The organism is Pseudomonas sp. BAV 4579, from assembly GCF_009765395.1.
GTDB classification, from domain to species: Bacteria; Pseudomonadota; Gammaproteobacteria; order Pseudomonadales; family Pseudomonadaceae; genus Chryseomonas; species Chryseomonas aestiva.
Window position 1 is genome coordinate 1 of the sequence record NZ_WHOV01000011.1, and the last position, 55,283, is coordinate 55,283.

The 55,283-nt window shown below is 66.6% G+C and carries 56 protein-coding genes and 1 pseudogene (1 of these 57 running past the window's edge); 15 read left to right on the forward strand and 42 right to left on the reverse strand.

Going from position 1 to position 55,283, the window contains the following annotated elements; translation table 11 throughout:
* Both GSQ95_RS04000 and otnI read left to right on the forward strand, forming a co-directional pair.
* Positions 1-738, forward strand: a pseudogene (locus GSQ95_RS04000) (transporter); the annotation flags it as partial.
* Positions 739-753: 15 nt separating this feature from the next.
* Positions 754-1,533, forward strand: coding sequence for a 2-oxo-tetronate isomerase (otnI, locus tag GSQ95_RS04005; protein WP_158892807.1), 780 nt, complete (start codon positions 754-756; stop codon positions 1,531-1,533).
* A 286-nt stretch (positions 1,534-1,819) separates the two neighbouring features.
* Here the strand turns inward: otnI and GSQ95_RS04010 are convergent, their stop codons facing one another.
* Positions 1,820-2,371, reverse strand: a complete 552-nt coding sequence (locus GSQ95_RS04010; RefSeq protein ID WP_158892809.1) for a sugar ABC transporter ATPase — start codon at positions 2,369-2,371, stop codon at positions 1,820-1,822.
* A gap of 102 nt (positions 2,372-2,473) precedes the next feature.
* On the opposite strand from GSQ95_RS04010, the gene xseA reads away from it, so the two are divergent.
* Both xseA and GSQ95_RS04020 read left to right on the forward strand, forming a co-directional pair.
* Positions 2,474-3,853: an exodeoxyribonuclease VII large subunit gene (xseA, locus tag GSQ95_RS04015; RefSeq protein ID WP_158892811.1), complete on the forward strand. Its 1,380-nt coding sequence runs from the start codon at positions 2,474-2,476 to the stop codon at positions 3,851-3,853.
* Positions 3,854-3,926: 73 nt separating this feature from the next.
* Positions 3,927-4,964, forward strand: coding sequence for a purine nucleoside permease (locus tag GSQ95_RS04020; RefSeq protein ID WP_158892813.1), 1,038 nt, complete (start codon positions 3,927-3,929; stop codon positions 4,962-4,964).
* An 11-nt stretch (positions 4,965-4,975) separates the two neighbouring features.
* Here the strand turns inward: GSQ95_RS04020 and GSQ95_RS04025 are convergent, their stop codons facing one another.
* Positions 4,976-5,155 (reverse strand): hypothetical protein, encoded by a 180-nt coding sequence (locus tag GSQ95_RS04025; protein WP_158892815.1) that lies wholly within the window; start codon positions 5,153-5,155, stop codon positions 4,976-4,978.
* 158 nt (positions 5,156-5,313) lie between these two features.
* Here GSQ95_RS04025 and GSQ95_RS04030 point away from each other — a divergent pair, with 158 nt between their 5' ends.
* Positions 5,314-6,420 carry an L-dopachrome tautomerase-related protein gene (locus tag GSQ95_RS04030; protein ID WP_158892817.1) on the forward strand — a complete coding sequence of 369 codons (1,107 nt, stop codon included), beginning with the start codon at positions 5,314-5,316 and terminating at the stop codon, positions 6,418-6,420.
* A 76-nt stretch (positions 6,421-6,496) separates the two neighbouring features.
* Positions 6,497-7,318: a M23 family metallopeptidase gene (locus GSQ95_RS04035; RefSeq protein WP_158892819.1), complete on the forward strand. Its 822-nt coding sequence runs from the start codon at positions 6,497-6,499 to the stop codon at positions 7,316-7,318.
* Positions 7,319-7,382: 64 nt separating this feature from the next.
* Here the strand turns inward: GSQ95_RS04035 and GSQ95_RS04040 are convergent, their stop codons facing one another.
* Positions 7,383-9,104, reverse strand: a complete 1,722-nt coding sequence (locus tag GSQ95_RS04040) for a thiamine pyrophosphate-dependent enzyme (RefSeq protein ID WP_158892821.1) — start codon at positions 9,102-9,104, stop codon at positions 7,383-7,385.
* A gap of 394 nt (positions 9,105-9,498) precedes the next feature.
* Between GSQ95_RS04040 and GSQ95_RS04045 the strand changes: the two genes are divergently transcribed.
* Positions 9,499-9,705 carry a hypothetical protein gene (locus GSQ95_RS04045; RefSeq protein ID WP_158892823.1) on the forward strand — a complete coding sequence of 69 codons (207 nt, stop codon included), beginning with the start codon at positions 9,499-9,501 and terminating at the stop codon, positions 9,703-9,705.
* A 74-nt stretch (positions 9,706-9,779) separates the two neighbouring features.
* Here GSQ95_RS04045 and GSQ95_RS04050 read toward each other — a convergent pair whose 3' ends face one another.
* Entirely contained in the window at positions 9,780-10,169 is a 390-nt protein-coding gene (locus GSQ95_RS04050) for a DUF6491 family protein (protein ID WP_158892825.1), read from the reverse strand.
* 112 nt (positions 10,170-10,281) lie between these two features.
* Here GSQ95_RS04050 and GSQ95_RS04055 point away from each other — a divergent pair, with 112 nt between their 5' ends.
* Both GSQ95_RS04055 and GSQ95_RS04060 read left to right on the forward strand, forming a co-directional pair.
* Positions 10,282-11,562 carry a mechanosensitive ion channel family protein gene (locus tag GSQ95_RS04055; protein ID WP_158892827.1) on the forward strand — a complete coding sequence of 427 codons (1,281 nt, stop codon included), beginning with the start codon at positions 10,282-10,284 and terminating at the stop codon, positions 11,560-11,562.
* 27 nt (positions 11,563-11,589) lie between these two features.
* Positions 11,590-12,258 carry a glutathione S-transferase family protein gene (locus GSQ95_RS04060; RefSeq protein ID WP_133863197.1) on the forward strand — a complete coding sequence of 223 codons (669 nt, stop codon included), beginning with the start codon at positions 11,590-11,592 and terminating at the stop codon, positions 12,256-12,258.
* Between the two features lie 246 nt (positions 12,259-12,504).
* Here the strand turns inward: GSQ95_RS04060 and GSQ95_RS04065 are convergent, their stop codons facing one another.
* Positions 12,505-12,936: a DUF4174 domain-containing protein gene (locus GSQ95_RS04065; RefSeq protein WP_158892830.1), complete on the reverse strand. Its 432-nt coding sequence runs from the start codon at positions 12,934-12,936 to the stop codon at positions 12,505-12,507.
* A 362-nt stretch (positions 12,937-13,298) separates the two neighbouring features.
* Between GSQ95_RS04065 and leuA the strand changes: the two genes are divergently transcribed.
* From leuA to GSQ95_RS04080, 3 genes are all read left to right on the forward strand, one after another.
* On the forward strand, positions 13,299-14,969 hold the full coding sequence (gene leuA, locus GSQ95_RS04070) for a 2-isopropylmalate synthase (protein ID WP_158892832.1): 1,671 nt from the start codon (positions 13,299-13,301) through the stop codon (positions 14,967-14,969).
* Positions 14,970-15,110: 141 nt separating this feature from the next.
* On the forward strand, positions 15,111-18,416 hold the full coding sequence (locus GSQ95_RS04075; RefSeq protein WP_158892834.1) for an EAL domain-containing protein: 3,306 nt from the start codon (positions 15,111-15,113) through the stop codon (positions 18,414-18,416).
* A gap of 53 nt (positions 18,417-18,469) precedes the next feature.
* Positions 18,470-19,420, forward strand: coding sequence for an aldo/keto reductase (locus GSQ95_RS04080; protein ID WP_158892836.1), 951 nt, complete (start codon positions 18,470-18,472; stop codon positions 19,418-19,420).
* Between the two features lie 289 nt (positions 19,421-19,709).
* Here GSQ95_RS04080 and GSQ95_RS04085 read toward each other — a convergent pair whose 3' ends face one another.
* Positions 19,710-20,171: an Lrp/AsnC family transcriptional regulator gene (locus tag GSQ95_RS04085; protein WP_133862755.1), complete on the reverse strand. Its 462-nt coding sequence runs from the start codon at positions 20,169-20,171 to the stop codon at positions 19,710-19,712.
* A 131-nt stretch (positions 20,172-20,302) separates the two neighbouring features.
* On the opposite strand from GSQ95_RS04085, the gene GSQ95_RS04090 reads away from it, so the two are divergent.
* Positions 20,303-21,451 (forward strand): aminotransferase class V-fold PLP-dependent enzyme, encoded by a 1,149-nt coding sequence (locus GSQ95_RS04090; protein ID WP_158892838.1) that lies wholly within the window; start codon positions 20,303-20,305, stop codon positions 21,449-21,451.
* Here GSQ95_RS04090 and GSQ95_RS04095 read toward each other — a convergent pair whose 3' ends face one another.
* The 20 genes from GSQ95_RS04095 to trmJ form a co-directional block, all read right to left on the reverse strand.
* Entirely contained in the window at positions 21,452-22,243 is a 792-nt protein-coding gene (locus tag GSQ95_RS04095) for an amidohydrolase (RefSeq protein WP_158892840.1), read from the reverse strand.
* Complete coding sequence (locus GSQ95_RS04100) at positions 22,231-23,379, reverse strand: pyridoxal phosphate-dependent aminotransferase (protein ID WP_158892842.1); 1,149 nt, start codon at positions 23,377-23,379, stop codon at positions 22,231-22,233. Before GSQ95_RS04100 ends, GSQ95_RS04095 begins: the two co-directional genes overlap by 13 nt.
* A gap of 397 nt (positions 23,380-23,776) precedes the next feature.
* Complete coding sequence (gene der, locus GSQ95_RS04105; protein WP_158892845.1) at positions 23,777-25,264, reverse strand: ribosome biogenesis GTPase Der; 1,488 nt, start codon at positions 25,262-25,264, stop codon at positions 23,777-23,779.
* Between the two features lie 78 nt (positions 25,265-25,342).
* Positions 25,343-26,485, reverse strand: a complete 1,143-nt coding sequence (gene bamB, locus GSQ95_RS04110; RefSeq protein ID WP_158892847.1) for an outer membrane protein assembly factor BamB — start codon at positions 26,483-26,485, stop codon at positions 25,343-25,345.
* A complete protein-coding gene (locus GSQ95_RS04115) occupies positions 26,485-27,126 on the reverse strand; it encodes a tetratricopeptide repeat protein (protein ID WP_133862760.1) in 642 nt (213 codons plus the stop codon). The genes bamB and GSQ95_RS04115 overlap by 1 nt, the downstream gene beginning before the upstream one ends.
* Before the next feature lie 11 nt (positions 27,127-27,137).
* Entirely contained in the window at positions 27,138-28,445 is a 1,308-nt protein-coding gene (gene hisS, locus GSQ95_RS04120) for a histidine--tRNA ligase (protein ID WP_158892849.1), read from the reverse strand.
* A gap of 24 nt (positions 28,446-28,469) precedes the next feature.
* Positions 28,470-29,582 (reverse strand): flavodoxin-dependent (E)-4-hydroxy-3-methylbut-2-enyl-diphosphate synthase, encoded by a 1,113-nt coding sequence (gene ispG / locus GSQ95_RS04125; protein ID WP_158892851.1) that lies wholly within the window; start codon positions 29,580-29,582, stop codon positions 28,470-28,472.
* Positions 29,583-29,609: 27 nt separating this feature from the next.
* Positions 29,610-30,587, reverse strand: coding sequence for a helix-turn-helix domain-containing protein (locus tag GSQ95_RS04130; RefSeq protein WP_133862763.1), 978 nt, complete (start codon positions 30,585-30,587; stop codon positions 29,610-29,612).
* The gene (gene pilW, locus GSQ95_RS04135) at positions 30,584-31,354 is read right to left on the reverse strand and encodes a type IV pilus biogenesis/stability protein PilW (RefSeq protein WP_133862764.1); all 771 of its coding nucleotides are present in this window, start codon (positions 31,352-31,354) and stop codon (positions 30,584-30,586) included. The genes GSQ95_RS04130 and pilW overlap by 4 nt, the downstream gene beginning before the upstream one ends.
* A gap of 10 nt (positions 31,355-31,364) precedes the next feature.
* Positions 31,365-32,504, reverse strand: coding sequence for a 23S rRNA (adenine(2503)-C(2))-methyltransferase RlmN (rlmN, locus tag GSQ95_RS04140; RefSeq protein ID WP_158892853.1), 1,140 nt, complete (start codon positions 32,502-32,504; stop codon positions 31,365-31,367).
* 93 nt (positions 32,505-32,597) lie between these two features.
* Entirely contained in the window at positions 32,598-33,029 is a 432-nt protein-coding gene (gene ndk, locus GSQ95_RS04145) for a nucleoside-diphosphate kinase (RefSeq protein WP_158892855.1), read from the reverse strand.
* Positions 33,030-33,120: 91 nt separating this feature from the next.
* Positions 33,121-33,321, reverse strand: coding sequence for a Fe-S cluster assembly protein IscX (iscX, locus tag GSQ95_RS04150; protein WP_133862767.1), 201 nt, complete (start codon positions 33,319-33,321; stop codon positions 33,121-33,123).
* An 11-nt stretch (positions 33,322-33,332) separates the two neighbouring features.
* Positions 33,333-33,671 (reverse strand): ISC system 2Fe-2S type ferredoxin, encoded by a 339-nt coding sequence (gene fdx / locus GSQ95_RS04155; RefSeq protein WP_133862768.1) that lies wholly within the window; start codon positions 33,669-33,671, stop codon positions 33,333-33,335.
* Between the two features lie 7 nt (positions 33,672-33,678).
* Positions 33,679-35,538: a Fe-S protein assembly chaperone HscA gene (gene hscA, locus GSQ95_RS04160; RefSeq protein ID WP_158892857.1), complete on the reverse strand. Its 1,860-nt coding sequence runs from the start codon at positions 35,536-35,538 to the stop codon at positions 33,679-33,681.
* Between the two features lie 45 nt (positions 35,539-35,583).
* Entirely contained in the window at positions 35,584-36,105 is a 522-nt protein-coding gene (gene hscB, locus GSQ95_RS04165) for a co-chaperone HscB (RefSeq protein WP_158892859.1), read from the reverse strand.
* Positions 36,106-36,113: 8 nt separating this feature from the next.
* Complete coding sequence (gene iscA / locus GSQ95_RS04170; protein ID WP_133862771.1) at positions 36,114-36,437, reverse strand: iron-sulfur cluster assembly protein IscA; 324 nt, start codon at positions 36,435-36,437, stop codon at positions 36,114-36,116.
* 9 nt (positions 36,438-36,446) lie between these two features.
* The gene (gene iscU, locus GSQ95_RS04175; RefSeq protein WP_007162419.1) at positions 36,447-36,833 is read right to left on the reverse strand and encodes a Fe-S cluster assembly scaffold IscU; all 387 of its coding nucleotides are present in this window, start codon (positions 36,831-36,833) and stop codon (positions 36,447-36,449) included.
* Between the two features lie 27 nt (positions 36,834-36,860).
* Complete coding sequence (locus GSQ95_RS04180) at positions 36,861-38,075, reverse strand: IscS subfamily cysteine desulfurase (protein ID WP_158892861.1); 1,215 nt, start codon at positions 38,073-38,075, stop codon at positions 36,861-36,863.
* Between the two features lie 31 nt (positions 38,076-38,106).
* Positions 38,107-38,604, reverse strand: a complete 498-nt coding sequence (gene iscR / locus GSQ95_RS04185) for a Fe-S cluster assembly transcriptional regulator IscR (RefSeq protein WP_158892863.1) — start codon at positions 38,602-38,604, stop codon at positions 38,107-38,109.
* Positions 38,605-38,688: 84 nt separating this feature from the next.
* Positions 38,689-39,477: a tRNA (cytosine(32)/uridine(32)-2'-O)-methyltransferase TrmJ gene (gene trmJ / locus GSQ95_RS04190; RefSeq protein WP_158892865.1), complete on the reverse strand. Its 789-nt coding sequence runs from the start codon at positions 39,475-39,477 to the stop codon at positions 38,689-38,691.
* Positions 39,478-39,617: 140 nt separating this feature from the next.
* Between trmJ and suhB the strand changes: the two genes are divergently transcribed.
* Entirely contained in the window at positions 39,618-40,433 is an 816-nt protein-coding gene (suhB, locus tag GSQ95_RS04195; protein ID WP_133862774.1) for an inositol-phosphate phosphatase, read from the forward strand.
* 93 nt (positions 40,434-40,526) lie between these two features.
* On the opposite strand, the gene GSQ95_RS04200 is transcribed toward suhB, so the two are convergent.
* The 16 genes from GSQ95_RS04200 to GSQ95_RS04275 all read right to left on the reverse strand — a co-directional run bounded on the left by GSQ95_RS04200 (position 40,527) and on the right by GSQ95_RS04275 (position 54,170).
* Entirely contained in the window at positions 40,527-40,931 is a 405-nt protein-coding gene (locus tag GSQ95_RS04200; protein ID WP_158892868.1) for a ClpXP protease specificity-enhancing factor, read from the reverse strand.
* An 11-nt stretch (positions 40,932-40,942) separates the two neighbouring features.
* Positions 40,943-41,557 (reverse strand): glutathione S-transferase N-terminal domain-containing protein, encoded by a 615-nt coding sequence (locus tag GSQ95_RS04205; protein ID WP_158892870.1) that lies wholly within the window; start codon positions 41,555-41,557, stop codon positions 40,943-40,945.
* A gap of 72 nt (positions 41,558-41,629) precedes the next feature.
* Positions 41,630-42,298 carry a cytochrome c1 gene (locus GSQ95_RS04210; protein ID WP_158892872.1) on the reverse strand — a complete coding sequence of 223 codons (669 nt, stop codon included), beginning with the start codon at positions 42,296-42,298 and terminating at the stop codon, positions 41,630-41,632.
* Complete coding sequence (locus tag GSQ95_RS04215) at positions 42,295-43,488, reverse strand: cytochrome bc complex cytochrome b subunit (RefSeq protein WP_256664473.1); 1,194 nt, start codon at positions 43,486-43,488, stop codon at positions 42,295-42,297. Before GSQ95_RS04215 ends, GSQ95_RS04210 begins: the two co-directional genes overlap by 4 nt.
* A complete protein-coding gene (gene petA / locus GSQ95_RS04220) occupies positions 43,485-44,063 on the reverse strand; it encodes a ubiquinol-cytochrome c reductase iron-sulfur subunit (RefSeq protein WP_158892874.1) in 579 nt (192 codons plus the stop codon). Before petA ends, GSQ95_RS04215 begins: the two co-directional genes overlap by 4 nt.
* Positions 44,060-45,082: a UDP-N-acetylmuramate dehydrogenase gene (murB, locus tag GSQ95_RS04225; RefSeq protein ID WP_158892876.1), complete on the reverse strand. Its 1,023-nt coding sequence runs from the start codon at positions 45,080-45,082 to the stop codon at positions 44,060-44,062. The genes petA and murB overlap by 4 nt, the downstream gene beginning before the upstream one ends.
* On the reverse strand, positions 45,072-45,539 hold the full coding sequence (locus GSQ95_RS04230) for a low molecular weight protein-tyrosine-phosphatase (RefSeq protein ID WP_178118420.1): 468 nt from the start codon (positions 45,537-45,539) through the stop codon (positions 45,072-45,074). Before GSQ95_RS04230 ends, murB begins: the two co-directional genes overlap by 11 nt.
* Before the next feature lie 6 nt (positions 45,540-45,545).
* The gene (gene kdsB, locus GSQ95_RS04235) at positions 45,546-46,310 is read right to left on the reverse strand and encodes a 3-deoxy-manno-octulosonate cytidylyltransferase (protein ID WP_158892880.1); all 765 of its coding nucleotides are present in this window, start codon (positions 46,308-46,310) and stop codon (positions 45,546-45,548) included.
* The gene (locus GSQ95_RS04240; RefSeq protein ID WP_007162406.1) at positions 46,307-46,492 is read right to left on the reverse strand and encodes a Trm112 family protein; all 186 of its coding nucleotides are present in this window, start codon (positions 46,490-46,492) and stop codon (positions 46,307-46,309) included. Before GSQ95_RS04240 ends, kdsB begins: the two co-directional genes overlap by 4 nt.
* Before the next feature lie 14 nt (positions 46,493-46,506).
* Complete coding sequence (gene lpxK / locus GSQ95_RS04245; protein WP_158892882.1) at positions 46,507-47,514, reverse strand: tetraacyldisaccharide 4'-kinase; 1,008 nt, start codon at positions 47,512-47,514, stop codon at positions 46,507-46,509.
* Positions 47,511-47,951: a biopolymer transporter ExbD gene (locus tag GSQ95_RS04250; RefSeq protein WP_133862784.1), complete on the reverse strand. Its 441-nt coding sequence runs from the start codon at positions 47,949-47,951 to the stop codon at positions 47,511-47,513. The genes lpxK and GSQ95_RS04250 overlap by 4 nt, the downstream gene beginning before the upstream one ends.
* Positions 47,948-48,583, reverse strand: a complete 636-nt coding sequence (locus tag GSQ95_RS04255) for a MotA/TolQ/ExbB proton channel family protein (RefSeq protein ID WP_059315847.1) — start codon at positions 48,581-48,583, stop codon at positions 47,948-47,950. Before GSQ95_RS04255 ends, GSQ95_RS04250 begins: the two co-directional genes overlap by 4 nt.
* Positions 48,584-48,631: 48 nt before the next feature.
* Positions 48,632-50,872 (reverse strand): DNA internalization-related competence protein ComEC/Rec2, encoded by a 2,241-nt coding sequence (locus GSQ95_RS04260; RefSeq protein ID WP_158892884.1) that lies wholly within the window; start codon positions 50,870-50,872, stop codon positions 48,632-48,634.
* A 104-nt stretch (positions 50,873-50,976) separates the two neighbouring features.
* On the reverse strand, positions 50,977-52,218 hold the full coding sequence (locus GSQ95_RS04265) for a lipoprotein-releasing ABC transporter permease subunit (protein ID WP_158892886.1): 1,242 nt from the start codon (positions 52,216-52,218) through the stop codon (positions 50,977-50,979).
* Between the two features lie 7 nt (positions 52,219-52,225).
* Entirely contained in the window at positions 52,226-52,927 is a 702-nt protein-coding gene (gene lolD / locus GSQ95_RS04270; RefSeq protein WP_158892888.1) for a lipoprotein-releasing ABC transporter ATP-binding protein LolD, read from the reverse strand.
* A complete protein-coding gene (locus GSQ95_RS04275; RefSeq protein ID WP_133862787.1) occupies positions 52,920-54,170 on the reverse strand; it encodes a lipoprotein-releasing ABC transporter permease subunit in 1,251 nt (416 codons plus the stop codon). The genes lolD and GSQ95_RS04275 overlap by 8 nt, the downstream gene beginning before the upstream one ends.
* Before the next feature lie 576 nt (positions 54,171-54,746).
* On the opposite strand from GSQ95_RS04275, the gene GSQ95_RS04280 reads away from it, so the two are divergent.
* Positions 54,747-55,283: the 5' portion of a recombinase family protein gene (locus tag GSQ95_RS04280; RefSeq protein ID WP_158892890.1), read on the forward strand. It continues 42 nt past the right edge of the window; 537 of the gene's 579 nt are visible here — the first part of the coding sequence; it begins with the start codon at positions 54,747-54,749; its stop codon lies beyond the right edge, outside the window.

Here is a 55,283-nt window from a genome sequence, read left to right on the forward strand (position 1 = left end):
GGCGCCGCCGCGGTCAAGGTCGACGAGACCCCGGCCGGCCTCGCCGCCGGTCTGCCGCCCGCCCCGGCCCCCGGCTTCGGCCTGGTGGTGACGCTGATCCTGCTGCCCATCGTGCTGATCCTGCTGGGCACCCTGGCCACCAGTTGGCTACCGGCCGGCAACCTGCTGCGCGACATCTTCACCGTGATTGGCGCGCCCCTGGTGGCGCTGCTGATCGACACCCTGCTGTGCGCCTATGTGCTGGGCTTCCGCCGCGGCTGGTCGCGCGAGCAGGTCTCGGACGTCATCGGCTCGGCGCTGCCCGGCGTGGCCATGGTCATCCTCATCGCCGGGGCCGGCGGCGTCTTCGGCAAGGTGCTGGTGGACACCGGCATCGGCGCGGTGGTCTCGGAACTGCTGCGCGCCACCGGCCTGCCGGTGCTGGCGCTGGGCTTCGTGCTGACCCTGCTGCTGCGCGCGGTCCAGGGCTCCACCACCGTGGCCCTGGTCACCACCGCCGGCATCCTCGGCCCGCTGATCGCCACCCTGGACCTCTCGGCCAACCACATGGCCCTGCTCTGCCTGGCCATGGGCGCCGGTGGTCTGGCCGTGTCGCACATCAACGACGCCGGCTACTGGATCTTCACCAAGCTGGTCGGCCTGAGCGTCGCCGACGGCTTGCGTACCTGGACCGTCCTGACCACCCTGCTGGGGTGCATGGGCTTCGCCATCACCCTGCTGCTCTGGCCCTTCGTCTGATCTGGGAGACAAGCCATGCCCCGTTTCGCCGCCAACCTCAGCATGCTCTACCCCGAGCATGCCTTCCTCGACCGCTTCGCCGCCGCCGCGGCGGATGGCTTCCAGGCCGTGGAATACCTCTTTCCCTACGAGCACACCGCCGCCGAGATCAAGACACGCCTGGACGCCGCCGGCCTGACCCAGGTGCTGTTCAACGCCCCGCCCGGTGACTGGGCCGCGGGCGAACGCGGCCTGGCCGCCCTGCCCGGTCGCGAAGCCGAATGCCGCGCCGGCATCGACCGCGCCCTGGACTACGCCGCCGTGCTGGGCAATCGCCTGGTGCATGTGATGGCCGGCCTGCTGCCCGCCGGAGTCGACCGGGCCCGCGCCCGCGACACCTACCTGGGCAACCTGGCCCATGCCGCCGAACAGGCGGCCAAGGCCGGGGTGACGATCCTCATCGAGCCGATCAACCCGCGCGACATGCCCGGCTATTTCCTCAATCGCCAGGACGACGCCCAGGCCATCCGCCAGGCCATAGGCGCTGACAATCTCAAGGTGCAGTTCGACTGCTACCACTGCCAGATCGTCGAGGGCGACGTCAGCAAGACCTTCGAGCGCGACTTCGCCGGCATCGGCCACGTGCAGATCGCCGGCGTGCCCGATCGCCACGAACCGGATCTGGGCGAGCTTCATTACCCCTACCTGTTCGAGCGCTTCGACGCCCTCGGCTACGACGGCTGGATCGGCTGCGAATACCGCCCGCGCGGCGATACCTCGGCCGGGCTGGAGTGGTTGCGCAAGCTCAGGGCCTGAGTCCCTGCTGGGCTTCGACGATAGAGCCGTCTCAACCCAACCTACCGCCCCCGTAGGTTGGGCTGAGCAGGGCGAAGCCCAACAGCTCATCCTTCCAGCTTGTAGGGTGGCCAACGGCGCAGCCTTGTCCACCTTCAGGCACCTAGGCCCAGTGGAAAACGCTGGGCGGTTTTCCACGCTACGGATCTATCGCTCCATCGCCGCCATGCGGTCCGCCGATGCAACCACTGCTACAGCACCATCAGCCCTGTAGGAGCGGCCCATGGCCGCGATGAAGCTCCATCCCCTACACCTCCACCACCGCCAACGGCTGCCCCAGGCGTCGGCGGAATTCCTCCAGGAAGGCCGGAGCGAAGGCCCGCGCCGGCCAGTGGTTGAAGATGAAGCCCAGGTCGGAAAAGGCGCAGGGCTGGGGGAAATCGAAGCCGTTGATGTCGTCTTCGTGAGCGCATTCCGGGCAGGCGAAGTTGTCGCTTTCCGCCGGCATCCAGACTTCCAGGTGCTCGAACAGCGCCTCGCCAATCTCCCGGCGGCAGGCCGGGCAGCGGGCGCGACCCTCGAAGCCGGCCAGCGGGGTGAAGATGCAGCGTTCGGTGACGATCTCCAGGCCGCCATCGGCGAAGTCGCGCGGATCGTCCATGCCTGGCGCCAGGCGCAGCACCTCGGTCAGTCGCGGCCCCGGCGCATGGCCACGCCGGCCGCGACTGGGCAGACAGGGCGAGGCCTCGGCCCTGACCACGCCGCTGGCGGCGAGCCAGCCGAGAATCTCCACGGCGGTGCGCTCCACCCGCGGATGGCTGGAAATGCGGGGAGCGAGGATGGTCTGGCGCAGGGTCATGGAACAGGCGTCTCGAAGGAAGGGGCGCGCAGCTTAATGGGCTGCTCGCCGCACGCCCAGAGCTGCTAAGGTGAGGCCGACGAAAGCCACAGAAAGCGCCCCATGTTCAAGGATCCCTTCGCCCGCCTCGGTCTCGATCGCGAGGTGCTCAGCGTCAGCCAGCTCAATAGCCGCGCCCGGGTGCTACTGGAAGATGTCTTCGCCCAGGTCTGGGTCGAGGGCGAGATCTCCAACCTGGCCAAGCCCGCCTCGGGCCACCTGTATTTCACCTTGAAGGACGGCCAGGCCCAGGTGCGCTGCGCGCTGTTCCGCCAGCACGCCAGTCGGGTGCGCCAGGCGCTGCGCGACGGCCTGGCGGTCAAGGTGCGTGGCAAGGTCTCGCTGTTCGAAGGCCGCGGTGACTACCAGCTGATTCTCGACAGCGTCGAGCCGGCCGGCGACGGCGCCCTGCGCCTGGCCTTCGAGGCGCTCAAGGAGCGCCTCGCCGCCGAAGGACTGTTCGCCGCCGAACGCAAGCGCGCACTGCCCGCCCATCCGCAGCGCATCGGCATCGTCTCCTCGCCCACCGGCGCGGTGATCCGCGACATCTTCAGCGTGTTCAAGCGACGGGCGCCCCAGGTCGAACTGACGCTGATCCCCACCGCGGTGCAGGGCCGCGAGGCCACCGCCCAGATCGTCCGCGCCCTGCAACTGGCCGACCGCCAGGGCTTCGATGCGCTGATCCTGGCGCGCGGCGGCGGCTCCCTGGAAGACCTCTGGTGCTTCAACGAAGAACCCGTGGCCCGCGCCCTGGCCGCCTGCCAGACCCCGGTGGTGAGCGCCGTGGGGCACGAGACCGATGTCTCCATCGCCGACTTCGTCGCCGATGTCCGCGCCCCTACCCCGTCGGCGGCGGCGGAATTGCTCGCCCCCCACAGCGCCGACCTGCGCCAGCGCCTGGACGGCCTGCATCGCCAACTGCTCTTGCGCATGCGCGAACGGCTGGCCCGCGAACGGCTGCGCCTGGACGCCTGCAGCCGGCGCCTGCGTCACCCCGGCGAGCGGCTGCGCCAGCAGGCCCAACGGCTGGACGATCTGGATCTGCGCCTGCGCCGCGCCTATGTCATCGCCCAGAATCGCCGTCGCGATCGCCTGGCGCACCTGGACACCCGGCTGGCCGGCCAGCATCCCGGGCGCCAGCTGGCCCTGCTGCGCCAACGGCTGGAGCAACTGGCCGAACGCCTGCCGCGGGTCATGCAGCGGCAGCTGAAGGAGCGTCAGCAGCGCCTGGCCGGTACCGTCCAGACGCTGCAGATCGTCAGCCCCCTGGCCACCCTGGGTCGCGGCTACAGCATCCTGCTCGACGAACGCGGTCACGCCGTGCGTGCCGCCGCCGAGGTCGCCAATGGGCAGAAGCTCATCGCCCGGCTCGCCGAGGGCGAACTGACGGTACGCGTACTGGACAATCACCAGGAACCCACCACTCTGTCTCTGTTGGACTAATCGGTCCAAGCCGGACCGATGGTGGCATGCATCTTGAACCCTCGGTCAGGATTTCCCCCTACCGAGGCCCTCCATGCATTCCCTCCTACGCGCGTCCCTGCTTCCCCTCACCACCGCCCTGCTGGCCGGCGCGGCCCAGGCCGCGACCCCGCCCGCCGCGCCGCTGCAACCCAAGGTCATGATCGTGGCGATGTTCGCCCCCGAGGCCCAGACCTGGATCGATCGCTTCAAGCTCACCCACAAGGTCGCCGTCGACGGTCTCTCCGCCGACTATCCCGATGTGCTCTGCAATGAGGCACAGGTGTGCCTGATGACTACCGGAATGGGGCATGCCAACGCCGCCGCCTCGACCCTGGCGCTGACCCTGTCGCCCAGATTCGACCTCAAACAGACCTATTTTCTGGTCGCCGGCATCGCCGGGATCAGTCCCAAGGAAGGCACCCTGGGCACCACCGCCTGGGCGCGCTATCTGGTGGACTTCGGCATCCAGTGGGAGATGGATCCCCGTGACGTGCCCAAGGACTGGCCCACCGGTTACCTGGGCATCAATACCCGTGGGCCTGGCGAGAAACCACCGCTGGACTACAAGACCGAGGTGTTCGAACTCAATGTGCGGCTGAGAGACAAGGCCTATGCCCTGTCCCGCCAGGCCGAGCTGACCGAGAGCGCGGAATCCAAGGCCTGGCGCCAGACCTATGACTACGCCCCGGCCAACCAGCCGCCGGTGGTGACCCGTTGCGACACCCTGGCCGGCGACACCTGGTATTCCGGCACCCGCCTCGCCGAACGGGCCGAGGAATGGACGCGCCTGCTCACCGACGGCCAGGGCCGCTACTGCACCACCCAGCAGGAAGACAACGCCACCTACGAAGCGCTGCTGCGCGCCAGCCGCCTGGGCAAGGTCGACCTGCAACGTCTGGCAGTGGTCCGCGCCGGCTCCGACTTCGACCGCCCGGCCAAGGGCGCCTCCGAGGTGGCCAATCTGCTCGACTACGCCAAGCAGGGCGGTTTCGCCCCGGCCCTGGAAAATCTCTATCGCACCGGCAATCCGCTGGTGCAGGAGATCGTCAAGCACTGGGACGTCTGGGAAAAGGGTGTGCCGGCGAGCTGAGACTCCGAGCCCTACTGGCGGGGCTGCTCCACGGTCCGCTCGGGTGACTGGGCGGCCGGATCGCTGCCCGGTGCGCTCTTCTGTACCACCTCGCTGCGCTGAGGTGGCGGCATTTCCGGTGACTTGTCGCAACCGGCGAGCAGGGCGCCGAGGGTCAGCAGCGCCAGACTGCTGGCAAGAGTACGAGGCATGGTCTTCTCCCTGGGGTTTGAAGGATGACCCCGGGATTTCCCCGGACGTTCCCGCCCAGGCCACCGCCAGCCGGCGGTCGGCCCTGGCGATCTTCCACGTGGATGGCGCAGTCGTACCTGCAGGACCGGCTTCTCCGGTCACCTTTCAGGAATCCGCCATGCCCAGACCTGCCCTCTCCCGCCTCGCCCTGGCCACCCTGCTGACCGCCCTGCCCCTGGCACCCGTCGCCCTGGCCGCCGAATCCAGCGCCAAGCTGGAAAAGGTCGCCAGCTTCGATCACCAGGTCACCGGCGTGACCGTCAGCGAGAGCGGACGGATCTTCGTCAACTTTCCGCGCTGGACCGAAGACAGCGAGGTCTCGGTCGCCGAACTCAAGCCCGACGGCAGCCTGGTGCCCTATCCGGATTCGGCCTGGAACGGCTGGCGCAATGCCAAGCGCGACGAACTGACCCCGGGCAATCACTGGGTCTGCGTGCAATCCGTGGTGGCCGACGGTCGTGGCAGTCTCTGGGTGATCGACCCGGGCGCTCCGGCCCAGGCGCTGGTGGTGCCCGGCGCACCCAAGCTGGTCAAGATCGACCTGGCCAGCAACCAGGTGAGCAAGGTCTATGCGCTGGACGAGAGCGTGGCACCCCAGGGCAGCTACCTCAATGACGTCAGATTCAGCCCGGATGGCCGCCACGCCTATATCACCGACTCCGGTGCCCGCGGCGCCATGGTGGTACTGGATCTGGAGAGCGGCAAGGCCCGCCGCGCCCTGGATGGCGATCCGAGCACCCAGGCCGAGAAGGGCGTCAAGGTCAAGGCCGACGGCAAGCCGCTGGTGCGTCCGGATGGCCGTGGCGTGGAATTCTCCGCCGACGGCATCGCCCTCTCCCCGGCCGGCGACTACCTCTACTGGCAGGCAGTCAAGGGCAATACCCTCTACCGCATTCCTACCGCGGCGCTGCAGGGCGACGAACTCGCCAGCCTGCCGGCCAAGGTGGAAAAGGTCGGCGAGAACGGTCCGGCCGATGGTCTGCTGATGGACCCGCAAGGGCGCCTCTATGTCAGCGCGGTGGAAGACCATGCGGTGAAGATCCGCGAGAACGGCCAGCTCACCACCCTGGTGCAGGACAAGCAACTGGTCTGGCCGGACACCTTCGGTCGCGGCCCGGATGGCACCGTCTATGTCACGGATTCGCGCATCCCCGAGATGAGCTTCTTCGATCCCAAGCAGAAGCCAGCGCTGGAAACCGTGCTCTACAAGATCGTCCCCAACTGACCAAGGGGGCCCGGGGCGCCTTGCCCTGCGGCCCTCGCCTGCCCCAGCATGGGCGTTTTCGCCACCGGATGCGCCCATGCCCCGCCTGTTCGCCCTGCTCTGCTGCCTGCTGCTGACCCTGCCCGCCCATGCGGGCACCTATCTGCAACGCCTGCTGGACAAGCCCGTGCCGGGCGGCGTCGCCGTGGTCCCCATTCCGGGTGACGCGGCGCCGCGGGTGCGCTACCAGGGCAAGCCGGTGCTGGTGGTCAAGGATGGCAACGGCTGGGTGGCCATCGTCGGCATCCCCCTGGGCACGGCCACTAGCCGCCAGCCGCTGGAGGTCGTCGGCGCCGCGCCCCTGGCCTTCACGGTCGGCAGCCGGCACTACGCCGAGCAGCGCATCACCCTGAAGAACCAGCGCCAGGTCACGCCCAATCCGGAGGACCTGAAGCGCTTCGAGCGCGAACTGGCCGAACAGCAGGCCGCCTACCGGCTGTTCTCGCCAAACCAGCCCAGCAATCTGCTTCTCGACAAGCCGGTGAACGGCCCGCTCTCCAGCCCCTTCGGCCTGCGCCGCTTCTTCAATGGCCAGGAGCGTAATCCGCACTCGGGCCTGGACTTCGCCGTGCCCGCCGGCACGCCGGTCAAGGCCCCGGCCGCTGGCAAGGTGGTACTGGTGGGTGACTACTTCTTCAATGGCAAGACGGTGTTCGTCGATCACGGCCAGGGCCTGATCAGCATGTTCTGCCACCTCTCGCGCATCGATGTGCAGGTCGGCCAGGAGGTCCCACGCGGCGGCGTGGTCGGCCGCGTCGGCAGCACCGGCCGCGCCACGGGTCCGCACCTGCACTGGAACGTCAGTCTCAATGACGTGCGGGTCGACCCGAGCATCTTCATTGGCGCCTTCAAGCCCTGACCGGCGACGTTGGCCGGTCTTAGCGCAGCGCGGCCCAGATGTCGGGCCGCGTGCTGGTCACCGCTCAGGGGATGATGGCGTTCTTGAGCATATCCATCACATTGGCCGCACGCGCCGAACCGGACAGCATGCCCTTCGCCGAATAGAGCGCCATGCCGAATACCTGACCCGGCGCGATCATTGGCGGCATGACCAACTCGTCGCGTACCGTGACTACGTCCAGCAGCGCCGGGCCGGGTTCGGCCAACCAGGCCGCGATCGCATCCTCCAACAGCTCTGGCTGCTCGACCCGCCGGCCCCACCAGCCCATCGCCTCAGCCATCCGGCTGAAATCGGGGTTGTGCAGATCGGTGAAGGTATCGACCAACCCCTCGACCTTTTGCTCGATCTCGACGAAGCCCAGCGTGCCGTTGTTGAAGACCACCACCTTGATCGGCAGCTGTTCCTGCACAGCGGTCAGCAGGTCGCCCAGCAACATGGTCAAGCCGCCATCGCCGGATAGTGAGATGACCTGCCGCCCTGGATAGGCCGCCTGGGCGCCCAGGGCCTGCGGCATGGCATTGGCCATCGTCCCATGGCTGAGACTGACCACGGTCCTATTGGCGCCGGTCGACGGGATGTGTCTCAGGCACCAGACCATCGGCGACCCGCCGTCGGCGGTGAACACCGCATCCGGCGCCGCATGGCGCGCGATCAGCGCGGTCAGATACTGCGGATGGATCACCTCGCGATAGCCGGAGGTCTCGCGCTTGTCGAGGGCTGCTTCCGCTTTGCGGGCGTGGGCCAGGGCATGCTCGAGGAAGCCGCGCTCCTCGCGCGGCGTGACCAAGGGCAGCAACGCCGTCAGCGTATCGGCGATGTTACCAACCGCGGCGATGTCGACGGGATGGCGCCGCCCCAGGTGCGTGCCCTCCACATCGATCTGGATGATGGTGGCCTTGCTCGGATAGAACTGCCGCCACGCGAAGTCGCAGCCCAGCAGCAACAGGGTGTCGCAGTCCATCAGCGCCTGATAACCACCCGCCGTGCCGAACACCCCGGTCATGCCCACGTCGTAAGGGTTGTCATGCTCCAGGAAGTCCTTGGCCCGACTGGTGCGCGCCACCGGGGCCTGTAGCTTCGCGGCTAGCGCCACGACCTGATCATGGGCCTTCTCACAGCCCGAGCCGCCATAGATGGCGATCTTCTCGCCCTTGTTCAGCGCCTCGGCGATCCGCTGCAATTCCGCATCGGACGGGCGGATGACCGGCTCGGCCTGGTGTACGGCGAAGTCGGGCTCGTCCGGGGCCTCGGCCTTGGACACGTCAACGGGAACGATCAGCACCGCGACGCCGCGCTTGGACAGCGCCGTCTGGGCAGCCATCGCGGTCATCCGCTTGGCCTGAGCGGGGGTGCGGACCTCCTCGCAAAAGACGGTTCCCTTGGCATAGATCGCCTTGAAATCCACCTCCTGCGGAAAATCGAAACCCAGTTCGTCCTGGACGATCTGGCTGGCGATCAACACCACAGGCGCGCGGTTGCGGTTGGACTCCCATACCCCGTTGATAAAGTGCAGGCTACCCGGACCGCAGGACCCGGCACAGAGAGCGATTTTGCCCGTCAGCAACGCATCGGCCCCAGCCGCCATGGCGCCTGCCTCCTCGTGGCGAACATGGACCCAGCGGATGTCGCTGCGCCGGATCGCATCGGTGACATAGTTGAGGGTATCGCCCGGCACGCCATAGCAGCGCTCGACACCCGCGGCTTCCAGGGTTTCCACGATGACATCGGCAACTCGACGACCCATTTTTCTCACCCTTGCAGTTATGGTTGATGATGGACACTGATAGCGCTGGACGACTGTCGTAGGCGTTATGGCTTTCGCGGCTGCACCGAGCCCGCTCCCCAGAGCGCTGCCGGTGAGCCGAAGACCCCGCCTCCAGCAAAGCCCTGCCCTAGACGCCTTCAAGCCGAACAGACCGGCAAGCTGCAGCAACGTTCCGCTATCTCGGCCATGGCGACAGAAGCTGCCACGCGCGCGGCTGGGCCAGGGACTCCCGGCCAGCGCCGGCACGGCTGTACAACTAGACGTTGAACATGCTGAAACAGCAATTTACTCAGGGTGCGGGGGCAGCTATTGCCAGGCATCCGGCTTCGGATTAAAAGGAACGCCCCATTCGCTTCCAGCCGGAACAGCCACCATGTCTTCGCGCCCCCGCTTCGGCAGTGCCCTCGGCAGCATCCTGCTGGTCACCGCGGCCTGCTACCTGCTGGTGGGCTTCTCCCAGGGCTTCGTGCTGTCGGCCTGGTCCTGGCGCACCTGGGTGGTGTTCGCCGTCATGGTGACGATCTATCCGATCGGCCTGTTCGCCGGCTGGTGGAAGAAGCGCGAGCCGGTGGAGCACTAGGCCGCTCGCAGGCAAGACGGATCGCCGGCCACAACCGGATTCTGGGCTGTGCGAGCTGGCCAGCCCCGCGCCACTCAGCGTAAGGGATCGAGGCGATACAGGCCGTCGATGGGGCACTCCATCCGGCTGCCCCGGGCATCGGTGGAGACGAGAAAGTCGCCCGGACGCAGGCCAGCGGCGCGCGAGCGATAGCCGAGGCGATTGCCAGCGGCCAGGTTGCGACAGGGCACGGCGAAGTCCACCAGGTAGGCGCGGCCCAATCCCGTGCCCAGCGCCAGGTGCCGGGTGTCCAGGTAGTGCCAGCCAGAGAGATCGAAGCCCAGGATGGTGTCCATGGCGGCGCCCTGCCGATAGCCCAGCTCGGCCAGGCGATCGTCCAGCGTTGGCGGTCCGAACGGACGCCCGGCACAACCGGCGAGCAGCAGCACGGCGACTAGAGTGAAAAAGGCAGGGAGGACGCGCATGGAAATTTTCCTGGAAAGGCTGAACCTTGGACCGACCCCGGGCGCCGAATACGCCGTGCGGGGCGCAGCTTTGCTAACGTGGCGCCCGTAGTATCCCGTCAAGAGACCCCCTATGCCCACGGCCCTGACCAACCTGATCGACGATCTCGAAAAACACCCGCAACTGCTCATCCTGGTCGCCTGCCTCGGCCTGCTGCTGGCAGCCTGGGTGCTCAACTGGATCGTCAAGCGCATCCTGGTGCGCGGCTTCTATCGCCTGCTGCGCAGCACCTCCTTCGGCCAGGATCACGAACTCAATCACCACCGCGTCATCGGTAGGCTGGCCAACATCGTCCCGGCCCTGGTGCTGTCGATCGGCATCGAACTGGTGCCCGGGCGGCCCGAGGGCCTGGTCACCGTGGTGCAGAACGTCTGCAGCGCCTTCATCGTGCTGACCATCGCCCTGGCCCTGGGCAGCGCCCTGAACGTGGTCAACGTGCTCTATTCGCGAAGGCCCTCGGCGCGGCTCAAGCCGATCAAGGGCTATGTCCAGGTCAGCAAGATCGTCATCTACGCCATCGCGGTCATCCTGATGATCGCCACCCTGATTGATCGCTCGCCGCTGATCCTGCTCTCCGGCCTCGGCGCCATGGCCGCGGTGCTGCTGCTGATCTTCCAGGACACCCTGCTCTCCCTGGTGGCCAGCGTGCAGATCTCCAGCAACGACATCATCCGCGTCGGCGACTGGATCGAGATGCCCCAGCTCAACGCCGACGGCGACGTCATCGACATCGCCCTGCACACGGTCAAGGTGCAGAACTTCGATAAGACCATCACCACCATCCCCACCAAGAGATTCATCACCGACGCCTTCCGCAACTACCGCGGCATGCAGGAGGCCGGTGGCCGACGGATCAAGCGCGCGCTCAACATCGACCAGAACAGCGTGCACTTCCTCAGCGACGCCGAGCGCGAGCACCTGCACCGCTTCCACCTGCTGGACGACTACCTCACCGCCAAGGAACAGGAACTGGCGGACTGGAATCGCAAGCTGGAAAAGCGCGGCCAGGAGCCGGTCAACACCCGCCGGGTCACCAACCTGGGGACCTTTCGCGCCTATGTCGAGCGCTACCTGCGCGCTCATCCCGGGGTCCACCAGGGCATGACCCTGCTGGTGCGCCAGATGCCGCTCTCCGGCGAGGGTCTGCCGGTGGAGATCTACTGCTTCACCAACACCACGGTGTGGGCGCAATATGAGGGCATCCAGGGAGACATCTTCGATCACCTGCTCTCCATCCTCCCGGAATTCGGCCTCCATGTGTTCCAGCACCCGAGCGGACGCGACTTCCGCGGGCGGCTGGAACCGCGCGAGGCCATGACCTCCCTCGGCGAACCGGGCACCCCGGCGCCCTGATCGCCCGCCCCGGCCTAAGGAAAGACCATGATCGTCGTCCACCACCTGAACAACTCCCGCTCCCAGCGGGTGCTCTGGCTGCTCGAAGAACTCGGCATCGAGTATCGGGTGCAACGCTACGAGCGAGCGGCAGGCGGCCTGTTCGCCCCGCCGGAGTTACGCAAGGTGCATCCGCTGGGCAAGTCGCCGGTGATCGTCGACGGTGAGCTGACCCTAGCCGAATCCGGCGCCATCGTCGACTACCTGGCACGGCGCTACGGGCCGCAACTGCTGCCCGCCCAGGACAGTCCGGAGTTCGTGCGCTACACCTACTGGCTGCACTACGCCGAAGGCTCGGCCATGACGCCGCTGCTGCTCAAGCTGGTGTTCGACCGCATCGCCACCTCGCCCATGCCCTTCTTCGCCAGGCCCATCGCCAAGGGCATCGCCGCCAAGGCCACCGCGAGCTTCATCCAGCCGCAACTGGACCTGCACCTGGACTACCTGGAAAGCCAGCTGGGTGCCAGCGGCTGGTTCGTCGGCGACCGCTTCACCGCGGCCGACATCCAGCTCAGCTTCCCGCTGGAAGCCGCCGCCAGCCGCGCCGGCCTGGACAACGGCAAGCGCCCCAAGCTAGTGGACTTCCTCAAGCGCATCCATGCCCGTCCGGCCTACCAGCGCGCGCTGGAACAGGGCGGGCCCTACGTCTACGCCTGAAGCTGGGCCTGTTGGGCTTCGCTAAACGCTCAACCCAACCTAAGGTCTTGCGCCTCCTCTCCCTCGGGGAAAGGCTGGGGTGAGGGGAAACTCCGGCCCCGTAGCGTGGAAAACCGCGCCAGCGTTTTCCACTGATGTCCCGATGCCTTGGCCGCGTGGACAAGGCTGCGCCGTTGTCCACCCTACACGGCGTCCGGCTGGTCTCGGAAAACCCCCTCTTTCCCTCCGGAGAGAGGGACCCACGCCCTACCGCCGCATCGGCATCCGGTCGACCGTGCCGAACAGCGCCTCGAGCGACCACTCCTGCTGCTCCCGCACCTTGACCCCGCCATCCTTGCCCACCAGATAGAGCGTCGCCGGCTGGCCGGCACGGGCGTCCAGCGCCTTGAGCAGCGCCCGGGTCTGCTCCGGCCGCAGCGGCTCGTCGTTGCGACTACCAGCGTCGCCCACCACCGTATAGAGCACCATCTCGCGCTCGACGAAGGCTTCGCGATTGGCCGGCTGCGCCAGTTCCTCGCGGAGCTTCGCGACCTGGGGATCATTGGCCGTCGGCGCGACCAGGATCAGCGGTCGCGTCTTCCAGCGTTCCGCCTCCAGAGGGTTGTCGGCTGCCTGGGCCGTCGCGGCCAGACCGGCGACCAGGGTGGTCGCTAGGCCTACCAGTGCGAGAGTCTTCATGGACGCCTTCCTTTCGTTCGGTTGCCGTGAGTCGTCCAGCATTGACCCCGGCCCGGCGCCAGGGGTCGCTCCGGCGATCTCGGGTTACACAAAAAACACCGCCCCTCCCATTTATAAATCACCAATAAAAAGCCATAACCGGCAATAAATCCCCACCAGAATCCGATAAGCAAACATTCCTGCCAATTTTAAAAAGAACATTGCGAGACCTGCCCTGGGCGGACTAACGTTAGCGCCATGCACAACGCCCATACCCTCATCCTCCTCCGGCAGCACCGCTGCCTGCGACTGGTCAGTCCACGACTGCGAAGCTCGACCGCGTTCGCTTCGTAAGTCCCGACTACGCCCAAGGAAAGAACCCCATGACCATGCTCAAAGATCCCTCGCAGAAGTACCGTCCCTTCACGCCCGTCGCCCTGCCCGACCGTACCTGGCCGGACAAGGTCATCGACAAGGCGCCAATCTGGCTGTCCACCGACCTGCGCGACGGCAACCAGTCGCTGATCGAGCCGATGGATGCCGAGAAGAAGATGGCCTTCTTCAAGTGCCTGGTCGCCGTGGGCCTGAAGGAGATCGAGGTGGGCTTCCCCTCCGCCTCCCAGACCGACTTCGATTTCGTCCGCGAGCTGATCGAGGGTGGTCACATCCCCGACGACGTCACCATCCAGGTGCTGACCCAGGCCCGTGACGACCTCATCGAGCGCACCTTCGAATCGCTCAAGGGCGCCAAGCGCGCCATCGTCCACTACTACAACGCCTGTGCGCCGAGCTTCCGCCGCATCGTCTTCGGCCAGGACAAGGCCGGCGTCAAGGCCATCGCCGTGGCCGCCGGCCAGACCATCGTGCGCCTGGCCGCCGAGCGACCGGAGACCCAGTGGGGCTTCGAGTATTCCCCCGAGGTGTTCAGCTCCACCGAGACCGACTTCGCCGTCGAGGTGTGCAACGCGGTGATCGCGGTGTTCGCACCGACCCCGCCCAGCAAGCTGATCCTCAACCTGCCCGCCACCATCGAGTGCGCCACGCCCAACAACTACGCCGACCAGATCGAGTGGTTCGGGCGCCACATCGACCGCCGCGACAGCGTGCTGATCAGCGTCCACACCCATAACGACCGCGGCACCGGCGTCGCCGCCTCGGAACTGGCGGTAATGGCCGGCGCCGATCGCGTCGAAGGCTGCCTGTTCGGCAATGGCGAGCGCACCGGCAACGTCTGCCTGGTGACCCTGGCGCTCAACCTCTACACCCAGGGCGTCGACCCCGAGCTGGACTTCTCCGACATAGACGCCGTGCGCAAGACCGTCGAGGAGTGCAACCAGCTGCCGGTGCACCCGCGTCATCCCTATGTCGGCGACCTGGTCCATACCGCCTTCTCCGGCTCCCACCAGGACGCCATCCGCAAGGGCTTCGCCCAGCAGAAGCCGGACGCCCTCTGGGAAGTCCCCTACCTGCCCATCGATCCGGCCGACATCGGTCGCGACTACGAGGCGGTCATCCGCGTCAACAGCCAGTCGGGCAAGGGCGGCATCGCCTTCCTGCTGGAACAGGAATACGGCATCAGCCTGCCACGCCGCATGCAGATCGAATTCAGCCAGGTGGTGCAGCGCGAGACCGATCGCCTGGGCCTGGAGATGAGCGCGGCGCAGATCCATGCCCTGCTCGAACAGGAATACCTGCAGGCCAAGAGCCCCTACGCTCTGGTCAGCCACAAGCTGCGCGAGGAAGATGGCACCTCCACCGTCGACATCAAGGTCGCCGTCGAGGGTCGTACCGAGCACTGGCACGGCACCGCCAAGGGTCCGCTGGAAGCCCTGGTCGCCAGCCTGCCCCAGGCGGTGGAAATCATGGACTACCACGAACATTCCATCGGCGCCGGCGCCAACGCCAAGGCCGCCTCCTACATCGAGGTCCGCCTGGAAGGCCAGCGTCCGCTGCATGGCATCGGCATCGACGAGAACATCACCACCGCCAGCTTCCGCGCCCTGCTCAGCGCCCTGAACCGCGCGGTCACTCAGGCCCAGGCCAAGGCCGCCTGAACTGACATTCGTCAAACTAAAGGGAATACCTGTCGGTGTTCCCTTTTTTTATGTCCCCTCTGCCTAGATACTGGCCGCTTTGAGGAATCTCCGCTCCCGCCGTGCAGCGCCACGCCGAAAGCGGTCCGTTACGGACGGTCGATGAACGTATCTTTGCTTCGGTTTCCGCCCGCCCTGGGTAGCGCCTTGGCACTCTGCGGCGTGTTCCTGCTCTCTTCTCTGCTGTGCCTGACACTGACCGGTCAAGATCCCAGTGCGGTACCGGCGCTGTGGTTACCCAATGGTCTGGCGCTGGCGTGGCTACTGCGCAGTCCGCCGCAACGGTGGTCGCTACAGGCTGGCGCCATTCTGGTTGCCGCCGTGCTGGCGGACCTCCTGACGGGCGGTACAGCGCTGCATGGCCTGGGATTCGGCGCTAGTAATCTTGCCGAGATTCTGTTGGGCACCACGCTGTTGCAGCGGCAGAATCTGGTATTTAATCGCAACGTCGCGGCGATGGGCCGCCTGCTCATCTATGGCGTCCTCCTGCCGCCGCTACTAGGCGCGGCCTTGGGGACCCTGATGATGGGTCTCACCGGGGAAGCCAGACTGCTGACCGTGGCCGTGCACTGGTATATCGGTGACGCCCTAGGGCTTCTCACGGTATTACCCCTGGCGCTGCTACGCTGGCCGGTGACGCTGGCTACCTTCACGCCATACGGGCGCAAGGAATTCATCGCCCTACTGGGCCTGAGCCCCCTGCTGGCGATCTGCATCCTGAGTTACCTGCCTTACCCCTTCGTCTACCTGGCGATGCTGCTGCTGATGCTGACCATGCGGCTCACCGTAGAGGGCACGGCGCTGATCGGCGGACTCAACATCTTCCTGCTGGGCAACCTGCTTGCCTACGATCATGTCATTGATCTGACCGGCGCGTCCCTGGCCACCCAGGCGCTCACCTACATACCCGTGGCACTGATGCAGATCCCGCCGTTGTTGTTGGCATCGGCGGTGCAACAGAGCCGCCATCAGCATCAGCGGCTGCTGCGCAATCAGGCACGCTATCGACACGCCATGCAGACCGCCCCCTATGGCATGGCGCTGGTGTCCATCCAGGGGCTGCTGTCGGACGTCAACCCGGCTCTGGAAACCATGCTGGGCTATTCGCGCCATGTCCTCGAAGGCCAGTCCCTGGGCGATCTGCTGGCCGACGCCCAGGCCGAGCCCGACCTGGGCGAGCACGAGCAGACGCTGCGACTCCGTCACCATGACGGCCATTCCCTCTGGGTGATGATGGCTTGCTCGCCAGACCACAACGACCAGGATCTACTGACGGGCTATCTGCTGCAGGTTCGGGATATCGATGCTGAGCGACGCGCCGATGAAGTCAGCGCGCATCTGCGCGAGCGCTTGCAACTGGCGATTCGTGCCAGCAACGTTGGCATCTGGGAGTGGGACGGTCGCAGCCGTCAATTCATCGCCGATGCCAAGGTCCACCAGCTCTATGGCTTGCCGCTGATCGATGGCAATTACGCGCTGGCGACCTGGATCGAAGCCCTGCATCCCGAGGATCGCGAGGCGTCAATGAGGCTCTTCCGTGCCTCCATCAGCAGCCTGTCCTCCTACGAGCACGAGTTTCGCATCGTTCGCCGGGATGGCGTCGTTCGCTGGATCCGTTCTGAAGTCATCGCCATCGAAAGCGGCGACGGCTATTGCCGCATGGTCGGCAGCAACCGCGACGTCACCGAGCACCACCAGCTGACCACGGCGCTCTACGAGGAAAAGGAACGGCTGCAGGTCACCCTGGCTTCCATCGCCGACGCCGTGCTGACCACCGACATGGACGGCCGCATCCTCTTTCTCAATCCGGTCGCTGAACAGCTCACCGGCTGGTCGCTGGCGGATGCCCAGGGGCGCCCCCACGAAGAGGTGTTTCTCATCCACGACAGCCAGAGCGACGAGGTGCTGCCCAGTCCGGTGACCCGCTGCCTGTGTGAGCAGACCATCACCTCGCTGGACGAGGGCGCGGTGCTGCTCAGTCGCCAGGGTGAAAGACACGAGGTGCAGGACTCCGCCGCGCCGGTACGCACGGTGGATGGCCACATCATCGGCGCGGTGCTGGTGTTCCAGAACGTCACCCATGCCCGCAACCTGCAGCGCGAGCTGAGCTACAACGCTTCCCACGACGCCCTCACCGGTCTCTACAACCGCCTGAAGTTCGAGCAGGAGCTGGACGCCGCTTGGCAGCAGGCCCAGGCCGGCACCACCCAGCATGCGCTGTGCTTCATCGACCTGGACCGCTTCAAGGTGGTCAACGACTCCGCCGGCCATGCCGCCGGCGACCTGCTGCTGCGCGAACTGGGCACCCTGCTGCGCGATTCCCTGCGTGGCTCGGACGCGGTGGCGCGCATCGGTGGCGACGAATTCGCCCTGCTGCTGCGCGACTGCGACCTGGTACAGGCCGAGGCCGTCGCCGAAAAACTCATCGCCAGCATAGGTGCCGTACGCTTCAACTGGCAGAACCGGATCTACGACGTCGGCGCCAGTGCCGGCATCGTCGCCATCACCGCCGAGACCCGCAGCCTGGCCGAATTGATGAGCCAGGCCGACGTGGCCTGCTACACAGCTAAGCACGCCGGGCGCAATCGCGCGGCGCTCTATCGCGCCGGCAGCGAGGACGTGGAGCGCCAGCACCGCGAGATCCTCATGGCCAGCGGCCTGCGCGAAGCCCTGGAACAGCACCGCTTCGAACTCCACGCCCAGGTCATCGTCCCCACCCGCGCCACCGGCAGCACCGCGCAGCACATCGAGCTGCTGCTGCGCCTGCGCGATGTCCAGGGCCAGCTGATCTCGCCGGCCACCTTCATCCCGGCCGCCGAGCGCTTCGGCCTGATGAGCAGCATCGACCGCTGGGTGGTGCGCCAGGTGCTGGTCGAACTGGTGCCCTGGCTGCAGGAACGACCCGAGCTGCACGTGGGCATCAACCTCTCGGGCAACAGCCTGAGCGATCCCGACTTTCTGCCCGAATTGCTGGAGCTGATCGCCGCCTCGCCGCTGGATCCGCAGCGCCTGCTCTTCGAGCTGACCGAGACCGCGGTGATCAACAAGCTCTCGGTGGCCTCCGCGCTCATCAGCCAGGTGCGCGAACGCGGCTGCCGCATCGCCCTGGACGACTTCGGCGCCGGCCTCAGCTCCTTCGCCTACCTCAAGCACTTCCGCGTCGACTACGTGAAGATCGACGGCAGCTTCATCCGCACCCTCGACCAGGATCCGCTGGATCGCGCCATCGTCGAGTCCATCAATCAGGTCGCCCATCACCTGGGCGCCGAGACCATCGCCGAATTCGTCGAATCCCAGGCCACCTTCGAACTGCTCAGCACCATCGGCGTCGACTACGCCCAGGGCTATGCCCTCGGCAAACCCCTCCCCCTGCGGGAGTGGCCGGGGTCATCACGCCTCGAACCTTGAGCCGCGGCCATCGGTCGTAACCTGCATGACTCCCCCAACCGGATGAGGATTCCATGCACACACGTACCCTTGGCCACTCAGACCTCCAGGTGCCGCCACTCTGCTTCGGTGGCAACGTCTTCGGCTGGACGCTGGACGAAGCCCAGTCCTTTCGCATGCTGGACGCCCTGCTCGAGGCGGGCCTGACCTTCATCGACACCGCCGACGTCTATTCGCGCTGGGCACCGGGCAACAGCGGTGGCGAATCCGAGACCCTGCTGGGCAAGTGGTTCGCCCGCAGCGGCAAGCGCGACCAAGTGATCCTGGCCACCAAGCTGGGCATGGACATGGGCGAAGGCCGCAAGGGCCTCAAGGCCAGCTATGTGCAGCAGGCGGTGGAGGCGTCGCTCAAGCGCCTGCAGACCGATCGCATCGATCTCTATCAGGCGCATTGCGATGACGAGGACACCCCGCTGGAGGAAACTCTGGGCGCCTTCGCCCGGCTGGTGGAGCAAGGCAAGGTGCGGGTGATCGGCGCCTCCAACTACAGCGGCCAGCGCCTGCGCGAAGCGGCCAGGATCGCCGAACGCCTGGGCGTGCCGGCGTACCAGAGCCTGCAGCCCCACTACAACCTGCATGCACGCCAGGATTACGAGACCGACCTGGAACCGGTGGTCAAGGAACTCGGCCTGGGCGTGATCAGCTATTTCTCCCTGGCCAGCGGCTTCCTGACCGGCAAGTACCGGACCAAGGACGATCTCCAGGGTTCGCGGGCGGAGATGGTCAAGCGCTACCTGGACGAACGCGGCGTGGCCATCCTGGCCGGCCTCGACGAGATCGCCGAAAAGCACGACGCCACCCCGGCCCAGGTCGCCCTGGCCTGGCTGATCGCCCGCCCCAGCATCACCGCGCCGATCGCCAGCGCCACCTCCCAGGCCCAGCTCGACGACCTGGTGGCCGCCACCCGGCTGCAAATACCGGCCGATGACATCACCCTGCTGAATCAGGTCAGCGCCTATCGCTGAGGTGTCGCGACCACAGACGCGCACGGAGCAGCCCCCTCTCCCTTTGGGAGAGGGTTGAGGTGAGGGAGATACCACGCAACCGATATCGAGAGTGGAAAAGGCTGCGCCGTTTTCCACGCTACGCATCAGTCACCTCTGCAGCCGCTGAAGATCTACCTGGCCGCCAAAGCCCAGCGCCCGCTCGGACAACCCCCTCTCCCCCCGGGAGAGGGCTGGAGTGAGGGAGATACCACGCAGCCGATATCAAGAGTGGAAAAGGCTGCGCGGTTTTCCACGCTACGGCCCTGCCCTACCGCACATAATCCAGTGGCAAGGCCGTGCTGTATTTGATCTGCTCCATGGCGAAGCTGGAGCTGACGTCCAGCAATCCGGGCACCTGGATCAGGCGCTTGTAGACGCCATCGTAGGCGGCGATGTCCGGCACCACGATGCGCATCAGGTAGTCGGTATCGCCAGCCATGCGATAGAGCTCGACCACCTCCGGAATGGCCGCCACCGCCTCGTGGAAGCGCTGCAGCCAGTCCATGGCGTGCTGGTTGGTGCGCACCGAGACGAACACCGTCACCCCCACGTTGAGCTGCCGGGGATCGAGCAGCGCCACCCGGGCACGGATGACCCCCTGCTCCTCCAGCTTCTGGATCCGCCGCCAACAGGCGGTGGTGCCCAGGCCGATACGCTCGGCGATATCGGCCACCGGTCGAGTGCTGTCCTGCTGCAAGATCTCGAGGATGGCGCGATCGAAGCGATCCATGAAATGGCTTTCTCCAGAAAAGCTATTTAAGAGAATTCTATTCCCCTGAAAACGCCAATAAGGGATAAAAAAGCAAATTTCTTCACGAGCGCGAGCGTTAGCCTAGTTCCATTCAAACGCTCGAGGCCGCCATGGACGCTTATCCCCTGTATTTCGACTACGCCGCCACCACTCCTGTCGACGATGTCGTCATCGAAGCCATGCTGGGTTGCCTGGGGCGCCAGGGCGTCTTCGGCAATCCCGCCTCCCGCGGCCATGCCTTCGGCAATGACGCCCAGCGCGCCGTGGATACCGCCCGCCAGCAGGTGGCCGATCTGGTCGGCGCCCGGCCCGAGCAACTGATCTGGACCTCCGGTGCCACCGAGTCCAACAACCTCGCGCTGCTCGGCGTGGCCCGGCGTCGCGGGCATGGCCATTTGATCACCAGCTGCCTGGAACACCGGGCGGTGCTCGATACCGCCGCCCAACTGGAAGCCGAGGGCTTCGCCGTCACCTACCTGACGCCTGATGCGGCCGGTCTGATCACCCCCGCCGCCGTCGAGCAGGCCTGGCGGGCGGATACCTGCCTGGTCTCGCTGATGATGGTGAACAACGAGCTGGGTACCCTGACCGACATCGCCGCCATCGGTCGACTGGTGCGTGCCCGGGGCGCGCTCTTCCACGTGGACGCCGCCCAGGCCACCGGCAAGGTCGCCCTCGACCTCACCGGCCTGGAGGTCGATCTGATGTCCTTTTCAGCGCACAAGACCTATGGCCCCAAGGGCATCGGCGCCCTCTATGTCGGTCCGCGTGCCGAGGGTACCCTGCAGGCGCAGATCCATGGCGGCGGCCACGAGCGCGGGCTGCGTTCCGGCACCCTGGCCACCCACCAGATCGTCGGCATGGGTACCGCCTTCGCCCTCGCCGGCCAGGCCATGGCGCGGGAGAACGAGCGACTCGGCCAGTTGCGCGAGCGGTTCCTGGCCGGGGTGCAGACGCTGCCCGGCATGCGGCTCAATGGCTGTGCCCGGCAGCGCATTCCCCATACCCTAAATCTGACCTTCGCCACGCCGCTGGACACCGCGTCATTGCAGCGCCAGCTGGCCTTCTCGACCACCTCGGCCTGCAGTTCGGCCAAGGCGGCGCCCTCCCATGTTCTGCTGGGTCTGGGGCTCACCCCTGAACAGGCCGCACGCAGCTACAGATTCAGCCTGGGTCGCTACACCACTGCGGCGGACGTGGACCGGGCCGTCACCCTGATCCACCAGCACGCCGCCCAGCCAGCACCCTTCTGGGCCTGATCAGTCCAGGCGGAAGGCATCGGCATCGCGCTGCGCGGGAAAGCGCTCGCGATAGGCGGTAAGGGCGGTAGCCGAGAGCGTCGTGTGGAAGATGCCGGATTCCGCGCCGGCCTCGATCAGGGGTTCACCCTGGAAGTCCAGCACCTGGCTGTCACCGGCATAGGGATGGCCATTGCCGTCGCTGCCAAGGCGATTCACCGCGGCGACATAGCAGAGATTCTCGATGGCTCGCGCCGGCAGCAGGCGATTCCAGTGCCCGCGCCGCGGCGCCGGCCAGTTGGCGACATAGAGCAGCAGGTCGGTATCGTCCTGGGCGCGACTCCAGACCGGGAATCTCAGGTCGTAGCAGATCAGCGGGCGGATCCGCCAACCCTTGAGGGTCACCCGCAGCCGCTGCTCGCCCGGGGCATAGTGCTCGTGCTCGCCGGCCATGCGAAACAGATGGCGCTTGTCATAGTGCTGCAACTCGCCATCCGGCGTCGCCCACAACAGGCGATTGCGGTACTGCCCGTCCGCGTCCCGCACGATCAGGCTGCCGGTGACCACCGCGCCGAGCCGCTGCGCCTGTTCTCGCATCCAGGCCACTGTCGGCCCGTCCGCGGGCTCGGCAAGGGCTGCCGATTCCATGGAAAAGCCGGTGGTGAACATCTCCGGCAGGATGATCAGATCGGTCTCGCCGACTTCCGTCAGCAGCGCCTCGAAATGGGCACGGTTGGCGGCCGGATCGTGCCAGGCCAGTTCGCTCTGCACCAGCGTCAGGCGCAGGTCCTGGGTAGGGGTCAGATCGCGCATAGCCGCTCCGCTGCCTGCCGCAGGGTGTCTTCGCGCTTGGCGAAGCAGAAGCGCACCAGGCGCAGGTCCGCGGGCGGCGTCTGGTAGAACACCGACAACGGAATGGCGGCGACGCCATGCTCGCGGGTCAGCCACTCGGCCATGGCCACGTCGTCCAGATCCGGGCGGATGGCGGAATAGTCGACCACCTGGAAATAGGTGCCGGCGGCGCGCTGGAAGCTGAAGCGCGAGTGCCCCAGCAGATCGCAGAAGAGATCGCGCTTGGCCTGATAGAAGGCCGGCAGCTCGCTGAGGTGTTCGGGATGGGCGGCCATGAAATCGGCCAGGGCGCCCTGGATCGGCGTCACCCCGCAGAAGCTCACGTACTGGTGCACCTTGCGCAACTCGGCCGACAGCGCCGGCGGCGCCACCACGTAACCGGTCTTCCAGCCGGTGACGTGATAGGTCTTGCCGAAGGAGCTGACCACGAAGGCGCGGGCATAGAGTTCGTCGTGGGCGATGACGCTGGCATGGCGTTCGCTTTCATAGACCAGGTGCTCGTAGACCTCGTCGCTGACCAGGTAAAGATCGCGCCCGCGGATCAGCGCGGCCAGGCGGTTCAGCTCGGCAGCGCTGACCAGGGCCCCGCTGGGATTGTGCGGGGTATTGAGCACGATGGCGCGGGTGCGCGGACTCAGGGCGGCTTCCAGTGCCGTCCAGTCGATACCGAAGCCCGGCAGCGCCAGGGGCACGTGCACGCAGCGCCCGCCGGCCAGTTGCACCGAGGGTTCGTAGCTGTCGTAGCAGGGATCGAAGACGATCACCTCGTCGCCTGGCCGCACCAGGGTCTGGAGAGCGCAGAACAGGCCCTGGGTAGCCCCGGGCACAATGGTGACCTCGGCCTCGGCATCCACCTCTCGACCATAGAAGCGGGCGATCTTGGCCGCCACCTGCTGGCGCAGCGCCGGCAGTCCGGTCATGGGTGCGTACTGGTTGTGACCGGCCGCGACATGGCGACCGACCGCCGCGAGCAGCTCGGCCGGGCCGTCGAAATCGGGAAAGCCCTGGGACAGATTCAGCGCACCGGTCTGGGCGGCGAGCTGGGACATGCGGGTAAAGATGGTGACGGCGAGGTCGGGAAGCTTGCTCTGGATCATCGCGCGGGCACGGGTCTGGCTGATAAGACCAGCAGCCTGCGATTTTTTCCCCGCGAGAGCAAGAGAGGGAGTTTGGAAGGGAGCGGTTCGGCTCGTGCGCCCAGCCAGACGCTCGACCCAAAGCTGATCGCGGCCATGGGCCGCTCCTACCGGGTTCTAACTTTTGTAGGAGCGGCCGCATCGGCGGACCGCCATGGCCGCGATAAGACGGCTCACGTAGCGTGGAAAACGGCGCAGCCTTTTCCACTGATGAATCCGCGGGGACGCCCTCACCCCACCCCTCTCCCGGAGGGAGAGGGGGCAGTTCGGTGCGCGAGGGGCACCTTCACCCAAACCCTCTACCAAAGAAAAAGGGGGCTCCCCTGAGCCCCCTTTCCCTGCGCAACGTCCTGCCGGTCTACCGGCGCTTGTCCTTGCGCTTCTTCTCGGCCTTCTTGTGGTGGCTCATCAACCGGCGCTTCTTGTTGACCTGGCGCTCGGTGAGGGTGTTCTTCTTGCCCTCGAAGGGGTTCTCGCCACCGCGGTACTCGATACGGATCGGCGTACCCACCAGCTTGAGCACCCGGCGATAGGTCTTCTCCAGATAGCGGGTATAGGACTTGGGTACCGCATCGGTCTGGTTGCCGTGGATGACGATCAGCGGCGGGTTGGCACCACCCAGGTGGGCATAGCGCAACTTGATGCGCCGGCCACTGACCATCGGCGGCTGGTGCTCCTGCACCGCGTCCTCGAGGATCTGGGTCAGGCGACTGGTCGGCCAGCGGGTGGTGGCCGAGGCGAAGGACTGTTGCACCGACTTGTACAGGTGACCCACGCCGGTGCCATGCAGCGCCGAGATGAAGTGGATGTCGGCGAAGTCGACGAACAGCAGGCGGCGTTCCAGTTCGGTCTTGACGTAGTCGCGCTCGCCGGACTCCATGCCGTCCCATTTGTTGAGAGCGATCACCAGGGCACGACCGGTCTCCAGCACGAAGCCGAGCAGGTTGAGGTCGTGCTCGACCACGCCTTCGCGGGCGTCCATGACGAAGATCACCACGTTGGCGTCCTGGATCGCCTGCAGCGTCTTGACCACCGAGAACTTCTCGACCGCCTCGAAGACCTTGCCGCGGCGGCGCACGCCGGCGGTGTCGATCAGGGTGTAGCGTTCTTCGTTGCGCTCGAAGGGGATATAGATGCTGTCGCGCGTGGTGCCGGCCTGGTCATAGACGATCACCCGCTCTTCGCCGAGCATGCGGTTGACCAGTGTCGACTTGCCGACGTTGGGCCGGCCGATCACGGCGATCTTGATGCCGGTGGTCTCGTCGATGCCCTGCACGCGACGGAAGACGTCACCGCCCTCCTCCGCGGCCGCGCGCACCTGCTCCTCGGTGAGCTCCTCGACCTCGACCTCATCCTTGGGAAAGACGCCCAGGGCGTCTTCCAGCAGGTTGTTCACGCCGCGCCCGTGGGCCGCCGCGATGGGATAGGCGTCGCCGATGGCCAGCGGGCTGAATTCCGCCCGGGCGATATCCGGGTCGACGGTATCGACCTTGTTGGCCACCAGGAAGGTGCGCTTGTTTCGCTTGCGTAGATGCTCGGCGATCATCTGATCGGCGACGGTCATGCCTTCGCGGGAGTCCACCAGGAACAGCACCGCATCGGATTCTTCGATGGCCTGCAGCGACTGCTCGGCCATCTTCAGGTCGATCCCCTCCTCGTCACCGGAGATACCACCGGTGTCGACCACGATGTAGGTGCGTCCCTGCCACTTGGCTTCGCCGTACTTGCGATCGCGGGTCAGGCCGGCAAAGTCGGCGACGATGGCGTCCCGGGTCTTGGTCAGGCGGTTGAAAAGCGTGGATTTGCCGACGTTCGGCCGCCCCACCAGGGCAATTACGGGAACCATGCGGCTCTCCCAGAGCAGAAAACACGATGGCCGCTACCGAACTTCACGGTAGCGGCCATCGGTTGAGGATAATAGTTTCTAGCGCAGACGATAGGCGACGAGTTTACCGCCATTGCCGTAAACATAGAGCATGTCGCCGACGACCAGTGGCCGTACCCGGACGCCGTCACCGTCGACCTTGGTGCGACCGACGAAACGCCCATCGACCTGGCTCAGCAGGTGGATGTAGCCGGCGTAGTCGCCCACCACCACGTTACTCGACCAGACCACCGGGCCGGTGAGCTGGCGACGGGCCAGATCGGCATTGGTCCAGAGCGAAGAAGTCGAGGATTCCTCGACGGCTTCCACGGTGCCGTTGTCCAGGCTCAGGTAGACGTTGCCGAAGCCTTCGGCGACGCCGTCGTAGCTGGAGGCGTCGCGCTGCCAGAGGATCTGGCCGTTGGCCGGATTGAGCGCGGCCACGCGGCCGTTGTAGCTGACCACATAGAGGGTGTCGCCCGACAGCGACAGACCACCGTCCACGTCGACGATGCGCTCCAGCTCGGAACGGCCCTTGGGCACGGCGATCTGCTGTTCCCACAGCGGCAGGCCGCGCTGCACGTCCAGGGCGACCACCTTGCCGCTGGCGAAACCGGCCATGACCACCTGGTTGGTGACCAGGGGCGCACCGGTACCGCGCAGACTCAGCACCGGCTGGGTGTCTTCGTAGATCCAGCGACGGGTACCACTGCCCAGCTCGAAGGCCTGCAGCTTGTCATCCTGGGACTGCACCACCACCACGTCGTTGTTGACCACCGGGGCGGAGAGCACCTCGCTGGACGCCTGGGCGCGCCACTTCTCGTCGCCACTGGCGCTGTCGAGGGCGATCACCTGGCCACGCAGGGTGCCGACCAGCACCAGGCTGGAACCGACCCCGACGCCACCGGACACCGGCAGGTCCAGGTCCTTCTTCCACAGCACCTGGCCGGTCTCGCGATTCATCGCCATGACCCGGCCATCGGCATCGGCGGCGAAGATCGTCTGGCCGTCCACGGCCGGCACCAGGCGGTTGTATTCCTTGCCCTGGCCGTCGCCCACCGAGCGACTCCAGACTTCATCCAGCCGGACTTCGGCCTTGATGTCCTTCAGCTCGGCCGGCGGCAATTCCTTCTTGCCGGTGCTGCTGCACCCGACGACCGCAAGGGCGAGACCCAGTACCGCGATAGGCTTCCAGCGCAACATCAGGCGTCTCCTTTGGCGAGATCATCGAGTTTCATCTGCAGCACGCCTTCGGCTGCATCGTTGGGCAGCGCGGCGCGGGCTTTTTCATAAGCGGCGCGGGCCTCGGTCGGCTTCTTCAGCGCAACCAGCAGGTCGCCACGCAATTCTTCACGATTGGCGACATAGGCCTTGGGTGCCTCGCCATCCAGCAGCTTGAGGCCTTCTTCGGCCTTGCCCTGGGCCGCCAGCACCCGGGCCAGACGCTGACGCGCCAGCTCGCCGAGTTCGGCGTCGTGGGGCTTGTCCACCACGGCCTTGAGCTCGGCGGCGGCGTCGTCCAGGCGATTGTTCTCCACCGCCACCTTGGCGACGAAGAGACTCCCGTACTGGGCGTAGGCGGTACCGGAATAATCCTGCTTGAGCTTGCCGTAGGTATCGGTCACCCGCGCGGTGTCGACCTTGCCGCCGGGCGCCAGAGCGGCTTCCACCAGCTGCTGATAGAGCACCGAGGCGCCTTGCGCCTGGTTGTTCTGATAGCGCTGCCAGCCCTGCCAGCCCAGTACCGCCACCAGGGCGATGACGCCACCGGCCAGCAGCGGCTTGCCATTACGCTGCCACCAGGCCTTGGCGACCACCAGATTGTCGTCGTCGATGGAACTCAAATCCGTTCTCCTCAATTCCCGCGACCGGAACCGGCCGGGGGCAAAATCTCGTCCAGACGGGCGGCCAGGGCCGCGAAGTCGACCTTTTCCTGGGGCGCGTCGCCACGCAGCGGCTTGAGTGCCACCTGTTGCGTGGCCAGTTCGTCGTCGCCCAGGATCATCGCCCAGAGCGCGCCGCTCTTGTCGGCCTTCTTGAACTGGCTCTTGAAGCTGCCGGCGCCGGCGTTGACCAGCAGGCGCAGGTCGGGACGGACGTCGCGAAGCTGCTCGGCCAGCTTGAGGCCGGCCAGTTCGGCCGCCTCGCCAAAGGCGCAGAGATAGAGATCGGCGGGGCGCTGCAGATCACCGGGCAGCCGCTCCAGGGTTTCCAGCAGCAGCACCAGGCGCTCGACGCCCATGGCGAAGCCGACCCCCGGGGTGGGCTTGCCGCCGAACTGGGTGATCAGGCCGTCGTAGCGGCCACCGGCGCAGACGGTGCCCTGGGCGCCGAGCTTGTCGGTGACCCACTCGAAGACGGTCCGGCCGTAGTAGTCCAGGCCACGCACCAGCTTGGGATTGATCTGGTAGCGGATGCCGGCGGCGTCCAGGCGGGCTTTCAGGCCGTCGAAGTGGGCGCGGGATTCGTCGTCCAGATAATCCGCCAGGGTCGGGGCGTCCTGCAGCAGCGCCTGGCTCTGGGCGTTCTTGCTGTCGAGGATGCGCAGCGGATTGGTGGTCAGGCGGCGCTGGCTGTCTTCGTCGAGTTGCTCGAAGCGGTCCTGCAGATAGGCCACCAGGGCTTCGCGATAGCGCACGCGATCGGCACTGGAACCCAGGCTGTTGAGCTGCAGGGTGACGGCGTCGGTCAGACCCAGGCGCTGCCAGAGGCGCGCAGTGAGCACGATCAGCTCGGCGTCGATGTCCGGACCGGGCAGGTTGAAGACCTCCACGCCGATCTGGTGGAACTGGCGATAGCGGCCCTTCTGCGGCTTTTCGTAGCGGAACATCGGCCCGGCGTACCAGAGCTTCTGCACCTGGCCACCGCCGGTCATGCCGTGTTCGAGCACCGCCCGCACGCAACCCGCGGTGCCTTCCGGCCGCAGGGTCAGGGACTCCTCGTTGCGGTCGAGGAAGGTGTACATCTCCTTGTCGACCACGTCGGTGCCCTCGCCGATACCGCGGGCGAAGAGTTCGGTGAACTCCATGATGGGCAGACGGATCTCGTGATAGCCATAGCCGTCGAGCAGCGTCGCGAAGGTACGTTCCAGGTAGCGCCAGGCCGGAGTCTGCTCCGGCAGGATATCGTTCATGCCACGGATGGCTTGCAGGGACTTGCTCACGAAAGGGCCTTATTCCTTGATCTTTCAGCTGCGCACGATGAGTGCGGCATCCGCTTCGGCCTTTTCGGCCGCCTTGCGGCGGATGAGCCCTTCCAGCTCGTCCACCAGATTGTCGTTGTTCAGCTTGGAGGCCGGCTTGCCGTCGATGTACACCAGGTTGTTCGGCGAACCCCCGGTCAGGCCGACATGCGCCTCCTTGGCTTCGCCGGGACCGTTGACCACGCAGCCGATCACCGCGACGTCCAGGGGCACCAGCAGGTCCTCCAGGCGCCCTTCCAGCTCGTTCATGGTCTTGACCACATCGAAGTTCTGCCGCGAGCAGCTCGGGCAGGCGATGAAGTTGATGCCCCGCGAACGCAGGCGGAGGGATTTCAGGATGTCGAAACCGACCTTGATCTCCTCGACCGGATCGGCCGCGAGCGAGATGCGGATGGTGTCGCCGATGCCTTCGGCCAAGAGCATGCCCAGCCCCACGGCGGATTTCACCGTACCCGAGCGCAGGCCGCCGGCTTCGGTGATGCCCAGGTGCAGCGGCTGCTCGATGCGGGTGGCCAGCTGGCGATAGGCGGCCACGGCCATGAAGACGTCACTGGCCTTCACGCTCACCTTGAAGTCCGGATAGTCCAGCTTCTCCAGGTGGTCGACGTGGCGCATGGCCGATTCCACCAGGGCTTCCGGGGTGGGCTCGCCGTACTTCTTCTGCAGGTCCTTTTCCAGCGAACCGGCGTTGACGCCGATGCGGATCGGGATGCCGCGCTCGCGGGCCGCGTCGACCACCGCCCTCACCCGATCTTCGCGACCGATGTTGCCGGGGTTGATGCGCAGGCAGTCCACGCCCAGCTCGGCGACGCGCAGGGCGATCTTGTAGTCGAAGTGGATGTCGGCCACCAGCGGCAGGCTGACCCGCTGCTTGATGCGACCGAAGGCTTCGGCGGCGTCCATGTCGGGCACCGAGATGCGCACGATGTCGGCACCGGCGTCCTGCAGGCGCTGGACCTGGGCCACGGTGGCATCGACGTCGCAGGTTTCGGTGTTGGTCATGCTCTGCACGGCGATGGGGGCATCGCCGCCGACCGGCACCGAGCCGACCCAGATCTTGCGGGACAACCGACGTTTGATGGGCGATTCGCTATGCATGCTGGTTTCCCATGGGGTCGCCGGACGTCATTGTCCGGCCTGACCGAGTTTGATGCGGGCGGTCTCGCCCTTGGTGTAGGGCGCGAGGTCGACGACCTGGCCGTTGTAGGAGATCTGGGCACCGCGGGCGAAACCGAGACGGATGTTCACCGGTGCCTTGATCGAGGCGTAATCCAGGCTCTCGCCGCCCTTCTTCACGCCACTGAAGAGGATCTTGCCGGTACCGTCGCTGACCTGCGTCCAGCAACTGGCGGTGAACCGGATGTTCAGGCTGTCGCTGCCGGCGACGGGCGCCGCGGCAGGCGCGCTGGCCGGCGCGGCAGGGGCCGCAGCGGTGGGCGCAGTGGGAGCGGGCGTGGTCGAACCTGTGACCGGGGCCGGAGTGGGCGCGGCGGTAGGTGCGGTCATGGCGGCGACGGCGTTGGCATCCGGCATCGGCGTGCCCACCGGAGAAGGCACGGTGGTCGCCGGCTGTTGGGCGGCGACCGGAGGCTGTTCTTCCGGCTCGTCGATGGGATGGATCTCGGTCTTGCCGTCGGCGCCCTCGACCTCGACATGCTCCATGCTCACGGCACTGGCGCTGGAGGCCTGGCGACTGCGCTCCTGCCACCAGAACAGGCCCATGGCGATGATCAGCACCACCAGGATGAAACTGACGAATCTGAGGACATTGCGCGACAGCCGCACCGGCTCGTCGAGACGCCCCAGGCTGTGCACGGTGCTGCCCTTGGCATCGGTGCCGGTATAGCCGTCGAAGGTACGCACCAGCTCGATCTGGTCCAGGCCGAGCAGCTTGCCATAGGCCTTGGTGTAGCCGCGGGCAAAGGTGTGCCCCGGCATCTGCTGATAGTTGCCGGACTCGAGCTGCTCGATGATGCGCTCGCTGAGATTGAGATTCTGAGCGACCTGGGCCTGGCTCCAGCCAAGCTCCAGCCGCTTCTGACGCAAGATCTCACCGGGATTGCCCCGTCCGGCGTGTACCGCTTCGGATTGCACTGCGGTCATTTCTGCTCCGACTGAAGTTGACGATATTCAGGTGAGTTCGGGTAGAGGCGCTTCAGCTGCAGGGCGTAACTCGCGGCGGTGTTGCGATCATTGAACACCTCGGCAAGACGGATCCCGAGCAGCAGGCTGCGGGCATCCTGGGGGCTTAGCTGGCTGAAGGCCTGGTAATAGCTCCGGGACGGCACGTAATCGCGCGTCTGGTAGGCCAATTGAGCCAATTCGAACAGGGCCCTGGGCTGATTGCGATCCAGCCGCAGGGATTTTTCCAGATTTTCCTTGCCCAAGTCGACCTGATTGAGTCGCAGGGCGGTCAGGCCGAGATTCTCGAACACCCGGGCGCGCTCCGGATAGAGGCTGTCCTCGGCGGCCTGGGTAAAGCGTTCGTAGGCATCCTTGTAGCGCCCCTGCTCATAGAGGAAGCTGCCGTAGTTGTTGAGGATGCGGGCGTCGTGGGGCCGCTCGCGCAGGGCCAGGCGGTATTCCTGATCGGCCAGGTCGGTTTCGCCCTGGGCCTGGAACACCAGCCCGAGCGCGGCATGGGCGTCGGCGCTGGACGAATCCAGCTCCAGGGCCTTCTTCAGCGGCACCTTGGCCTGTTCGGTATTGCCCTGCTGGACATAGCCGAGGCCGAGCTGGATATAGGCATCACGGGCCTGCATCCGTCCCTGGCGGGTATCCATGGGGTTGCGATCACCCTCGGTCACGCAGCCGGCGAGGCCACCGACCAGCAGGGCGAGCGCGACAGCCGCAAAGCGCGTGATCGCCATGGTCGCGCCCTCAGCCCTGGAGCGGCGTTACGGTTTCGGCACCGTCGAGCTGGCGAACGGCGATATAGCGCTGGCTGCGGCGGGTGCGGTCCATGACCTGCCCCACCAGCTGGCCGCAGGCGGCATCGATGTCGTCACCGCGGGTGGTGCGCACCGTGACGTTGAAACCGGCCTGCATCAGCAGCTCCTGGAACCGGCGGGTGGCGTTCTTGCTCGGCCGCTCGTACCCGGAGTGCGGGAAGGGATTGAAAGGAATCAGGTTGATCTTGCAGGGCACGTTGCGCAGCAGCTCGATCATCTGCAGCGCGTGCTCGGGCAGGTCGTTGACGTCCTTGAGCAGGGTGTACTCGATGGTCAGGACGCGCTTCTCGCCCAGTTGCCGGATGTATCTCTGGCAGGCGTCGAGCAGCATGGCCAGCGGATACTTGCGGTTGATCGGCACCAGCTCGTTGCGCAACTCGTCGTTGGGCGCATGCAGCGACAGCGCCAGGGAGACGTCGATGTGCTTGGCCAGCTCTTCGATCATCGGCACCACACCCGAGGTCGACAGGGTGACCTTGCGCTTGGAGATGCCGTAGCCGAGGTCGTCCATCATGATGCGCATGGCGGCGACCACGTTGTCGAAGTTCAGCAGCGGCTCGCCCATGCCCATCATCACCACGTTGGTGATGGCGCGGTCGATCTTGGCCGGTACGCTGCCAAAGGACTTGTTGGCGATCCACACCTGACCGATCACCTCGGCGGCGGTGAGGTTGCTGTTGAAGCCCTGCTTGCCGGTGGAGCAGAAGCTGCAGTCCAGCGCGCAACCGGCCTGGGACGACACGCACAGGGTACCGCGGCCATTCTGCGGGATGTAGACGGTCTCGACGCAGCTGCCGGAGGCGACGCGGATCACCCACTTGCGGGTGCCGTCGCGGGAGATGTCCTCGCTGACGATCTCGGGGCCACGGATTTCCGCGGCGGCCTTGAGCTTTTCCTTGAGCGCCTTGCCCAGGTTGCTCATGGCGTCGAAATCGTCGATGCCGAAGTGATGGATCCACTTCATGACCTGGCCGGCGCGAAAGCGCTTCTCCCCGATGGACTCGAAGAACGACTCGAGTTGCGGCTGGGTCAGGCCCAGCAGATTGACCTTATCGGTGGCTGTGGTCATGGGATCACCTCGACGAAATCTGTTTGAAACCCGCGCAGGGCGCGGGCGGTGCCAGGAAGGCGGGCTGGCCGCTTCCCTGGCCGGCGCTCATCCTTAGCGGACGCGCTCGCAGACTTCGGTGGCTGCGAAGAAGTAGGAGATCTCGCGAGCGGCGGACGCTTCGGAATCCGAACCGTGGACGGCGTTCTCGTCGATGGAGACGGCGAAGTCGGCGCGGATGGTACCGGCGTCGGCCTTCTTGGGATCGGTGGCGCCCATCAGCTCACGGTTCTTGGCGATAGCGTTGTCGCCTTCCAGCACCTGGACCACGACCGGACCGGAGGTCATGAAGGAGACCAGATCCTTGAAGAAGGGACGCTCTTTGTGTTCGGCGTAGAAGCCACCGGCTTCGCGCTCGGACAGCTGGACCATCTTGGCAGCGACGACGCGCAGGCCAGCCTTCTCGAAGCGGGTGACGATCTCACCGACGACATTCTTGGATACGGCATCGGGCTTGATGATCGACAGGGTACGTTGAACAGACATGTGAACTCCGAATGTGGGAATAGAGCAAAAACGAAACCCGCGGATTATACGCGGGTCCCGGTGAAAAGCGTAGCGCGGTACGGGCGATGCGTCAGGCGGACTCTTCGATCCAGGCGGCCTGGATGGCCTCCAGCACCTTCTCGCCACCCCGCTGGGGATCGTCGTCGAACTCCGGCAGCTCCACGACCCAGTTGCGCAACTTGACGAAATTCACGTAGCGCGGATCCACGTCGGGATGGGTGTCGTTGAGTTCGATGGCGATATCCAGCACATCGGTCCATTTCAGTGCCATGACAGCTGTCCTCAGTGACCTTCGGAAACCTGATTGATGGTGTAGCGCGGAATCTCCACCACCAGGTCTTCGCTGCCTACTACCGCCTGGCAGGACAGGCGCGAACGCATCTCCAGCCCCCAGGCCTTGTCCAGCATGTCGTCTTCGAGCTCATCGGAGGGCGCGAGGGAATCGAAGCCTTCCTGGACGACCACGTGACAGGTGGTGCAAGCACAGGACATCTCGCAGGCGTGCTCGATGTCGATGCCGTTGCGCATGGCCGCGGCGATGATGGTTTCGCCTTCGCTGGCTTCGAAGACCGCGCCCTCCGGGCAGTGCTCGGCGTGGGGCAGCAGGGTGATCTGCGGCATGATGGAACTACTCCTCGATATCGTTGAGACGACGACCCGCCAGGGCCGCCTTGACCGAGGCGTTCATCCGCCGGGCGGCGAAGGCATCGGTTACGTGAGAAAGACGCTTGGTCTGGTCTTCGAGCGCCTGGAGGTCGGTGGCGTCCAGCAGCTCGGCCAGCCGGCCGATTTCCAGCTCGATCACCTGACGCTCCTCGGCGTCCAGCAGACGCTCGCCGTCGGCGGCCAGGGCGGCGGTGACCGCCTCGATCAGCCGCCGGGCCTCGACCTGCTGCTCGCGCAGCGCGCGGGCCTGCATGTCGTCACCGGCATGACGGAAGGAGTCCTGCAGCATGTTGGCGATCTCGCCGTCGGTCAGGCCGTAGGACGGCTTGACCTGGACGCTGGCTTCCACGCCGCTGGACAGCTCGCGGGCGCTGACGCCGAGCAGCCCATCGGCATCGACCTGGAAGGTGACGCGGATCTTGGCGGCACCGGCGACCATGGGCGGGAAACCGCGCAATTCGAAACGGGCCAGGGAGCGGGCGTCCTTGACCAGTTCGCGCTCGCCCTGCAGCACATGCACCAGCATGGCGGTCTGGCCGTCGCGATAGGTGGTGAAGTCCTGGCCCCGCGCCACCGGAATGGTGGTGTTGCGCGGAATGATCTTCTCCATCAGGCCGCCCATGGTCTCGAGTCCCAGGGACAGCGGGATGACGTCCAGCAGCAGCAATTCTTCGCCAGCGCGGTTGCCGGCCAGGGAATCGGCCTGCAGGGCGGCACCGATGGCGACCACGCGATCCGGATCGATGTCGGTGAGCGGGGTGCAGTCGAACAGCTCGCCCACGGCTTCACGGACATAGGGCACGCGGGTGGAACCGCCGACCATGACCACGGCGGCGATGTCCGCCGGCTCCACTTCCGCATCGCGCAGGGCGCGGCGGCAGGCCTTGAGGCTGCGCGCGACCAGCGGCGCGATGAGTTCCTGGAAGGTGCTGCGTTCCAGCACGCCCGACCAGTCGCCATGACCGACCTCGACGCGCTCGGCAGCGGACAGGGCTTCCTTGGCGGCGCAGGCGCTCTGCAGCAGGCGCCGCTGGGTGCCCGGGTCCAGATCGCTGGACAGCCCGGCCTGCTGGATGATCCAGCCGGCAATGGCGTGATCGAAGTCGTCGCCACCCAGGGCGCTGTCGCCACCGGTGGCCATGACCTCGAAGACGCCGCGGGTCAGGCGCAGGATGGAGATGTCGAAGGTACCGCCGCCCAGGTCATAGATGGCGACCACGCCCTCCTCGCCCCGGTCCAGGCCATAGGCCACGGCGGCCGCGGTAGGCTCGTTGAGCAGGCGCAGCACGTTCAGGCCGGCGAAGCGGGAGGCGTCCTTGGTGGCCTGGCGCTGGGCATCGTCGAAATACGCCGGCACGGTGATGACCGCACCGACCAGTTCACCACCCAGGGTCGCCTCGGCCCGCTCGCGCAGCACCCGCAGGATGTCGGCGGAGACCTCCACCGGACTCTTGCGTCCGGCCGCGGTATCGATGAAGGGCATTTCCGATTCACCGGCGACGAAGCGATAGGGCAACTGCTCGCCCAGCTGCTTGACGTCGGCGATGCCACGCCCCATGAGGCGCTTGACGGAAAGAATGGTATTGAAGGGATCCTGGGCGGCGGCGGCCTTGGCGCCCGCCCCTACTTCCACACCGTCGGCGGCATAACGTACCGCGGAGGGCAGGATCACCTCGCCCTGCAGATCGGGCAGGGTCTCGGCCACGCCACTGCGGACGGCGGCCACGAGGGAATTGGTGGTGCCCAGATCGATACCCACCGCCAGCTTGCGCTGGTGCGGCTTGGGCGCCATTCCGGGTTCGGCTATCTGCAATAGAGCCATTGGCTAGTCGGCTTATGGTTGTCGGTGCCTAAGCGACACCTGTGATTAATCGTCCAGACGCTCTTCGAGCTGGCGGATTTCGCTGGCCAGCTTGTCGAGAAACTGCATGCGACGGACCAGGCGCTCGGCAGGCTCGCGCTGGGCGGGGTCCTGCCAGATCGCGGCGAAGGCCTGCTCGATGTCGCGCTGCGCATCCTTGAGCCGCTGGCGAAAGGCGGGGATACCCGCGCTGTCGCCCGCGTCCTGCAGGTCCTCCAGTTCCTCGCGCCACTGCAATTGCTGCATGAGGAAATCGGTGTCCTGGATGGTCGCTTCGAGCGGCATCTCGTGCCCTTCGAGCTCCAGCAGATAGCGCGCGCGGCGCGACGGGGCGCGCAGCACGTGATAGGCCTCGTTGAGCTCGGCCGAGCGCTCCAGCGCCTGGCGACGCTCGCGCTCCGGCGCATCGGCGAACCGATCCGGATGGATCGTGCGCGCCAGATCGCGGTAACGCGAGGCCAGACCCGCCTGATCGATCTCGAAGGCAGGCCTGATCTCGAACAGCGCGAAGTGACAGGGCTTACCCATGGCCGGCCTCAGATGTTGAAGCTTTCGCCGCAGCCACACTCGCCACGCACGTTGGGATTGTTGAACTTGAAGCCCTCGTTGAGGCCTTCACGCACGAAATCCAGCTCGGTGCCGTCCAGGTAGACCAGGCTCTTGGGGTCGATGATGACCTTGACGCCATGGCTCTCGAACACCTGGTCCTCGTGCGCGAATTCATCAACGAACTCGAGCACGTAGGCCAGTCCCGAGCAACCCGTGGTACGAACGCCCAGGCGGATGCCCTCTCCCTTGCCGCGTCCCTCGAGGGAACGCTGCACGTGACGGGCGGCGGACTCGGTCATGCTGATCGCCATGGTTCCTCCTTAGAGCAGGCCTTTCTTCTGCTTGTAGTCGCTGACCGCCGCCTTGATGGCGTCTTCGGCGAGTACCGAGCAGTGGATCTTCACCGGCGGCAGAGCCAGTTCTTCGGCGATCATGCTGTTCTTGATCGACGCGGCTTCCTCGATGCTCTTGCCCTTCATCCACTCGGTGGCCAGGGAGCTGGAGGCGATGGCGGAGCCACAGCCGTAGGTCTTGAACTTGGCATCTTCGATGATGCCCTGCTCGTTGACCTTGATCTGCAGGCGCATCACGTCGCCGCACGCGGGAGCGCCGACCATGCCGGTGCCGACATCGGGATCGGCCGCGTCGAACTTGCCGACGTTGCGCGGATTTTCGTAGTGGTCGATGACCTTTTCACTGTATGCCATGGTTCAATCCTCGCTTATCAGGGTGGGTCAGTGGGCTTGCCACTCGACCTGACTCAGGTCTACGCCTTCTTTGAACATGTCCCACAGCGGAGACAATTCGCGCAACTTGTTGACGGCTTCGGTGACCTTGCTCGCGGCATAGTCAACGTCTTCTTCAGTGGTGAAACGACCGAAGGTGAAGCGAATGGAACTGTGCGCCAGTTCGTCGTTGCGGCCCAGGGCGCGCAGGACGTAGGACGGCTCCAGGGACGCCGAGGTACAGGCCGAACCGGACGAGACCGCCAGGTCCTTGAGCGCCATGATCAGCGACTCGCCTTCGACGTAGTTGAAGCTCAGGTTCAGGTTGTGCGGCACCCGATGGAGCAGGCTGCCGTTCAGGTAGACCTCTTCCAGACCTTCGAACTGCCGGTAGAAGCGATCGCTCAGGGCCTTGATGCGGACATTTTCCTGGACCATCTCTTCCTTGGCGATGCGGAAGGCCTCGCCCATGCCGACGATCTGGTGGGTCGCCAGGGTGCCCGAACGCATGCCACGCTCATGGCCACCGCCGTGGGTCTGGGCCTCGATACGCACGCGCGGCTTGCGGCGGACGTAGAGGGCGCCAATGCCCTTGGGACCATAGGTCTTGTGCGCCGAGAAGGACATCATGTCGACCTTGAGCTTTTCCAGATCGATCTCGACCTTGCCGGTGGACTGGGCGGCATCGACGTGGAAGAGCACGCCGCGGGAGCGGGTCAGCTCGCCGATGGCGGCGATGTCGTTGACGGTACCGATCTCGTTGTTGACGTGCATGATGGACACCAGGGTGGTGTCGTCACGCAGGGCCGCCTCGACCATATCGGGGGTGATCAGGCCGTCTTCGCCCGGCTCGAGATAGGTGACCTCGAAGCCTTCGCGCTCGAGCTGGCGGGTGGTGTCCAACACCGCCTTGTGCTCGATCTTGGAGGTGATCAGGTGCTTGCCCTTGTTCTGGTAGAAGTGCACGGCACCCTTGATGGCGAGGTTGTCGGACTCGGTGGCACCGGAGGTCCAGACGATCTCGCGCGGGTCGGCGTTGACCAGTTCGGCCACCTGGCGACGGGCGTTTTCCACGGCTTCCTCGGCCTTCCAGCCGAACAGGTGGGAGCGCGATGCGGGGTTGCCAAAGTTGCCGTCCACCAGCAGGCACTCGCTCATCTTCTGAGCGACGCGCGGATCGACGGGCGTGGTGGCGGAATAGTCTAGGTAGATCGGCAATTTCATCGGTTACTCCTAATCAGACGGGCGTCTCTGCTCAGTCGATGGTGGACGCTTCGATTTTTTCGACCGCTAAGGGCGATTGCTTGCTGGCACAGGCCTTGGTGTCCTGACGCTTGGCCACCTGCTGGATCTCGTTGCGGGCGACCAGATCGGCCAGGGTGATGCCACTCAAAAAGGTGTGGATCTGATCGCTCAGGTCGCACCAGAGGTGGTGGGTCAGGCAGGTGTCACCCTGGTGACAGCCCCCACTGCCCTGGCAGCGGGTGGCATCCACGGATTCGTTGACGGCGTCGATCACCTGGGCCACATGGATACCGCCCATGTCGCGCGCCAGCTGATAGCCGCCGCCGGGACCGCGTACGCTGTTGACCAGGGCACCACGGCGCAGCCGGGCAAACAGCTGCTCCAGATAGGACAGCGAAATGCCCTGCCGCTCGGAAATGTCGGCCAGCGACACCGGGCCCCGCTGGGCGTGCAGCGCCAGGTCGAGCATGGCGGTTACGGCATAGCGGCCTTTGGTGGTCAGTCTCATGACGAACTCGAGCGGGTTGCATCGGATGACCTCGATTATCGGATTCCCGACAAAAAAGGTCAACTATAAAACCAACCAAATCACTCAGGCATTATCTATCGGCGGGATAGTCCGCGGGTGGGATTCACCGCGGGCGGCCTTCTGGGTTTCTGTCAGGATGCCACGCAGGATATTCATCTCCAGCTTGCTGATGCCGGCCCGGCCATAGAGGCGCCGCAAGCGACTCATCAGGTGGCGCGGCTTGGCCGGATCGAGGAAGCCGATCTCCACCAGGGTCTGCTCCAGGTGCTCGTAATAGAGCTCCAGCTCTTCCACCGTCACCGGCTGGGTGTTGAGCATGGCGGTGGCCTCGACCTTGTTCATCTTGGTCGGCTGGTTCTGCGCCGCCAGCCAGGCCATGCGCACCTCGTACACCAGCACCTGGACCGCCGCGGCGAGGTTGAGCGAGCCGAACGCCGGATCCGAGGGGATGTGCACGTGGTAGTGGCAGCGCTGCAACTCTTCGTTGGTCAGGCCGGCATACTCGCGCCCGAATACCAGGGCCACCTCGCCGCCCTGCTCCACCTGGGCCAGGGAGGTGGTCGCGCATTCCCGCGGATCGAGCAGCGGCCAGGGGATGCGGCGATCGCGGGCACTGGTGCCCAGCACCAGGCTGCAGCCGGTCAGGGCTGCTTCCAGGGTGTCGACCACAATGGCGGCGTCGAGCACGTCATTGGCCCCGGAGGCGCGGGCATTGGCCTCGCCACTGGGAAAGTCCTCGGGGTCGACCAGATAGAGGCGCGACAGGCCCATGTTCTTCATTGCCCGGGCGGCACCGCCGATGTTGCCGGGATGGCTGGTATTGACCAGAACGACGCGGATGTTATTCAGCACGTGGCTATCCTCGAGCGGACGCGGGAAATCGGCGCCGTATAGTACGCCCACACGCGCCCGCTGGCCACGAATACCCCTTCCAGCGCCGCGAAGTCTGCTATCATTGCCGGCTTTCCTTATACAACCCAGGTGATTTATCCATGCAGCCCATGCTGAACATCGCACTGCGCGCGGCCCGCAGCGCCGGTGAACTGATTTTCCGTTCGATTGAGCGCCTGGACGTGATCGCCGTCGATGAAAAAGGCGCCAACGACTTCGTCTCCGAAGTCGACCGGGCCGCCGAGCAGACCATCCTCGCCACCCTGCGCAAGGCCTACCCCACCCATGGTTTCTACGGTGAGGAATCCGGCTACCTGGCGGGCGAAGGCGAAGGCGCCGACTACGTCTGGGTCGTCGACCCGCTGGATGGCACCACCAACTTCCTCCGTGGCGTCCCGCACTTCTCGGTCAGCATCGCCTGCAAGTACAAGGGCCGTCTGGAACACGCCGTAGTCCTGGATCCGGTGCGCCAGGAAGAATTCACCGCCAGCCGTGGCCGCGGCGCCGCCCTGAACGGCCGGCGCATCCGGGTCACCAACCGGCGCAGCCTGGAAGGCGCCCTGCTGGGTACCGGCTTCCCCTTCCGCGCCAATGACGTCGACCACCTGGACAACTACCTGGGCATGTTCCGCAGCCTGATCGGCCAGACCGCCGGCATCCGTCGCGCCGGTTCCGCCGCGCTGGACCTGGCCTATGTCGCCGCCGGTCGTTTCGACGCCTTCTGGGAAATGGGGCTGTCGGAGTGGGACATGGCCGCAGGCGCCCTACTGGTCCAGGAAGCCGGTGGCCTGATCGGTGACTTCAATGGCGGCCACGACTTCCTCGAGAAGGGCCACATCGTCGCCGGCAACCCCAAGTGCTTCCGTGGCCTGCTGACGCAGATCCAGCCGCACCTGCCGGCCTCGCTCAAGCGCTGAGTTCACCTGGCTTACGAAAAAGCCCCTGCCGGCAGCGCCGACAGGGGTTTTTCTTGCCTGCCGCAGCGAGACTCCGCGGCAGGCCGTCAGGACTCACTTGACCACTTTCAGACTCGGCCGCGCCGGTGCCGGCTTGGGCGCCTCGGGCTTGCTGCCGCCGTTGTCGGGACCCTGGTCATCCGGCGGGCTGGGCTCGCTGTCGAAGACCATGCCCTGGCCATTCTCGCGGGCATAGATGGCCAGGATGGCGCCGATCGGGACATAAAGGTTGTAGGCCACGCCGCCGAAGCGACCGTTGAAGCTGACGGCTTCGTTGTCCATGTGCAGGTCACGCACGGCACTGGGCGAGGCGTTCAGCACGATCTGGCCGTCGTTGGCATAGCCCGGCGGCACGCGCACCTCGGCGTAGTCGGCATTGACCAGCAGATGGGGCGTGCAGTCGTTGTCCACGATCCACTCGTAGAGCGCGCGGACCAGGTAGGGGCGACTGGAATTCATGGGGTTCTCCTCTAGCGCATCTCACGCTCGGTGACCGAAAGACTGGATCGGAAACTGTCGCGCGCGAACATGCGATCCATGTAGTCCTGCAACGGCTTGGCGGCCCGGGGCAATTCGATGCCCAGGCGCGGCAGTCGCCACAGGAGGGGGAGCAGGCAACAGTCCACCAGGGAAAAGTCGTCGCTCAGGAAAAAGGGTTTTTCCGCGAAGATCGGCGCCACGCCGGTCAGGCTCTCGCGCAATTCCTTGCGCGCGGCTGCGAGGTCGGCGCCCGGCGCCGCCTGCAGGATGGCGTCCACCAGGGTGCACCAGTCGCGCCCGATGCGGTGCATCAGCAGCCGCGACTGACCGCGGGTGACCGGATAGGCCGGCAACAGCGGCGGGTGCGGATAGCGTTCCTCGAGATACTCCATGAGCACCTCGGTGCCATAGAGCACCAGGTCGCGGTCCATCAGCGTCGGCACGGTGCCATAGGGATTGTGCTCGGCCAGCTGCCGCGGGCATTCGCCACGGCGTACGGCGATCAGCTCGCACTCGACGTTCTTTTCCGCCAGGATCAGGCGGATCCGGTGGCTGTAGTGATCCTCGGGATCATGGAAACAGGTCAGGCGGGTTATGGCGCCCATGGGTCCCTCCCCCGTTGGGGGCGAAGCTGCAAAGGCGGGATTATCTCGCACCTTGCCGCCTGCAACCTAGTCTCATCGTTCACTGTCGGGCAATCGCCGCCAGAATTCGCGTTTGAGCCAGAAGGCCAGGATGGCGAACAGCAGCAGATAGCCCAGCACCCAGGGCGCGAGGCGCCAGGCCAGACTGCGTTCCGGCGCCGCCGAATAGCCGAGGTAGGCGACCAGATCCTCGACGGTGCGGGCGAATTGTTCGGGCGTCTGGGCGCCGCTGCCGGGTTCCAGACGCAGCACGCAGCGCTCTTCGCTGCAGTCGCGCACCTGGCGGCCGCGCAGGGCGGCCAGAACGTCGGGCATGCGGGTGCCGGGCGACCTGAGGTTGTCGACCCCGAGTGGCCGCCCGGGCGCCACGTAGAATTCCTGCAGGAAGGCACGCAGCCAGGCCTCGCCGCGCACCGCGGCGATCAGGGTGAGATCCGGCGGCACGCTGCCGAAGGCACGCCGGGCGTCCTCGGGCTTGAGCAGCCCGAGCATAGGCGCGCTAGCGGTGCGTCCGGGTGCCCAACTGGCGAGGTCCAGGTGCAGATCGGCGGCGACCCGGTCGAAGCGCTGGTACTCCTGGCCATGACAGGCCAGGCAATAGCGGCCGAAGCTGATGGCCCCAGCCCGGGGATCACCGTCGGCACCGATGGCCAGACCGCTGCACAGCAGCAGCAGCAGGCCCAGCAGCAGCACGCGACTCATGACCGGGACTCCGCGGGGGCACGCGGACGACCCATGCGGCTGTACCAAGGCATGCCCAGCAGGCCGATGAAATAGACACCCGCGGCCAGGCGCGCCAGCCACAGGCGCCCATCGGTCAGCGCGACCACGCCCAGTATCCCCAGGGCGACAAAGGCCAGGCAGACTAGGTACAGCCCCAGCCGCGCCGGCCAGGCCTTGTGCCGGACCGAGCGGACCGCGCTGCGATCCAGCCAGGGCAGCACGAACAGCAGGGCGATGGCCAGAGCCGACAGGCCGAGACCGCCGGCCTTGCTTGGCACCGCCCGCAACAGCGCATAGAAGGGCGCCAGGTACCAGGGCGGGGCGATGTGCGCGGGGGTCACCAGCGGATCGGCCGGCTGCTGGTTGGCCGGTTCCAGCACCAGCCCGCCCAGATCTGGCGCCAGCAGTACCACGGCGAAAAACACCAGCAGGAAGACCGCCAGACCACAGAGGTCCTTGAGTGTCAGATAGGGGTGGAAAGGCACCCCAGCTGCACCTCGGACATCGCGCTCGTCACCCTCGGGGTTGTTCGAACCGGTCTGGCGCAGGGCGACGACGTGCAGGCTCACCAGCGTGAGGATCAACAGCGGCAGCCCGACCACATGCAGGGCCTGGAAGCGCCGCAGGCTGGCGTCGGACAGCACCACCCCGCCGCGCAGCAGATCGGCCAGGCTCGGGCCCACCAGGGGCAGCGCCTCGATCGCGCTCAGGGACACCTGGGCGCCCCAGTAGGAGAGCTGGCCCCAGGGCAGCAGATAGCCAAAGAAGGCCTGGGCCAGCAGCAGCACATAGAGCAGCACGCCAAAGCTCCAGACCAGCTCCCGCGGCGCGCGATAGGAGCCATAGAGCAGGCCGCGCAGCATGTGCAGATAGAGGCAGACGAACAGCGCCGAGGCGCCCACCGCGTGCAGGTAGCGGATCAGCCAGCCGAAGGGCACCTCGCGCATGAACAGCTGGACCGAGGCGAAGGCGCCCTGCACGGTGGGCTCGTAGCCGAACAGCAGCCAGAGACCGGTCAGCACCTGCAGCGCCAGGATGAAGAGCAGCAGCGAGCCGAACAGGTAGAGGACGTTGAAATTGCGCGGCACCCGGTAGTCGCTGAGGTGCCGTAGCCAGAAGGCGCCCAGGGGCAGCCGTCGCTCCAGCCAGCCGGGCTCGTCGTTGCTCATGTCGCGCCCTCTCCGTCGCTGCCGATCACCAGCAGGGTGTCGCCGCGAAAATGATGGGGCGGCACGGCCAGATTCAGCGGTGCCGGCTGGTCGCGATAGACCCGCCCGGCGAGATCGAAGTGGGAGCCATGGCAGGGACAGAGATAGCCCCCGTCCCGGTCCGCCGCGCCTGGTGCCAAAGAGGGAATGCAGCCCAGGTGGGTGCAGATGGCGGTGGCGACGAAGATGTCCGGCCGCCGCGATCTCAGCCGCGGATCGACATAGGGTGGCTGGCTGGACTCCCGGGAGTCCGGGTCGGCCAGGCCCGCCTCGTCGGCCAGCAGGCGGGCCTGGTCCGCCGCGCTGCGGCGCAGGACGCAGACCGGCTGGCCGCGCCATTGCACCGTGAGTTGCTCGCCTTCGCGCAAGGCCTGGAGATCCACCTCGACCGGCGCCGCCGCCACCTCCGCCGACCGACTGGGCCGCAGGGCGCAGACGAAGGGCACGCTGCCCGCCACCAGGCCCAGACCGCCGACGGCGGAGGTGGTGGCGATCAGCAGGCGACGGCGTTGGGCATCGGGGGCGTCAGCGGTCACGTCAGGCTTCCCGGCTCCATCTCCAGCGTCACGCCGAAGCGCTCGCGCACCGAGGCGCGGATGCGCTCGGCCAGGGCCAGGACGTCGCGACTGCGGGCACCGCCGAAGTTGACCAGCACCAGCGCCTGGGCGGCATGCACCCCCACGGCGCCGTCGCGATGGCCGCGCCAGCCGGCCTGATCGATCAGCCAGCCGGCGGCCAGCTTGACGCCGCCATCGGCCTGGGGATAGGTCGGCAGGCCCGGATAGCGCTCATGCAGCGCTGCGGCTTCGGCGGCGGTCACCACCGGATTCTTGAAGAAGCTGCCGGCATTGCCCAGCACCGCCGGGTCGGGCAGCTTGCTCTGGCGAATGCTGCAGATGGCCGCGCTGACGGCTTCGGGCGTTGGCTGCGTGACGCCCGCCGCGGTGAGCGCCTGGCGCACCGGACCGTAGTCCAGCACCAGCTGCGGCTTGCGACTGAGCCGGAAGCGTACCCGCAGCACGATCCAGCGCCCGGCCTCGGCCTTGAAGCGACTCTCGCGATAGGCGAAGGCGCAATTGGCCGGGCCGAGGTCATGGAGCTCGCCGCTGTGGCGATCGAGCGCCGTGACCCCGGCGCATCTGTCCTTCACTTCGACGCCATAGGCGCCGATGTTCTGGATCGGCGAGGCGCCCACGGTGCCGGGGATCAGGCTGAGATTTTCCAGGCCGTACCAGCCGTTGGCCAGGGTGGCCATGACGAAGGGATGCCAGGGCTCGCCGGCTTCGGCTTCCACCAGCAGGGCATCGCCCTCCTCCGCCAGCAGGCGGATGCCGCGCGAGGTCAGCCGCAGCACCAGGCCCTCGACCCGCTCGGGCAGGACCAGGTTGCTGCCACCACCCAGCACCCGCAGGGGCACGCCCAGTTGCCGGGCCAGCGCCAGGGCCGCGCGGACCTCGGCGTCGCTGGCGGCCTCCAGGTAGCGATCGGCTTCTGCCACCAGGCCGAAGGTGTTGAGGCCTTGCAGGGGGACCCGCTGTTGCAGCTCAGCGACCATGACGGGCAGCCACCTCGGCGACCAGGCCATCGCAGGCGCTTTCCAGCAGGTCGAGGACCCGCTCGAAGCCGGCTGCGCCGCCGTAATAGGGATCCGGCACCTCGTCCACCGCCAGGCCCTGGCGCGCCAGGAAGAGTTCGGGCACGGCGCCCTCATCCGGGCGCAGCTGTTCCAGCCAGGCGAGGTTGTCCTGGTCCATGGCCAGGATCAGGTCGAATCGCTGGAAATCATCCTCGGCGACCTGACGCGCGCGCAGGTCGCCGATGGCATAGCCGCGACCGGCCGCGGCCTGGATGGCACGGGCATCCGGGGCCTTGCCGACATGCCAGTCGCCGGTGCCGGCCGAGTCCAGCTCCACCGCCTCGGTCAGGCCGGCGGCGTCCAGCTTGGCCCTGAGGATGCCTTCGGCGGTGGGTGAGCGGCAGATGTTGCCCATGCAGACGAACAGGATGCGCAGGGTCATCTAGGCTCCCAGCAGGCGTCTGACACGCTCGAGATCTTCCCGGGTATCCACGCCGGCCTGGGGCGCTTCCAGGGCATCGGCGACATGGATGCGCACGCCGTGCCAGAGGGCACGCAGTTGTTCCAGGGCTTCGGTCTCTTCCAGGGCGCAGGGACCCCAGCTGACGAAATCGGCGAGGAAGCCGGCGCGATAGGCGTAGATGCCGATGTGGCGGCGGTAGGGAAAGCCCTGGGGCAGCTGCGCGCGATCAGCGGCGAAGGCATTGCGCGCCCAGGGCAGCGGCGCCCGGCTGAAGGTCAGCGCCAGGCCGTTCCGGTCGGTGCTCACCTTGACCACATTGGGATTGAACAGGCTGTCGACGTCCGCGATCGGCTCGGCCAGGGTGGCCACGCCGGCTTCGGGATGGGCGGCGAGATTATTGGCCACCTGGTCGATCACCGCCGGTGGTATCAGCGGCTCGTCGCCCTGGACGTTGACCACCAGGGCGTCAGCGGCCAGGCCGAGCAGCTCGGCCACCTCGGCCAGGCGATCGGTGCCCGAGGCATGGTCGGCGCGGGTCAGCAGGACCCGGGCGCCAAAGCCTTCGCAGGCACGCCGGATGTCATCGTGGTCGGTCGCCACCACCACCTGCTCGGCGCCACTGCGCCGGGCCTGCTCCCAGACGTGCTGGATCATCGGCTTGCCGGCGATGTCGAGCAGCGGCTTGTTGGGCAGCCGGGTGCTGGCGAGCCGCGCCGGAATGACGACGGTGAAGGCGGTGGTCATTTATCCAGACGCTCGTCCGTGGTGATGATGCGCGCCTCGCTTTCCAGCATCACCGGGATGCCGTCGCGAATCGGGAAGGCCAGGCCGGCGGCCTTGCTGATGAGCTCGGTCTTGTCGTCGCTCAAGATCAGCGGGCTCTTGGTCAGGGGGCAGGCGAGGATGTCCAGCAGCTTGAGATCCATGGGCGAAGATTCCGTCAGTGAGAGTGTTCGGGTAGGAGCCGGTCGAGACGCCCATCCAGCCAGGCGACGAAGGCGGCCGAGGGCTGGGCGTCCACCGCCAGGTACCACCAGTCGGCGGCGGCGAAGGAGCGGCACTTGACCGCGTCCTTCTCGGTCATCACCAGCGGCAGTGCCGGGGTGAAGGCCAGCTCTGCCGCGCTGTAGGTGGCGTGATCGGCGAAGGCATGGGGCAACGGCTGCCAGTGTAGTCCTTCGAGGGTGGCGAAGAAACGGCCGGGGTTGCCGATGCCGGCCAGGGCATGCAGGCGCTGCCCCGGCGGAAAGAAATCCAGCGATTGCGCCTCGCCACTGCGCAGATTGACCAGGGCGCTGGGCTGCAGGGTCAGGCCGAAGCCGGCGGCAGGATCGACAGGGGCGCCGTTATGGATCACGGCGTCCACCTCGGCCAGGCGCTCCAGGGGTTCGCGCAGGGGGCCGGCGGGCAGGCAGCGGCCATTGCCGAAGCCCCGCGCCGCATCGACCATCACCAGTTCGAGGTCACGGGCCAGGCGATAGTGCTGCAGGCCGTCGTCGCTGAGGATGACATCGAGCCGCTCCTCGGCAAGCAGGCGTTCGACGGCGCGACCACGATCGGGATCCGTGACCAGGGCCACCCCGGTGCGCTGCACGATCAGCAGCGGCTCGTCGCCGGCGACGGCGGCGGTGTCGGTGACCCGCACCCGCCAGGGCAGACTCGGCGGCGTGGCGCCATAGCCCCGGCTGACCACCCCGACCTTCAGGCCGCGCGCACGCAGATGGCCGATCAGCCAGAGGATCATGGGCGTCTTGCCGGTACCGCCGACGGTGAGATTGCCCACCACGATGACCGGGACCGGCGCGCGATGGATGCTGCCCTGCCCCGCCAGGAAGCGCTGGCGCTTGCGCCGGGCGATCTGGCGATAGAGGGCTTCGAGCGGCGTCAGCAGGCCCAGGGCCGGATGCCCCTGGTACCAGGCGCGAACCAGGCGCTCGCCCAGGCTCACGGCCGTTTCGCCTGGGCCTCGAGGGTGGTGATGCGCAACTGGCTGAAGCCCAGCTTGCCGGCGGCATCCATGGCCATGACCACCGACTGGTGGGTGGCGCGGCCATCGGCGGTGATCACCAGCGGCAGGCTGTTGTCGCCGCCGGATTCACGCTGCAGCGCGGTGGTCAGGCCGGTCAGGTCGTTGCGCGCCAGGGTCTGGCCGTTGAGCGCCATCTGGCCTTCGGCGGTGATGCTGATTTCCAGGGTCTTGGCCTGGTTGGCGGCCGCCGCGGCGCTGTCGGCCTCGGGCAGTTCGATCTTCAGCTGGCTGGGCTTGCTGAAGGTCGCGGTCACCACGAAGAACAGCAGCAGCACGAAGATGACGTCGATGAAGGAGGCCAGGTTGATATAGACCTCTTCGCGGGCGGCGCCCCCGGCGCGGCGACGGAATTTCACGCCGGGGCTCCTTCGCGGACGTCCACCTCGCGATCGCCGTGGAGGATGTCCACCAGCTTGACCGCTTCCTGCTCCATCCCGACCACCAGCTCATCGACCCGGCGCAGCAGGTAGCGATGGAAGAACACTGCGGGAATCGCCACCAGCAGACCGGTGGCGGTGGTGACCAGGGCCTTGGAGATGCCGCCGGCGAGGATGGGCGCATTGGCCATGCCGTCGTTCATGAAGGCGCTGAAGATGTCGATCATGCCGAACACCGTGCCGAGCAGGCCCATCAGGGGTGCCAGGGCGGCGATGCTGCCGAGGGTGTTGAGATAGCGTTCGAGGTCGTGCACCACGCGGCTGCCGGCTTCCTCGATGGCCTCCTTCATGATGTCGCGGCCGTGACGGGAGTTGGTCAGGCCCGCGGCCAGGATATCGCCCAGGGGCGATCCGGCGCGCAATTCGCGCAGCCGCTCGGCATTGAGCTGCTTGTCCTGGATCCAGCGCCAGACCTGGGCGAGCAGCGTCGGCGGTGCGACCCGGCTGCGTCTCAGGGTCCACAGCCGCTCGGCGATGATGGCCGTGGCCAGGATGGAACTGAGGATGATCGGCAGCATCATCCAGCCGCCAGCTTTGACCATTTCGAACACGAGAGCGTTACCCCTGCCGCAAAATGCGGCCACTCTAGCACGAACGACTCAGGGTGTCGGCGGGGCTATCCGCCACCAATGCCGCACCTGGCGCTGCCCGCGCGGTACCTCCCAGCGCCCGAGGGTCCAGCTAAGGGCGCCCAGCGCAGCGGTGTCGTAGGGCAGCACCCCGCGCTCGCGATAGCGCGCCAGTACCTGGGGATGGGGATGGCCATAGCGATTGTTCAGCCCCCGGGAGATCAGTACGCCACGCGGCTGGACGGCATCGATGAAGGCGGCGCTGGAACCGCTGCGACTGCCGTGGTGCGGAGCGACCAGCCACTCCGCCGTCAGCGGCACCCCGCTGGCCACCAGCTCCGCTTCACGGCGGGCATCGATGTCGCCGGTCAGCAGCAGGCGCTCGCCCCTCGCCGCAACGCTGAGCACGCAGGACGAGGCATTGGAATCCGCCGCGGGGTGCCACCAGGTGGTGAAGACGACCTCGTTCCAGCGCCACTCGGCGCCGTCCGTGCAGTCCCGCGCGTGCAATTCCGGCGTGAGCCGACCCGCCTCGCCGCTGAGTACCTGGCCTGGCGGCAGTCCCCGGGCCACGGCCGGCGCACCGCCGGCGTGGTCGCCATCGGCATGACTGAGCAGCATGACATCCAGGGCGCCGATGCCGAGGGCCTGCAGGTTGGGCAGGACAACCCGGGCGCCGCTGTCATAGCTGCCCTGGCGCGGACCGGCGTCGTAGAGCAGCGCATGGTCGCGGGTGCGCACCAGCACCGCCAGCCCCTGCCCCACGTCCAGCACGGTGATCCGCGCCAGCCCCGCCGCAGGTACCGGCGGCGGGGGAAACAGCCCCGGCAGCATCAGCAACGCGCCGAAGCCGCGTAGCGGCATACCCGCGGGCAGTAGCGCCAGCAGCGCCCCCAGCCCCGCCAGCCACAGCGCCCAGGTGGGCGCGAGGACCGGCTGCCAGGCCGCAGCCAGGTGCGCCAAGCCGCTCAGCAGCCAGAGCAGTCCCTGCAGCAGGCCACCCGCCAGCAGCAAGGCCGGCGTCCCCAGCGGCGACCAGAGCAGGGACAGCAGGGTCCCCGCCAGCGCCAGGGGCACGATGGCCAGGTCCATCAGCGGCACGGCCAGGGCATTGGCCAGCGGGCCGCTCGGACTCAGCGGCAGGCCCAGCGCCAGGAGCAGCGGCGCCAGGCCCACGGCCATGCACCACTGGGCGCGTCCGAGGGTGAGCCACCAGGGCAGGCGGCCCAGGCGGCCGGCAAAGCTCCACAGCAGCAACAGCACGGCGCCGAAGGACAGCCAGAACCCGGGCAGCAGACTGACCAGCGGATTGGCGGCCAGCACCAGGGCCAGGGCCAGCAGCACGGCGTCCGCCAGCCGCACCTGCTGGCGCCCGAGTTGCCAGAGCAGGCCCAGGGTGACCATGACGCAGGCCCGCTGCACCGGCACCTCGAAGCCGGCCAGCAGTCCGTAGCCCAGTGCGGTGGCGATCGCCAGCACCGTCGCGGACAGGCGCCAGGGCAGTTGACGCGGCCAGAGGCCACGGCGCGCCAGGAGGACCACCCCGGCATAGACGCCCAGGGCGATCAGGCCGATGTGCTGCCCGGATATCACCATCAGGTGCACGGTGCCGGTGTCTTGGAACAGTTGCCACTGGGCAGCGGTGATACCCGAGCCGTCGCCCACCACCAGGGCGGCGAGCAGCCCGCCCTGCCCGGCGGGATCCCGCGTCTGCAGGTATTGCCGGATGCCGTCGCGCCAGATCGCCAGGCCACTGGCGGCGGCCAGGCGCTGGCCGTCCTTGACGCTGCCGGTGGCGCCTATGCCCTGGGCCAGCAGCCAGGCTTCGCGATCCTGACCAAGGGGGTTGACCAGACCCGCGGGGCCGCGCAGCTCCGCGGCCAGGCGCCAGCGTTCGCCGGCCAGCGGACGCGGCCCGCCGTGCCAGCTCAGGCGGATCCGCGCCGGCAGCTCCAGCGCGCGGCGGCTGGCTGCCCCGGCGAGCACGAAACCCACCGAGTCGGCCTCCACCGTGGGCAGGCCGCTGATCTCGCCGTCGATCCACAGCACCCGCTGCTCCAGCGCCGGATCCAGGCGATCGTCCAGCGCCCAGTGACCATTGAGCAGCGCCCAGGCCAGGCCCAGCCCGAAGGCCCCGAGCGCCAGGAAGCGGGTCAACAGGAGCACCAGGGCCACCGCCGCGAGGGCCGCCAGCAGGGATAGCGACGGCAGCGTGGCGAAGGCGCGCAGGAGCAGCACGCCGAGGGCGAAGGACAGCAGGGCGGCGCGCATCAGGACTCCATCCTTGGAGAGCCGAAAGGGCTTAGGAAGCGCGGATTAGAGCAGCTTGGACGCCGTAGGGCCAGGGGCGTAGCGCCGCCTGGCCCGGCAGGAGATCAGTCGTAGCGCAGGGCTTCGGCCGGTGAGGTGCGCGAGGCGCGCCAGGCGGGATAGAGGGTCGCCAGGAAACTCATGCTCAGGGCGGCCACGGCGATCAGCACCACGTCTTCCAGCTCCAGCCGCGACGGCAGGTTGCTGATGAAGTACATGTCACCACCAAACAGCTTGTGGCCGACCAGGCGCTCCAGGGCGGCGATCCAGCTGCTGACGTTGAGTGCCGCGATGACGCCCAGCACGCCGCCGATCAGGGTACCGACCAGGCCGATCACCGTGCCCTGCACCATGAACACCGCCATGATCTGCCCGGGCGTGGCGCCCAGGGTGCGCAGGATGGCGATGTCGGCCTTCTTGTCGGCCACCACCATGATCAGGGTGGCGATGATGTTGAAGGCGGCCACGGCGACGATCAGCAGGAGCAGCAGGCCGATCATGGTCTTTTCCATCTGCATGGCCTGGAACAGACTGCCCTGGGAGATCGTCCAGTCGCGCGCCTGGTAGCCGTCGCCGAGGGCCTTGGCCACGTCGCGGGAGATGCGCGGCGCCTGGAACAGATCGTCCAGCGCCAGGCGGACGCTTTCCACCTGGCCCGGCTGCCAGCCCTTGAGCGGGGCGGCATCGGCGACGTTGATCAGGGCCAGGGAGGCATCCAGCTCGGCGCCGACCTTGAAGGTACCGACCACGGTGAAGCGCCGCAGCCGCGGGGTGATGCTGCCGGTGGCGCCGACCTCGGGGATGATCACCGTGACCTGGCTGCCCAGCTCCAGCTGGAAGCGTCGCGCGGCGATCTCGCCCAGCACGATGCCGAATTCGCCCGGCTTGAGGGCGTCGAGACTGCCCTGGGTCATGCGCTCGCCGACGATGGACACGCGCTTTTCCTGGGCCGGATCGATGCCGTCCACCAGCAGCGGCTGCATGCGACCTCGTACCGAGAGCATGCCCTGCAACTGGGTATAGGGCACCGCCGCCAGCACATGGGGCTGCTGCTCGGCCTTGGCCGCCAGCGGGCGCCAGTCGTCCAGCGGCTGGGCGCCACTGATGAAGGCATGGGGCACCATGCCGAGGATGCGGCCGCGCATTTCTTCCTGGAAGCCGTTCATCACCGACAGCACCAGGATCATGGCCAGCACGCCCAGCGCCAGGCCGAACATGGAGACCAGCGAGAAGAAGGAGATGAACGACTTGCGCCGCTTGGCGCGGGTGTATCTCAGGCCGATGAACAGCGAAAGCGGTCTGAACATGGCGACCTCAGACCTGCCGGGCCGGCGTGGCGTCGACCAGATGGCCTTCGTCCAGGCGCAGCATCCGGTCCATCTGGCCAGCCAGCACCTGGTCGTGGGTCACCACCAGGAAGGCGGTGCGCAGCGAGGTGGACAGCTCCAGCATCAGGTCCTGGATACCGTGGGCGGTGTGCTGGTCGAGGTTGCCGGTGGGCTCGTCGAGCAGCACCAGCTTGGGCTGATTGACCAGCGCCCGGGCGATGGCCACGCGCTGGCGCTCGCCACCGGACAGCTCGGCCGGCTTGTGGCCCAGGCGATGACCGAGACCGACCCGCTCCAGCAACTTGGCGGCGCGCTCGCGGGCTTCGCCGATGGTGGCCTTGCCGATCAGCAGGGGCATGCAGACGTTTTCCAGGGCGCTGAATTCGGGCAGCAGGTGGTGGAACTGGTAGACGAAGCCCATGGCGCGATTGCGCAAGAGGCCACGGGCCTTCTCGTTCAGCGCCGACAGCTCTTCGCCGTCGAGCCAGACACTGCCGCTGCTGGGGGTGTCGAGGCCGCCGAGCAGATTCAGCAGGGTGGTCTTGCCCGACCCCGAGCTGCCGACGATGGACACCCGCTCGCCCGGTTGCAGGGTCAGCTGGACGTTGCTCAGCACCTCGACGGTCTGGGGGCCTTCCTCGTAGCGCTTGCCCAGGTCCTGGCAACGCAAAACGGCTCGATCATTCATAACGCAGGGCCTCGGCGGGTTGGGTACGGGCGGCGCTCCAGGAGGGATAGAGCGTGGCCAGGAAGCTCAGGGCGAAGGACGCTCCGCAGACCAGCAGGACGTCGTGCAGCTGCAGCTGCGCCGGCAGGTAGTCGATGAAATACACCTCGGCGTTGAGGAACTGGTGCCCGGTGATCCGTTGCACCCAGGCCAGCGCGGCACTGACGTTGAGCGCGGCGAGCACGCCCAGCAGGCAGCCGATGGCGGTGCCGATGACGCCGATGAAGGTCCCCTGGACCATGAACACCGCCATGATCTGCCGAGGCGTGGCGCCCAGGGTGCGCAGGATGGCGATGTCGGATTTCTTGTCGGTCACTACCATCACCAGGGTGGAGACGATGTTGAAGGCGGCCACGGCGACGATCAGCAGCAGCAGCAGCCCGATCATGGTCTTTTCCATGCCGATGGCCTGGTAGAGATTGCCGTGGGTGCGGGTCCAGTCGCGGGCATACCAGTCCTTGCCCGGCAGCTGGCGAGCGATGTTCCAGGACACGTCTGGCGCCTGGAACAGGTCGTGCAGCTTGAGGCGCACACCCTGCACCGCGTTCGCCGGCCAGCGCTGCAGCCGCGCGGCGTCCTCGATGTCGATCAGGCCCACCGAGCCGTCCAGCTCGCCGGCACCGACGCTGAAGATGCCCACCACAGTGAATCTCTTCATGCGCGGAAACATGCCGGCGGGGGTCACGGCCACTTCCGGGGCGATGTAGGTGAGCTTGTCGCCAACCTTCACGCCCAGTTTCTCGGCGGCCAGGGAACCGATGATGATGCCGAATTCACCCGGCTTGAGGTCGTCGAGCCGGCCCTCGCGCATGAAGCTGGGGATGATCGAGACCTTGGGCTCCTCGGCCGGATCGATGGCGTTGAGCAACACCGTCTGCACCGCCTTGTCGTGGGCCAGCATGCCCTGCAACTGGGTGAAGGGCGCCACCGCGGCCACCTGGCTGTTCTGCAGCGCCAATTCGCGCACGCTGCGCCAGTCGGGCACCGGCTGGTAGGACTCCACCGTGGCATGGGGAATCATGCCGAGGACGCGATCGCGCATCTCGCGATCGAAGCCGTTCATGACCGACAGCACCACGATCATGACGACCACGCCGAGGGCCAGGCCGATCATGGAGGTGAGCGAGATGAAGGAGACGAAATGGTTGCGGCGCTTGGCGCGGACGTAACGCAGGCCAAGGTAGATCGGCAGGGGTCTGAACATAGGCTCGCTTGCACGGCGGAAAGACGTAGGCGCCCTGCGGGTTGGACGGCGACACCGTGCCGGCTCGCCGGCTACACTCGGGGCCATCACCCACGGAGCGGCCCGACATGACCACCCCAGACGCGCGTGAACGGCGGGAATACTATCGCATCACCGATTCTCGGCGCTACGCTGGAACCCGCTCTAATCCTGGGCTTTGGGATACAGGTCTAACCGCCCGGTGTCCCACCACGGGGTCTCTACTCTAACTCAAGAGTTCTTGGAATTTCAGGAAAAAATCCGAGACCCCATCTTAAGGTGGCCGCTTCGCGCCCTTCCCCCCTGGCCCCCTCCTGCTCGCGCACATGCGGGCACTCTCTCCCACCTACCCGCGCACGGTCCTGTAGGTCTCCCATGGGGCCTCCCAAGGGGGCCCTCCTCTACCCTGCCCTTGGACATGCGTTGCAATAGGGCTTGGTCTAACGCAGCGTTGCAGCAATGATCGAAAACCGCTGCATTAGGGTTGACTTAGGATTTCCGCAACACTACCTTTTGAGACTCTTAGAACCTAACGCAACACTGCAACGGATTCAGACCATGCGCATCGGATACGCTCGGACATCTACTCTTGAACAGATCGCCGGTTATGAAGCCCAGGAACGGGAGCTGACTGCGGCAGGCGTCGAAAGGATCTACAAGGAACAAGTGTCGTCCGTAGGGGATCGGCCTGAGCTGGAGAGGATGCTCAGCGATCTCCGCAAGGGTGACGTGCTAGTAGTGACCAAGCTCGACCGCCTGGCTCGCAGCGTCCATCACCTTGGGGAGATCCTCAAGACTCTCGATGACCTTGGCGCAGGCCTTCAGATTCTCGGGATGGGTATCGACTCGACAACCGCAGGTGGCCGCTTGATGCTCAACGTCCTCGGCTCGGTTGCTCAGTTTGAACGCGAGATGATGCTTGAGAGGCAACGCGAGGGGATCGCCAAGGCGAAGGCCGATGGGAAGTACCGTGGACGGAAGCCTAAAGCGGAGCCCCTACTGGAGCGTATCCTGGCGATGAAGGCTGAAGGCATGGGCGATACGGCTATTGGCAAGGCCCTGGGCATGGACCGCACTACGGTCTTTCGAGTGAGG

Coding starts and splice junctions, on each gene's coding strand:
- lolD (WP_158892888.1), bottom strand. CDS start 52,927: ATGAATGATCGAGCCGTTTTGCGTTGCCAGGACCTGGGCAAGCGCTAC.
- leuA (WP_158892832.1), top strand. CDS start 13,299: ATGACCATGCTCAAAGATCCCTCGCAGAAGTACCGTCCCTTCACGCCC.
- GSQ95_RS04265 (WP_158892886.1), bottom strand. CDS start 52,218: ATGTTCAGACCGCTTTCGCTGTTCATCGGCCTGAGATACACCCGCGCC.
- iscX (WP_133862767.1), bottom strand. CDS start 33,321: ATGGCACTGAAATGGACCGATGTGCTGGATATCGCCATCGAACTCAAC.
- GSQ95_RS04200 (WP_158892868.1), bottom strand. CDS start 40,931: ATGAATTCCAGTCGCCCCTACCTGGTCCGCGCGCTCTACGAGTGGATC.
- der (WP_158892845.1), bottom strand. CDS start 25,264: ATGGTTCCCGTAATTGCCCTGGTGGGGCGGCCGAACGTCGGCAAATCC.
- GSQ95_RS04085 (WP_133862755.1), bottom strand. CDS start 20,171: ATGGATCGCTTCGATCGCGCCATCCTCGAGATCTTGCAGCAGGACAGC.
- ispG (WP_158892851.1), bottom strand. CDS start 29,582: ATGCATAGCGAATCGCCCATCAAACGTCGGTTGTCCCGCAAGATCTGG.
- GSQ95_RS04010 (WP_158892809.1), bottom strand. CDS start 2,371: ATGACCCTGCGCCAGACCATCCTCGCTCCCCGCATTTCCAGCCATCCG.
- xseA (WP_158892811.1), top strand. CDS start 2,474: ATGTTCAAGGATCCCTTCGCCCGCCTCGGTCTCGATCGCGAGGTGCTC.
- GSQ95_RS04240 (WP_007162406.1), bottom strand. CDS start 46,492: ATGGATCTCAAGCTGCTGGACATCCTCGCCTGCCCCCTGACCAAGAGC.
- pilW (WP_133862764.1), bottom strand. CDS start 31,354: ATGGCGATCACGCGCTTTGCGGCTGTCGCGCTCGCCCTGCTGGTCGGT.
- GSQ95_RS04215 (WP_256664473.1), bottom strand. CDS start 43,488: ATGAGCAACGACGAGCCCGGCTGGCTGGAGCGACGGCTGCCCCTGGGC.
- hscB (WP_158892859.1), bottom strand. CDS start 36,105: ATGGGTAAGCCCTGTCACTTCGCGCTGTTCGAGATCAGGCCTGCCTTC.
- murB (WP_158892876.1), bottom strand. CDS start 45,082: ATGGTCGCTGAGCTGCAACAGCGGGTCCCCCTGCAAGGCCTCAACACC.
- GSQ95_RS04090 (WP_158892838.1), top strand. CDS start 20,303: ATGGACGCTTATCCCCTGTATTTCGACTACGCCGCCACCACTCCTGTC.
- suhB (WP_133862774.1), top strand. CDS start 39,618: ATGCAGCCCATGCTGAACATCGCACTGCGCGCGGCCCGCAGCGCCGGT.
- fdx (WP_133862768.1), bottom strand. CDS start 33,671: ATGCCGCAGATCACCCTGCTGCCCCACGCCGAGCACTGCCCGGAGGGC.
- kdsB (WP_158892880.1), bottom strand. CDS start 46,310: ATGACCACCGCCTTCACCGTCGTCATTCCGGCGCGGCTCGCCAGCACC.
- GSQ95_RS04130 (WP_133862763.1), bottom strand. CDS start 30,587: ATGACCGCAGTGCAATCCGAAGCGGTACACGCCGGACGGGGCAATCCC.
- GSQ95_RS04065 (WP_158892830.1), bottom strand. CDS start 12,936: ATGAAGACTCTCGCACTGGTAGGCCTAGCGACCACCCTGGTCGCCGGT.
- GSQ95_RS04030 (WP_158892817.1), top strand. CDS start 5,314: ATGCCCAGACCTGCCCTCTCCCGCCTCGCCCTGGCCACCCTGCTGACC.
- iscU (WP_007162419.1), bottom strand. CDS start 36,833: ATGGCATACAGTGAAAAGGTCATCGACCACTACGAAAATCCGCGCAAC.
- GSQ95_RS04260 (WP_158892884.1), bottom strand. CDS start 50,872: ATGCGCGCCGCCCTGCTGTCCTTCGCCCTCGGCGTGCTGCTCCTGCGC.
- iscA (WP_133862771.1), bottom strand. CDS start 36,437: ATGGCGATCAGCATGACCGAGTCCGCCGCCCGTCACGTGCAGCGTTCC.
- GSQ95_RS04020 (WP_158892813.1), top strand. CDS start 3,927: ATGCATTCCCTCCTACGCGCGTCCCTGCTTCCCCTCACCACCGCCCTG.
- hscA (WP_158892857.1), bottom strand. CDS start 35,538: ATGGCTCTATTGCAGATAGCCGAACCCGGAATGGCGCCCAAGCCGCAC.
- GSQ95_RS04035 (WP_158892819.1), top strand. CDS start 6,497: ATGCCCCGCCTGTTCGCCCTGCTCTGCTGCCTGCTGCTGACCCTGCCC.
- GSQ95_RS04075 (WP_158892834.1), top strand. CDS start 15,111: ATGAACGTATCTTTGCTTCGGTTTCCGCCCGCCCTGGGTAGCGCCTTG.
- GSQ95_RS04080 (WP_158892836.1), top strand. CDS start 18,470: ATGCACACACGTACCCTTGGCCACTCAGACCTCCAGGTGCCGCCACTC.
- GSQ95_RS04100 (WP_158892842.1), bottom strand. CDS start 23,379: ATGATCCAGAGCAAGCTTCCCGACCTCGCCGTCACCATCTTTACCCGC.
- GSQ95_RS04045 (WP_158892823.1), top strand. CDS start 9,499: ATGTCTTCGCGCCCCCGCTTCGGCAGTGCCCTCGGCAGCATCCTGCTG.
- GSQ95_RS04055 (WP_158892827.1), top strand. CDS start 10,282: ATGCCCACGGCCCTGACCAACCTGATCGACGATCTCGAAAAACACCCG.
- rlmN (WP_158892853.1), bottom strand. CDS start 32,504: ATGACCACAGCCACCGATAAGGTCAATCTGCTGGGCCTGACCCAGCCG.
- GSQ95_RS04040 (WP_158892821.1), bottom strand. CDS start 9,104: ATGGGTCGTCGAGTTGCCGATGTCATCGTGGAAACCCTGGAAGCCGCG.
- bamB (WP_158892847.1), bottom strand. CDS start 26,485: ATGTTGCGCTGGAAGCCTATCGCGGTACTGGGTCTCGCCCTTGCGGTC.
- GSQ95_RS04275 (WP_133862787.1), bottom strand. CDS start 54,170: ATGTTCAGACCCCTGCCGATCTACCTTGGCCTGCGTTACGTCCGCGCC.
- otnI (WP_158892807.1), top strand. CDS start 754: ATGCCCCGTTTCGCCGCCAACCTCAGCATGCTCTACCCCGAGCATGCC.
- ndk (WP_158892855.1), bottom strand. CDS start 33,029: ATGTCTGTTCAACGTACCCTGTCGATCATCAAGCCCGATGCCGTATCC.
- GSQ95_RS04210 (WP_158892872.1), bottom strand. CDS start 42,298: ATGAGTCGCGTGCTGCTGCTGGGCCTGCTGCTGCTGCTGTGCAGCGGT.
- GSQ95_RS04180 (WP_158892861.1), bottom strand. CDS start 38,075: ATGAAATTGCCGATCTACCTAGACTATTCCGCCACCACGCCCGTCGAT.
- GSQ95_RS04060 (WP_133863197.1), top strand. CDS start 11,590: ATGATCGTCGTCCACCACCTGAACAACTCCCGCTCCCAGCGGGTGCTC.
- GSQ95_RS04095 (WP_158892840.1), bottom strand. CDS start 22,243: ATGCGCGATCTGACCCCTACCCAGGACCTGCGCCTGACGCTGGTGCAG.
- GSQ95_RS04050 (WP_158892825.1), bottom strand. CDS start 10,169: ATGCGCGTCCTCCCTGCCTTTTTCACTCTAGTCGCCGTGCTGCTGCTC.
- iscR (WP_158892863.1), bottom strand. CDS start 38,604: ATGAGACTGACCACCAAAGGCCGCTATGCCGTAACCGCCATGCTCGAC.
- GSQ95_RS04025 (WP_158892815.1), bottom strand. CDS start 5,155: ATGCCTCGTACTCTTGCCAGCAGTCTGGCGCTGCTGACCCTCGGCGCC.
- GSQ95_RS04205 (WP_158892870.1), bottom strand. CDS start 41,557: ATGGGCGCCATAACCCGCCTGACCTGTTTCCATGATCCCGAGGATCAC.